Here is a 54,851-nt window from a genome sequence, read left to right as displayed (position 1 = left end):
GGAGCCTGCTCCCACAAGCGAGAGCACGCCGAACGCGGCGGACCATTCAGCCCCCTCGCCCACCGAAAAATCATACTGCCCGACATATTCCTTGGCGCCGTCGTCGCTGGTCGCTCTGACGAGAGCGACATAGCTTCCGTCGCTGACGAAATTATGCGTAAAGCTTGTCGTGCCCTTGTCCGCCAAATATTTCTGCGGCGGCAAAACCGCGACGGTGTTGGCGTCGAGATCGTCGCGCCAATCGGCCTGGCCGACATTGCGCAGCACGCGGATTTCGATGTTCATGTCGCGCAGCTCGATCTGCCGCGCGTCGAGGATGATCATCGTCGGACCGAGCGTCGGCACATGCCGGCAGAAAATCTCATCGGTCTGATTTTCTTGAAAAGCGCTGAACATCATTTGCGTCGGACCGACGCTCATCACGCAATGGCGCGGATGTTCCGCCCTGATCTGCGCCTGAGCGATGTTGACGCATACGCAGGCGAGAAGCGCGGCTAGCAGAAGTCTTCCCGACATCGGACCCTCCGGTCATGGCGCGCGAGACCTTGGGCTCGACGCCGTCGACTTGCAGCCAAAAAAGCATTCAAGACCGCCGCCCCCGTTGAATGCGCCAAGCTTTGAAGCTGCCGCCAATCCGGATTTCGACAAAGAAGCGATCTTGCCAAAGAGCGGCCAGAATTCGCCATTCGAGGCGCGTCGCCTATTCCGCCTCCTCCAATTCCTCCCGCTCCGCCTCCAGCAATTTGGCGCGCGCCTCGGCGGCCTCGCGCTGACGGTTCCACATGCCGGCGTAATGGCCGCGCAGCGCCAGCAGCGCCTTATGCGTGCCGCGTTCGACGATTCGGCCATGATCGAGAAACAGGATTTCGTCGGCGTCGACGATGGTCGACAGCCGATGCGCGATGACGAGCGTCGTGCGGCCGCGCGCGACCCGCCTCAACGCCTCCTGAATTTCATGTTCCGTCAAGCTGTCGAGCGCCGACGTCGCTTCGTCGAGGATCAGGATTGGCGGACCTTTGAGAATCGTGCGCGCAATCGCGACGCGTTGCTTCTCGCCGCCGGAAAGCTTCAGGCCGCGCTCGCCGACCTGCGCGTCATAAGCCTCCGGCACACTCTCGATGAAGCGGTCGATCTGCGCCAGCCGCGCCGCCTCGCGCACCTCTTCGTCGCTCGCGTCCCATCTTCCATAGCGAATGTTGTAGCCGATCGAATCGTTAAACAGCACGGTGTCCTGCGGCACCATGCCGATCGCCGCCCGCAGACTTTCCTGCGTGACGTCCAGTATATTCTGCCCGTCGATCGTGATGCGCCCGCCTTGCGGCTCGTAGAAACGATACATCAGGCGCGAGATTGTCGACTTCCCCGCCCCCGACGGCCCGACGATCGCGATGGTTTGTCCGGGCTCGGCTTCAAAGCTCACGCCCTTGAGGATCGGCCGGTTCGGCTCGTAGTGGAACGCGACATTGTCGAAAACGATCCGCCCTTCGCGCACGAGGAGCGGCGTCGCGCCCGGCTTGTCCAAGATCTCGGGGCTCTGCGCCAGGATTGAAAACATCGTTTCGATGTCGATGATCGCCTGCCGCACCTCGCGATAGAAGGTGCCCATGAAATTCAAGGGCTGCGCCAGCTGGCCCATCATCAGGTTGATCAGGACGAAATCGCCCACCGTATTGCGGCCGGCCTCGATGCCATAGACGCACATCACCATCATGGTGGTGAGGCCGATGATGAAGATCACCGTCTGGCCGGCGTTGAGAACCGCAAGCGAGACATAGGACTGCGTGCTCGCCTGTTCGTAGTGGATCATCGATTTATCGTAGCGCTCAGCCTCACGTCTTTCCGCGCCGAAATATTTTACCGTTTCATAGTTCAGCAGGCTGTCGATCGCCTTCTGATTGGCGTCTGTGTCGCTGTCGTTCATCCTGCGACGAATGGCGATCCGCCAGTTTGTGGCGAGCGTCGTATAGAGAAAATATCCGGCGAGTGTCGCGACCAGAACGAGCCCGTAACGCCAGCCGAACTGATAGAGAAAAATGCCCAGGACCAGCGCCATCTCCAGCACTGTCGGGGCGCCCGTCGACATGATGAGGCGCGACAGCGTCTCGATGCCGTTGCGCCCGCGCTCCAGAACGCGCGTCAGCCCGCCGGTCTTTCTGCCGATATGAAATCGCAGCGACAGCTCATGCATATGCACGAAGAGGTCGGTCGCCAACCGGCGCACGGCGTGCATCGCTACCGCCGCGAAGACGCCGTCGCGCAACTGCATCAGCACGACCGAAGCGATGCGGATCGCGCCCATCATCAAAGTGAAAAAAACCGCCGCGGTTGCGAGCTTTCCCGCCACGCCTGCGCCACCCTCCGCAAGCGCGTCCGTCGCCCATTTGAAAGCGTATGGCGTCGCGGCGTTGAACAGCTTGCTGACGACCAGCAGCGCAAAAACCGCGGCGACCCGAAACTCGAGATCGCGGCGGCCACGCGGCCAAATGTAGGGCCACAAATGCCGTATCGTCTTGAAAAGCGACGATTCCGACAACTGCTGTTCATTAATGGGCTGAGGCGCGGCGTCTTCCGGATCGAGCGCGTTGGGTTCGTCGCTCGTTTCGACTTGATCAGGTTTAAGCATAGCGCTCCGAATGAATGGGCCGCTGTCACGGCGTTTTGCGTCATATATGACCTTTAGAAGGAATGCGCACCCCGCCCGGTCATGGTGGGAAGCACAAGAGAATGAATATGCGAGAGATTAAAAACGTTTGCGTCTATTGCGGCTCCTCCATCGGCGCCGATCCGCGTTACACGGCGGCGGCGCGCGCGCTGGGCGCGGCCCTGGCGCGCGCCGGGGTCGGCCTGGTTTATGGCGGCGGGGCCATCGGCCTAATGGGCGTTCTGGCGAAGGCCACGGTCGCCGCCGGCGGCGTTGTCACCGGGATCATTCCCGAGTTCCTGGACCGAAGGGAGATTCCCTTCACGGGCGCGACGGAGCTCGTCGTCGTCGACGACATGCACACGCGCAAGCGCCTGATGTTCGAACGATCCGACGCCTTCATCGCGCTGCCTGGCGGCGTCGGCACTTTGGAGGAGCTGACCGAGCAGCTGACCTGGATTCAGCTCGGCCGTCACACCAAGCCTCTGGTCATCGCCGACATCGGCGGCTTCTGGCGTCCGTTGCTGTCGCTTTTCGCTCATATGCGGAACGAGGAGTTCTTCGGCGAAGTCGATAACGTGCGCTATCTCGTGGCCGAACGCATCGAAGACATTCTGCCGATGATTTTCGCGGCGGTTCGCCATTCTCCAGACATCAGCGAGACAGCGATCACCGAACGGCTTTAGCGGTCTGACGGTCGTTGCGCTCGACTGACACCAGCAGCTTGTAGTTGATCGCGTCGACGAGCGCCTCGAAGGACGCGTCGATGACATTGGCCGAAACGCCGACCGTCGACCATCGCCCGCCCTCGCCGTCGGCGCACTCGACGAGAACGCGCGTCACCGCGTCGGTGCCGCCTTGGAACACGCGGACTCGATAATCGACGAGCCGAACGTCCTCGATGAAGCGCTGATAGGCGCCGAGATCCTTGCGCAGGGCGAGATCGAGGGCATTGACGGGGCCGTTGCCTTCGGCGGCCGAAATGCGGCTCTCGCCATCGACATTGATCTTGACGATCGCCTCGGCGCCCTGGTCCTCGAAGCCGCCATTCCTGGCGAAGCGCCGATCGACCGCGACGCTGTAGCGTTCAATGTCGAAGAAATGCGGCGCCTCGCCAAGCACGCGCTTCGCCAGAAGAAAGAACGAGGCGTCGGCGCCTTCATAGGCGTAGCCTTGCGCTTCCTTCTCCTTAACCTCATCGAGAAGCCGCGCCAGACGCGGATCGTCCTTGTCGAGGACGACGCCCAATCGGCCAAGCTCGGCCGCGATGTTCGAGCGCCCCGCCTGATCGGACACGAGGACGCGCCGCACATTTCCGACCGATTCCGGCGTGACATGTTCGTACGTGCGCGGATCGGTCAGCACCGCCGAGGCGTGAATGCCGGCCTTGGTCGCAAAGGCGCTGGCGCCGACATAGGGCGCATGGCGGTTGGGCGCGCGGTTGAGAAGCTCATCGAGCGCATGGCTAACCCGCGTCAGATGCGTCAGCTTCTCTTGCGTCACGCCGATCTCGAAGCGCTCGGCAAATTCGCTCTTTAGCAGCAACGTCGGGATGATCGTGGTGAGATTGGCGTTGCCGCAGCGTTCGCCAAGACCGTTGAGCGTGCCCTGGATCTGCCGCGCGCCGGCGCGCACGGCGGCAAGCGAATTCGCCACCGCCTGCCCCGTATCGTCGTGGCAATGCACGCCGACGCGGTCTCCTGGAATCTGCTTGACGACCTCCGCGACGATGCGCTCAACCTCGTGCGGCAGCGTGCCGCCATTGGTGTCGCACAGGACCACCCAGCGCGCGTCCGCGTCATAGGCGGCCTTGGCGCACGCCAGCGCATAGTCCGGATTCGCCTTGAAGCCATCAAAGAAATGCTCGCAATCGACGGCGACTTCCTTGCCGCGCGCGACGGCGGCGTTTACGGACTGCGTCACGCTTGCGAGATTGTCTTCTTCCGTGGAGCGTAAGGCGACGCGAACCTGAAAGTCCCAGCTCTTGGCGACGAAGGTGACGACGTCGGCGCTGCTGTCGAGCAGCGCCGCGACGCCCGGATCATTCTCGACCGAGCGGCCCTGACGCCGCGTCATGCCGAAGGCGGCGAAGCGCGCGCGCAGTTTCGGACGCTGCGCAAAAAACTCCGTGTCGAGCGGATTGGCGCCAGGATAGCCGCCCTCGATGTAGTCGATTCCGATCTCGTCCAGCATGGCGGCGATCTGGCGCTTGTCGTCGAGCGAAAAATCGACGCCCGTCGTCTGCGCGCCGTCGCGCAGCGTCGTGTCGTATAGCGTCAGCCGTTCCTTGGCCATCAATGCGCTCTCCCGGCGGCGGGCGCCGCCAGCTCCTTGGTCATCGTCGTATTGCCCAGCCATTGGCCGGCGACCGTCTTCATATTGCGCGTCGTGGCTACATAGCCGCGGGCCGCGAAAAAGTCCTGCGCCGCGTCGGAAGCCTCGACCGTCAGCAGTGTCGTGCCGCGCGCGGCCGCGAGTTTTTCAATCGCCTCCGCCAGCGCCGACCCGACGCCCTTGCGCGCCATGTCGGGCCGCACATAGAGCATGTCGAATATCTTGTTGTCGCGCAGCGCAGCGAAGCCGGCGATGTTTCCGTCGACAAGCGCAACGATGGTCAGCGCATCCGCGAGGCGCGACGTGAAGGCCGCTTCGTCGTCAGCCGCGGACGCCCAAGCCTCGCGCTGCGCATCGTCATAGTCATCGGCGGCAAGCGCCTCGACGCTGGCGCGAAAAAGCGCCGCGAGCGTCGCGGCGTCTGTGGCAAGAAACGGCCGCAGACCGGGCGTTTGCGCGCTGCGCGCCATCACATGATCTCGAACGCGCGCAGCAGATGCCACGCGATGAAGGCCGCGAGCGCCAGCACGATCAGCTTGAACGCGAGATAGAGCGCCCAGTGGCGCTTGAAGGGAAGCGTCTTTTTCCAGTCATCATTGGACATTTGATATCCCCTTCTGTTCACCACCCGGTTCGCTGCGCGAACCACCCTCCCCGTCAAGGGGAGGGATCGACCTGCATGCTCGAAACGCAAGAAATCACGAATCTCGCCTTGCGTAAGCGTTCGATCGTTACGCCGAGTCGCGCCGTTCTGATCCCTCCCCCTTGCGGGGAGGGTGGCGCGCGAAGCGCGCCGGGTGAGGGAGACGCCAGCGCTTCTCACGATGCCTCCCGCATATGTTCCTTCGCTCGGGCAATGATGGTCTCCACGACGCCGATCAGGTTGGCGTCGATCTCGTGATTCCAGAAGCGCAGCACATGAAAGCCGTTCGCTCGAAAAATCGCGTCGCGCCTAGCGTCATGACGGCGCCCGTCAGCTTCGCCGTGCTGTGAACCGTCAGCTTCAATGATCAAGCGATATTTGTAGCACACGAAATCGAGCACATAGCCTTCAAGCGGAACCTGGCGACGAAAATGAAATCCCTGCGGACGCAGCAGGCGCAATTGCGACCAGAGCTTCACCTCTTGCGGCGTCATGTTCTTGCGCAGTTCGCGCGCGCGCGGGTTGGCCATGTCCGTCACCCCACCCGGTTCGCTTCGCGAACCACCCTCCCCGTCAAGGGGAGGGATGGGCCTGCATCAACGAAACGCAAAACTTCATGCAAAATGCCTCGCATGAGCGCGTGATCGCTACGCCGAGTCACGCCGTTCCGATCCCTCCCCCCTGCGGGGAGGGTGGCGCGCGAAGCGCGACGGGTGGGGGAAAGAGCGCTCACCGCTTCACCTCCCAAGTCGTCGTGCCGTCCTTATTGTCCTTGAGGGCGATGCCCATCGCGGCGAGTTCGTCGCGGATGCGGTCAGACTCGGCCCAGTTTTTTGAAGCGCGGGCGGCAAGGCGGACTTCAATTCGGGTATTAAGATCGTCAGAAGTGATCGCATCTTCAATATCGGACAACTCTCCCAAATTCACTGGGGAGGAAGCAAACTTGTTCCACTTCGCAGTCCAATCTTCGATCTGCGACTCCTGCATCTGGAATTTATTGGTTATCCTCTCCATGGCCTCTTGAAAGCCGCGTTGAGTATAGCGGTGCGGTAGAAGCCCCAAGAATGCGAGATTGTTCGCCACATCGACCTGGCTGGATGCATCTTCGGTCATCGACCCAATCAACTGGATTGCTTCGTGACCATTCAGATCGTCCGCTAGTGCGAGAACAACTCGCCTGTCCGGAATGCCTGTGATGTCACGCGGTGAAACATTGCCAAGAGAGCGTCTCCAAGTTTGGAGATTGATGTCCGCCTCCTCGAGCGCCTTCACGGTCCAATCGATCGGCTGGCGGTAATGCGTGCGCAGCATCGCCAGCCGCAGCACTTCGCCGGGCCACTTCCGCCCACCAAATTTCTCCGTATGCAGCAGCTCATGGATCGTGATGAAATTCCCCAGGCTCTTGGACATTTTCTCGCCCTCGACCTGCAGGAAGCCATTATGCATCCAGTAATTCGCCATCACGTCCTGCCCGAAGGCGCAGCAGCTTTGCGCGATCTCATTTTCGTGATGCGGAAAGACGAGATCAATGCCGCCGCCGTGAATGTCGAAGGTTTCGCCAAGATGCGCCCAGGACATCGCCGAACATTCAATATGCCAGCCGGGACGCCCCCTGCCCCATGGACTGTCCCAACCGGGCTCATTCTCCTTTGAGGGCTTCCACAGCACGAAATCCATGTCGCCGCGCTTATAGGGCGCGACGTCGACGCGCGCGCCGGCCAGCATTTCATCGAGCGAGCGCCGCGACAGGCGTCCGTAATTTTGCATCGACGGCACGTCGAACAGCACATGGCCATCGGCCGCATAGGCGTGGCCGGAGGCGATCAGCCGTTCGATGATCGCGATCATCTGCGCGATATGCTCGGTCGCGCGCGGTTGCATCGTCGGCTCGAGACAGCCGAGCGCCTTCACGTCCTGCTGGAAGACCTCGTTGGTCTCTTCCGTCAGTTCGCGAATGGAAATTCCGCGTTCCGCGGCGCGCGCGTTGATCTTGTCGTCGACGTCGGTGATGTTGCGCACGTATGTGACATGCTCGGCGCCGTAGAGATGGCGCAACAAGCGAAACAACACGTCGAAAACGATGAGCGGCCTGGCGTTGCCGATATGCGCGTAGTCGTAGACCGTCGGTCCGCAGACATACATGCGCACATGCGCGGGATCGATCGGACGGAATTCCTCCTTCGTCCGGGTCAGCGTGTTGTAGATTTTCAGCGCAGGCGTCGACATGAATTTCCCCGCAAGGCCGCCGGCCGGGGCGTCGCTTCATGTCGTTTGGAGAGACGTGACGGCACCGGCCAGCGTGATCGCTAGCTGATAATGGTCTCGCGACAAATGGTGAGCCGAAGCGTCATCGCGGCGACCATGCGCTAAAGCGCGCCGCCGCGTCAAGCGCGAGCCTCTGCCGAGCGGCGGGCGATTTAACTCGGGTTTTACCGCTTTGCGCTAGGTCTGCGGCAGGCTGTCGGGGTCGCGTGGGGCTAGTTCGTCATGTGGAAATATGAGGCGCCGTTCGGGCGGCGCGCGTTTGCGTCGCTACTTGCAGGAATGTGGATCGGCGTCGGCTACGCCTGCGCCGCGCGGGCCGAAGCGAGCGCGAGCGCCGCCTATGTTATCGCCGATCAGGAGGGATACGGCCTGACGGAATGCCTCACGCGTAAGGCGGATTGCGGCAAGATCGTCGCCGACTCCTGGTGTGCGGCGCATGGCCATGGCGCGGCCAGAGCTTTTGGCCGCGCCGACGATGTGACCGCCTCGATCGACGTAAGCGGGGCGCGCGCCTCGATCGAGCCGGACGCCGCAGTCGTCGCCTGCGTCGATTAGGTCAGCGCAGAAACTCTCCGCATTGCGGGACTTCGTTCTGCCCGCCCCAGGGCTGAATGGCGAGGGTCGAGGTCGAGCTTTCGGGCGAGCCTTCGACGAGCTTGTCGGAATAAACCATATAAATCAGGACATTGCGCTTCGCATCGCAGCCGCGAACGATATGCATGCGCTTGAACAGCAGCGACCGCCGCTCGCTGAACGCCGTATCGCCCTGGCCAAACTTCTCCTTGAATTTGATCGGGGCATATTGCCGACAGGCGAGCGAAACCTCCGACGACTGCTCCGCCACGCCGAACATGCCTGCGACGCCGCCTTTTTCATGCGCCGTATAGTAGCAGACAACGCCGTCGATCACCGGGTCGTCGATTCCGTAGGTCGCGAGCTTGTCGTTCGGGGTGAGGAGCTTGAAATCCACCGATTTGCGGAAAATGAGATCCGGCCCATTCTGCGCAAAGGCCGGCGCGGCGCCGAAACAAAGAAAGGCCGTCGAAATCAGAGCCAGCAATTTGGAACGCTTCATATCGGCAACCTCCTGGATCACGCCGCCTTTGGGCGGAATCGCCAAAGGCGGATAACATGATCGATCTCGAAAGCTTAGAGCGCGCTCTGTGCGAAAAACCGAATTCCGCTTTTCCGCGAGCGGCGCTCTAGCGACGCCGTTGCCGATATGGGCGAAGCCGCGCGGCAAGGGAAGGGCTTCGACCCTGGGCGAGGCAAAAAATTCGCCGCGCGCGATGGGGCTGGCGGCGGCGTCCGGCGCCTTGTTGCCGACATGATGGGCGCGATTAATCGAGCGACGTTTGATCCGCGGCCTGGATTGGTGAAAATGGCGCGATTCGTCGCAAGCGACGCGCGCCGGACCATCAGTCGCCAAGCGATCGCGCAAGCGTTTCTCGGCTTCTTACCAGAGTGTGAAGAGAGCCAAAAACTTCAATGAGGCCGCGACCATAAAGCCCTTTTTGACGAAATGCGCCTTCAAGCGGACGAAACTGGCGGTCGCCGCCGGCGTCGCGTTCGGCCTCCTCGCCGTTTCGCCGGCGGCAGGGGAAAGTCCCTACTGTACGGAGTTGCGCGCGCAGATCGCCCGCGCCAGCGCCGGCGGCGGCGCGGGGAGATTCCAGGCCGCGGCCGCCAAGCAGCGCGGCGACTATGCCCGCGTCTCGGCGAAAGCTCGCGCACTCGGCTGCGATCGCGGCCAATTCCTGTTCTTCGGCGATCCCCCGCCGCCCCAGTGCAGTCAAATCAACGCGCAGCTCAACCAACTCTCTGGCGCCATCGCCAGCTATGAACGGGCGAGCGCCGACGACGGCGGCCAGCGTCAGGCGCTTGCCGCCCGTTATGAGGCTGAATGCCGCAATCCTCAGGCGGCGCAAGCGCGCGTTGCGCGACCGCGCAATTTCTTTGAAGAGCTGTTTGGCGTCGCGCCCGATGAAAGTCCGGGCGCGCGCGACATGCCCGTCGGTCCGGACCCGGATCAGGAACCTTCAGACGGGAAGCCGCGCGGGGGTCCAATGGCGATCTGCGTGCGCGCCTGCGACGGCGGGTTTTTCCCCATCACCTATTCGGCGCGCAGCTCCAATCTCGACGATCTCGCGACGATGTGCCGGGCGCTGTGTCCCAACGCCGAGGTGAAACTCTACACGGCGTCGCAATCGAAGGTGCTCAGTTCCGCCCTTTCGATCGACGGCGAGGCTTATTCGGACCATCCCAACGCGCATAAATTCGAGAAGACGTATGATCCGTCATGCGGCTGCAAGCCGCCGGGGCAGTCGTGGGCCGAGGCGCTCGTCGAAGCCGAGCGACTCATCGCCGAGCGCCACGCAAAGGATCAGGTCGTAACGGCGGAGCAGGCCGAGCAATTGTCGCGCGCGCTGCCGCCCGGCGTGGCGCGCGGTCGGAAAGCGAAAGGCTCCGCGCCGGCGGCGCCAGAGCCGACGACGACGCCACAACCCGCGGCGCAGGCGCAGCCCAGCGCCGAGGACGGCGCGGCCGCCGCGCCGGAAACCTATCGCGAAGTCGTCGGACCTGACGGAATCAAACGCCGCGTGCGCGTGGTCGCGCCGGCGTTGTGAGCCTCATCCCCTCGCTTTAGTACTCCGCCGCTTCAGGGCATATGCGCCTTGACCGTCTCGATCAGCTGTTTTATCGAGAACGGCTTCGCCAGAAAACCAAAGTCGCCCTCGGGAAGGTTTTTGGCGAAGGCCTCTTCGGCATAGCCGGAAACGAAGATCACCTTCGCCGCGACGCCGCGCTTGCGCAGTTCGGCGAACATCGCGGGGCCGTCCATCTCCGGCATCACCACGTCGGAGACGATGAGATCGATCTTGCCGTCGACGCGCTCGACGACCTCGAGCGCCTCCATGCCCGTCGCCGCTTCGAGCACCGTGAAGCCGCGCGAACTTAAGGCGCGTGCGCCGATCGAGCGCACCGAATCCTCGTCTTCGACGAGGAGAACCACGCCCTGTCCTGTATAGTCCGCGGCGACCTTGGGCGTATCGGCCTTCTGCGACGTCTGCTTCTCCTCCGGCACGTAGCGCGGCAGGAAAATGCGGAAAACCGTGCCCCGCCCGATCTCGCTGTCGACGGAGATGAAGCCGCCCGACTGCTTGACGATGCCGAACACCGTCGAAAGGCCGAGGCCCGTGCCTTTGCCGACTTCCTTCGTCGTGAAGAAGGGTTCGAAGATTTTTTCTTTCACATCGGCGGGAATGCCGCTGCCCGAGTCCTCAACCTCGACCAGCACATAATCCGCCGCTGGCAGCGCCGCCTCATTAAAGGCGGCGCATTCCGAGGCGGCGACATTGCGCGTGCGGATCTGCACCCGTCCGCCTGACTCCAGCATGGCGTCGCGCGCATTAACGACGAGATTGATGATCACCTGTTCGAACTGGGTGATGTCGGCCTTCACGAACCAGAGATCGCGGCCGAGACGCAGTTCGAGCTCGTTCTTTTCGCCGACGACGCGGCGCAGCAGATTCTGCACTTCGGAGAGCGCGTCGCCCAGCTGCAGGACTTGCGGGCGCAGCGTCTGCCGGCGCGAGAAGGCGAGCAGCTGCCGGGTCAGGCCCGCCGCGCGATTGGCGGTTTCCTTGATCTGGCGGATATCGCGGAAGGCGGGGTCGGTCGGCCGGTGGCTGGAGAGCAGCAGATCCGAATAGCCGATGATCGCCGTCAGCATATTGTTGAAGTCATGCGCGATGCCGCCGGCGAGCTGGCCGACCGCATTCATCTTCTGTGACTGCGCGAACTCCTCCTGCAGCTTGCGCTGCTCGGTCGTGTCGAGCGCATAGACCATCGCGCCCTTCTTGCCGGCGTCCTCGGCGGAAGAGACGAAGAAACGCGCCGAACGCGTCGCCGCGCCGGCGGCGTCTTCCTCGAACACGACATTGATCGGGCGCACTTCGCCTTTGCCTTCGATCGCGTCTTCGATCGCGGCGCGCAGGGCGGCGCCGTCGCGTTCGCCGAGCCCAGTCAGCACCGACCATGGCGCCGCGGCAGCGCCCTGGCCCGACTTCAGCGCCTGCGGCAATAATTTCGCGAAGGCCGCGTTCGATGTCAGCACGCGGCCCTCGCCGTCCAGCGTCGCCATCGCCATCGGCGTCGAGTTGAAGAAGCGCGCGAAACGCACCTCGGCCGCGCGCAAATTCTCTTCCGGCTGTTCGCCAGAGGCGCGGTTGAGCACCAGGGTGCGCGAGGGGCCGGATTCGCCGTCCTGGCCGAACGCGACCTGGTGCAGCAGCCTGACAGGCAGCGACTTGCCGTTGCGGCATCTCAGGTCGAGGTCGATCTGCTCGGTGCGCACGTCGCCCGGCGCGCCCGACATCGCGGCGAGAAGCGCCGCGCCGCTATGGGCGACGATGGAGGACAGCGTCGCGCCGCCAGATCCGACTTGCGTGAGATCGTAGCCCAGCCATCCGGCGAGCGTTTTGTTCATATAAGAGACGGCGCCGTCCGGACTCGCGGAAAAAAAGCCCGCCGGCGCGTGATCAAGAAAATCGATCGCGTGCTGGAGCTCCTGGAAGACGTTCTCCTGCCGCTGTCGATCGGCGGTCACGTCGGCCACCGCCCATAGACATAGGCGCCCGCCCGACGTCGTCGGCAGCGGCCGAACGCGGATTCGGTACCAGCCGACTGCGCCCTGCCCCGACAGCGGCGGCGAAAGCCGAAGATCTTCGCTATGCGAAACGCCGCCACGCGCCGCCTGGACCAGTCTATAGATCGCCTCCGAGACCTCGGGCGGCCCTGAGAACAGCCGCTCGACCAGCTGCACGCCGGAAGCGTCTTTGGCGTCGCACATCGCCGAATAGGCTTCGTTGGCGTAGACGATGCGCGCATCGCCTCTGGTGACGAGCAGCCCTTCGCCGGATGTGTCGGCGATGAGTTTCGTCACGTCGTTGCCCGCGACTCGGCCGGTGAAGTGAATCAATCCGACCGCATAGGCGAAGAGAAAAAAAATACCGGCGACGCCGAAAACCGCGAGCGCCAGAATGGTGACGCGCGGCGCGATGTCCGAAGGCGTCAGGTAATAGGCGGCGACGCCCGCAACCAATGCGATGACGAGGGCGAGCGTCAATCCAATATTCGCGGGCCGCTCGCTGCGTCCCAAGGCGGCCGCTTCGGTCCTGTCGCTCATTTCTTAACCACCCGCGTCATATATCGCCGATCGCGACGGCCATGCTGACGCCGGCGCGCCGATTATTACTCTGCCGACGCTTACAGAATCATCTAAAACAATGGCTGTGAACGCCAATAATAGCAACGCCGGACATCGGAAGGGCGCTGATTCATCAAACATTAACCATTCATTAACCTTTTTTCGGCGCTTGCCATGAAAGCTGTTAATTTGGCAAGGTTCACGCGCGTCCGAACGAGAGACTAGCCGTTCATGCCTGATAAATTCACTCAACTGCTGCCGGCGCTCGGAGCGCTCGTTGCGTTCCTCGTCGCTGCGGTGCTCGTGCTTTATATTTTCCGTCTGTTATTCGGACGCCGCATTCGTGCGCCGGGAGGCCGCAATCGCGCGCGCCGGCTGGACGTCGTCGATGTCTATGACCTCGACCGCGAGCGCCAGCTCGTCATTGTGCGGCGCGACAATATCGAACATCTGCTCCTGATCGGCGGCCCCAACGACATCCTCGTCGAAGCGACGATTAGCCGGCCCGAAGGCGCAGTCAGTCGCGGGCCGGAGCAGCGCCCCGGAGCGCCGGCCGCCGCGAACTGGCCTGCCGGGCCCTCGGCTCCGCCTCGAGAGCTAGAAGCGCCGCTGCCGAAACCCGCCGCGGCGGGCGCCGTCAATCTGCCGCCCGACCTCTTCGCGCCGGCGCCCACGCGGCCTGCTGCGCCGCCGCCTCCCCCGCCACCGCCGGCGGGACCAAGAGTTTCAAGTCCGGCCGCCCAGCCGCAGCGCCCTGCTCCGCCCCGCTCGCCGACGCCGCCTTTCCTTGCGCGCGCTCAGCAGCGGCTGGCGCCGCGTCCGAAAGAGCCGTCGCCACCCGAAGCGGCAGCCCCGGCGCCGCCGCCTCCGCCCGCAGCTCCTCCGAGGCCGGCAGAACCCCCGCCGGCGCCAAGGCCTGCAGCGCCGCCGCCTCCCGCTCCGCCGCCGGCCGCCGCGAGGCCTGCAGCGCCGCCGCCTGCGCCCCCGCCGCCGCCCAAGCCCGCAGCGCCGCCGCCTCCCCCGCCGCCGGCGGCTCCGGCGCCGGCCGACGTGGATCCGCTCGACTCGCTTGAGGCGGAGATGGCGCGGCTGCTCGGCCGCTCGGATCAGAAGGAATAGACCACGAGGCGCAGCGCTCGAGAAACGCTGGCCTACGCCGGTCAGTGTTGACAAGGCTAGTGGTCGGCAAAGCGCCTGAGTCGGAAAAAGAATCGCCCCGGCGGCAATCGATGCAGCTGTTCGACTCGGACGGCGCATCCGCCTAAAGCAGAGGCGCGGGCGCGCCCAACCCGCGTTAGGAGTCGGCTCTTGTCGCCCTTCTCGGTTCCCGAAACTGTCGCACGCTACGCCGAAGGTCCGGTGAGGAAGGTGCCAGGCTTCCACGCTTTGCAGCGGATGACGGGCGTGCTTCTCGCCGAGCGAGTTCCAGAAGATGGAAATTTGCTCGTCCTCGGCGCGGGAGGCGGACTGGAACTGAAGGCCTTTGCCGAGACGCATCCCGGATGGCGCTTCTGCGGCGTTGATCCATCAGCGGAAATGCTGGGGTTGGCGGAGCGCACGCTCGGTCCGTTGGCGGAGCGCGTCGACTTCCGCCTGGGCTATATCGATAGCGCGCCTGCGGGTCCTTTCGATGCGGCGACGTGCCTTCTAACCATGCACTTCATTCCGGAGGAGGAGCGCCGACGCACGATGGCCGAGATCCATCGGCGCTTGCGGTCCGGCGCTCCATTCGTCGTGGCCCACCACAGCTTTCCGCAGCATGACGGGGAAAAGGCGAAATGGCTCGCGCGCTATTCCGCCTTCGCGGCTGCGTCGGGCGTCCCAGACTCGAACGCGGAAAACGCGATCGCCGCCATCGGCGAGCGCTTGCCCATTCTGTCTCCAGAGCAGGACGAAGCTTTATTGCGAGATGCAGGATTCACCGACGTGACCCTGTTCTATGCGGGTTTCACGTTCAGGGGGTGGGTGGGGTACAAGCCTTAACCGCCGATGTGTTAGCTGACGGTCGCCAAACCTCCATCTCGTCATTCGGTAGCATACCTGGGCGCGCGGCGGGGCCGCGAGCTCCAAGGACCGGCGGCGCCGCCAGCCTTCGGTCGAAGCAGGCTTCGCCTGCTCAATCGTCTCGATAGACTTTTTCGCGCCGTTCGTGACGCTCCTGCGCCTCGATTGACAGTGTCGCGATCGGACGCGCGTCGAGGCGCTTGAGGGAGATCGGCTCCCCCGTTTCCTCGCAATAGCCGTAACTGCCGTCGTCGAGGCGCGTCAGCGCCGCGTCGATTTTGGCGATGAGCTTGCGCTGCCGGTCGCGCGCACGGAGTTCAATGGCGCGATCGGTTTCGGATGACGCGCGATCTGCTAGATCAGGATGGTTTTCGTTTTCATTCTGCAAAGTGGCCAGCGTTTCGCGACTCTCTTGCAGAATGTCCTCCTTCCAAGCCAGCAGTTTGCGCCGGAAATATTCGCGCTGCCGATCGCACATGAAGGGTTCGTCTTCGGAAGGCTTATACGTTTCTTCCAGATCCACCGCCATCTCGCGAATCCTTAATTGGCCTATAGGCGACGCCTATATAGCCGCGACGGGCGCCACATACAATCATTCCCCGCGTCGCCGCTCATTCCATGGCTCTGCGCAGATTTTCGTCGATCTTGTCCAGGAAGCCTGTCGTCGACAGCCATTTCTGATTGCAGCCGACAAGCAGGGCGAGATCCTTGGTCATGAAGCCCGACTCGACGGTCGCGACGCACACTTCCTCGAGGGTGCGGGCAAAACGAACTAGATCCTCGTTCTCATCGAGCTTGCCGCGATGCGCGAGCGCGCGCGTCCAGGCGAAAATCGAGGCGATCGAGTTGGTCGAGGTCTCATGCCCCTTCTGATGCTCGCGATAATGGCGGGTCACCGTGCCGTGAGCGGCTTCGGCCTCGACGGTCTTGCCGTCGGGCGTCATCAGCACGCTCGTCATCAGGCCGAGCGAACCGAAGCCCTGCGCCACCGTGTCGGATTGGACGTCGCCGTCGTAATTCTTGCACGCCCAGATGTAGCCCCCGGACCATTTGAGCGCCGAAGCGACCATATCGTCGATCAGACGATGCTCGTAGGTGAGGCCGAGCGCCTGGAATTTCGATTTGAACTCGGCGTCGTAAATTTCCTGGAACAGATCTTTAAATCGGCCGTCATAGGCTTTCAGGATCGTGTTCTTGGTCGAGAGATAGACCGGATATCTGCGCGTGAGCCCGTAGTTGAACGTCGCGCGCGCGAATTCGCTGATCGACTCGTCAAGATTGTACATCGCCAGCGCGACGCCGGAGCCGGGGAAATTGAAGACTTCCTTCTCGATGACGTCGCCGTCGACGCCCTCGAATTTAATCGTCAGACGGCCTTTGCCGGGCACCTTGAAGTCAGTGGCCTTATATTGATCGCCGAATGCATGGCGCCCGACGATGATCGGCTGCGTCCATCCCGGCACCAATCGCGGCACGTTCCTGCAGATGATCGGCTCGCGGAAGATGACGCCGCCCAAAATGTTGCGAATGGTGCCGTTCGGCGATTTCCACATCTCCTTGAGCTGGAATTCCTTCACGCGCGCCTCATCGGGCGTGATGGTCGCGCACTTCACCCCGACGCCATGCTCCTTGATGGCGTAGGCCGCGTCGACCGTCACCTGATCGTTCGTGGCGTCGCGATTCTGAATCGAGAGATCGTAATAAAGGAGATCGACGTCGAGATAGGGCCGAACGAGCTTTTCTTTGATGGCGGCCCAGATGATGCGGGTCATTTCGTCGCCGTCGAGTTCGACGACAGGATTCGCAACCTTTATCTTCCGCATGCATCCGCTCCTCTGTGCCGCGCGCCTTATAGCCTCCGCTAAAGGTTTTGGGTAGCAATCCAGAGGGCCTGCGGCGAAGCGCCGATGCGCCCTTCCCCCCGCACGCTTTCCGCCCTAATTTGCCGGCCGCTTTGGGGCGAGGAGGCAAATTGGTCGGGGCGGGAACGGATCGCAGCAAGACGGCCCTTTCCGGGGGGCCGGCGATTGTGCTCGTGCGCCCGCAGCTCGCCGTCAACATCGGCATGTGCGCCCGCGCCATGGCCAACTTCGGCCTCTCCGATTTGCGCCTCGTCTCGCCGCGTGAAGGCTGGCCGCGCACCGGCGCCTATCGCAAGGGCGCCTATGCGGCCGCCGCCGGCGCCGTGCATCTCCTCGAAAGCGCGAAACTCTACGAGAGCGTGCGCGACGCGATCGAGGATCTGTCCTTCGTCTACGCCGCGACGGCGCGCGGACGCGGCCAGATGAAGCCGGTGCTCACCCCGGCGCAGGCCATGCCAAGCATGGCGGCGCACATGACGGCTGGCGAAAAGCATGGCGTGCTGTTTGGGCCCGAGCGCACCGGCCTCGACAATGACGATGTCGCGCTCGCCGACGCCATCCTCACCTTTCCGGTCAATCCCGCCTACGCTTCGCTCAATCTCGCGCAGGCGGTGCTGCTCACGGGCTATGAATGGTTTCGCGCCGCGCATGGCGACGCCATTCCCTTTGAGATCGAAGAGCGCTCGCCCCCGGCGACGCGCGAGATGACGCTGGCCTTCTTTGATTTTCTCGAAGGCGAACTCGACAAGCGCGGATTCTTCCGTCCGCTGACGAAGAAGCCCGTCATGTCGCGCAACCTGCGCAACATGTTCCACCGCATGGGCCTCACCCAGCAGGACGTGCGCACGCTGTGGGGCATGGTCGTGCGGCTGGTGGAAGGCCCGCGCCGAGAGCCGAAGAAGCCGTGGCGGCGCAAGGAGGCGGAAGGCGCGGACTCCTGAGCCGCGCCACCTGTGACGAGACGACCGTCCTAGTGAAGCGACCGCTTGGCTTCCCGCCGCGTGGGCGGCGGCGCCAGTGGGCTCGCCTGATGGTGGACGAGCCGCCAGCGATCCCCGTTCCAGCGAAACCAATTGGTCGCGAGCAGCAGGCCGCCGCCGACCTCCTCGATGCAAAAGACCCGCCCGTCATCACCCTCGATGAGCGTCTTTGGATCTCGCGTCGTGACCGCTTCCTGCGCCGGGTTACGAAAAATATCGCGGTAGGAGGCGAGCACCGGCATGCGCCCGACGAGCGCCGGCCATCCTGGGTGAACGCAGGAACAGCCCTCCTCCGCCCAAAGATCGTTCAAAGCGCCAAGGTCACGTGCGGCGAAGGCCCGGTAATAAGCAGCGTTGGCGTCGAGCAGCGAGATTTCATCCATCGGGGGACACTGCGAGATTCGATTGGGCATGGCAAATGCAAGACGGAGCCCAGAGCAGGACGGCGCGAGAGAATTTGTTCGATGGATGCGCTGACCTGGTTCGGACTCTTCGCCGTAAGCGCCTTGCTCTCACTTTCTCAATGGAGGAACGCAGCCATTGGTTCGTGCTGGGATTCGCAGTCGCCTGCGCTTTGGGGTCGGTCTACGGATTTCTTCAAGGCGCTTGGCCGTTCGGCCTGGTCGAGGCGGTGTGGGCGGGAGTCGCGCTCAAGCGGTGGCGCTCGCGGCGAAGAGCCTCGCAAGACTGCGGCGAAGCGCTTAAGTAGTAATGTCGAGATGTCACAGAGCGCCCGATTTGTGATATTCGCGCACTTCCGCCGGCCTTGAACCGGACGCAGGAGTCTCCCGATGTTCATCCAGACTGAAGCTACCCCTAATCCCGCAACACTCAAGTTTCTGCCCGGCCAGGACGTTCTGGGCCAAGGCGCCATGGAATTCCGCTCGCGCGACGACGCCATCCACGCGCCGCTCGCCGAGGCGCTGCTCTCCATCGACGGCGTCGAGGCGGTGATGTATGGCGCGGATTTCGTCTCGGTGACGAAGAACGGCGCCGAATGGCCGCATCTGAAGCCCGCCATTCTTGGCACGATCATGGAGCATTTCGCCTCCGGCGCGCCGCTCCTGACCGAAGGCGCGGCGCCGGCGCAGCCCGACGGGGAGTTCTATGACTCCGCCGACGCTGAAACCGTCGTCACCATCAAGGAATTGATCGAAACGCGCGTGCGGCCGGCGGTCGCCGGCGACGGCGGCGACATCGTCTTCCGGGGCTTCAAAGACGGCGTCGTCTATCTCGCCATGAAGGGCGCTTGCTCGGGATGCCCGTCATCCACCGCGACGTTGCGGCACGGCATCGAGAACCTGCTCAAGCATTTCCTGCCACAGGTGAAAGGGGTCGAGCCGGCGTAGGGCGGCGTATCCGGAAGCTACATTGATCGCGCTCCGAAAACCGTCATAATCGACGAATCATGCGAATCCTTGCGATTGACACCGCTCTGCCAGCCGTCTCGGCCTGCGTGCTGGACCATGACGCGGCGGCGCCGATCGCCGTCGAGACGATCGAGATGGAGCGCGGACACGCCGAGGCGCTGCTGCCGCTGATCAAGCGCGTCATGAGCAAGGTCGAAGGCGGGTTCGCCTCGCTCGACCGCGTCGCGGTCACGGTCGGACCAGGCTCTTTCACCGGCATTCGTATCGGCCTCGCCGCCGGTCAGGCGATCGCGCTCGCCTGTAAAACCGAAATTGTCGGCGTTTCGACGCTCGCCGCGCTTGCGGCGCCGCTGATCATTGATCCCTTCGACGGCGTGGTCGCGGCGGCGATCGACGCCCGCCATGACAAGGTCTACATCGCCGCCTTCGGTCCGGACGGGCGCCCGCTCCTCTCGCCGCGCCGCATCAGCCCGCATGAAGCCCTTCGCGCGCTGGGGACCGGCCCGCTGCTGCTGACCGGCTCCGGCGCGTCGCTGCTTGCGAAGGAGGCGCGCGCCCGCGGCGTTCCGGTCCGGATCGCGAGCGAGCGGCCTGCCCCCGATATCGCCCTCGTGGCGCGTCTGGGCCTTGCCGCCCAGCCTGATACCGCGCCCGCCCGGCCGCTTTATCTTAAAGAGCCTGACGTCACGATGCCGGCTGCGCGGCCCAACGCCCCAAAGGGCGCCGTGGGCTTGGGCGATGCGGCCGCGCCCGCCGCCGCCGCGGCACAGGCGTGAGCTTTGCGCCATGACGCTGCTTTCGTCCTTTTTCGCCAAGCCGACCTTCATCATAGAACCCATCGGGGCGGAGCGCGCCGATGACTGCGAACGTCTGCATGGGGCGTCCTTCGCTTTTGGTTGGTCAAAAATCGACTTTGAAAATTATTTGACGGACGCCCACATCATCGCCGATGGGGCGGTCCCCGAGGGCCGGAAAGGCGAGCTTGGGGGATTCATCCTCTCGCGGCTGACGCCGCCCGACGCCGAAGTCCTCACTTTCGCCGTCGATCCCAGCAGACGCGGCGCGGGACTGGGCCGACGCATTCTTGAAAAACATCTCGAACATCTCGAGCGCGGCGGCGCCCGGCTCGTCTTTCTCGAGGTGGCCGACGACAATGAGGCCGCGCTGAAGCTCTACGCACGCGAGGGCTTCAAGGAGATCGGCAGGCGGGAGAATTACTATCAGCGCGCCAACGGCGAACGGCGCGCGGCGATCGCTCTGCGGCTGGAGATTTGAGCGAGCGCGGCTTGCGGGACGGCTAGAATGAGTCGCCCGGGCGCGCTGTGCGCTGCTTCTGCGCTATGGCGGGCCAGTTCAGAAAATATGAGTGCACGGCGTCTCTCGCGGCGCTAAGGCGCAAAAAAAGTCGTATAGTGCGTCGACTCGGGGGGTGGCGCGCCGAGTCGCCGGGGCGAGCGATGGAGCAGAAAAATAGTCACAGACGTCAAAGAACTGGTTGAGGCGCGATCCAAACCTCAGCGGTCCGAAGCGGCACGACTCTCCAAAGTTCTGGTCAAGTCATACGGCTGCCAGATGAACGTCTATGACGCGACGCGCATGGCTGACCTGCTCAGCCGCGAAGGCTACGCCGAGACCCAGAGCGAAGATGACGCCGATCTCGTCATTCTCAACACATGCCATATTCGGGAAAAGGCTGCGGAAAAAATCTATTCCGAACTCGGCAAGCTTGCGATCGCCAAACGCGCGCTGAACGCGCAAGGCCGCGACATGAAAATCGTCGTCGCCGGCTGCGTCGCCCAGGCTGAAGGCGAAGAGGTGCTCAAGCGCCAGCGCGCCGTCGATATCGTCGTCGGTCCGCAGAGCTATCACCGACTGCCGGAGCTGCTGCGCCAAGCTAAAGACGGCGCAAGGGTCTCGGACACGGATTTCGCCGTCGAGGACAAATTTCGCGTCCTGCCCGCTCCCAGTGGCGCGCAGATTCGCGCGCGCGGCGTTTCGGCTTTCGTCACCGTTCAGGAAGGGTGCGACAAGTTCTGCTCGTTTTGCGTCGTGCCCTATACACGCGGCGCCGAAGCATCTCGTCCCGTCGCCGAGATCATCGCCGAGACCATGCGCCTCGTCGACGCCGGCGTGCGCGAGATCACGCTGATCGGCCAAAACGTCAACGCCTATCTCGGTCCGGATGGCGCCGGCCGGGAGGCCAGCCTTGCGCAGCTTCTCGATCGGCTGGCGCAGATCGAAGGCTTGGCGCGCCTGCGTTACACCACAAGTCATCCGGTCGACATGGCGCAGGAGCTTATTGACGCGCATGGCGCAAATCCAAAGCTCATGCCCTATGTGCATCTGCCGGTTCAATCGGGCTCGGACCGCATTCTGAAATCCATGAACCGCAAGCACGGCGCAGACGCATATCTCTCCATCGTCGAGCAGCTTCGAAAAGCCCGGCCAGACGTCGCGATGTCGTCGGATTTCATCGTCGGCTTTCCGGGCGAAAGCGACGCCGATTTCGAGGCGACGATGGCGCTCGCCCGCGCTGTGGGCTTCGCTTCAAGCTTCTCGTTCAAATATTCGCCACGGCCCGGCACGCCCGCCGCCGACCGTGACGATCAAATTGACGAGACCGTTAAGAGCGAACGCCTCGCGGCGCTACAGGTTTTGCTTGAAGAGCAGCGGCAAGCCTTCAACGCGGCGACGGTCGGCCGAGAACTCGACGTGCTCTTTGAAAAAGCCGGTCGGCATGAGGGGCAAATTGGGGGCAAGACTCCCTATATGCAGGCTGTGCATGTTGAAGGCCCGATGGCGTTCATTGGCCGCGAAGTCAGAGTGAAAATCATCGCGGCGGGCTCGAATTCCTTGAGCGGACGGCTCATGAGCGAGGAGGCGAAGGCTTGACGACCATCGACGACCCGTTGCTCGCCGCACGGGGACCGGAGCCTGTTGACCCGGAAGCGGAAATCACGCTCGCCTTTGAAAACAACCGTCACGCCTCGCTCGTTTTCGGCCTCTACGACCAGAATCTCGCCAAGATCGAACGACGCTTGCGCGTCGCCTCCTTCGCCAATGGCAATCACGTCACGCTCAAAGGCAAGTCCGAGGCCTGCGAACATGCGCGACGCGTGCTGGAGGCGCTTTATGAGCGCGTCGCGATGGGTCAGACGATCACGCTCGGCGACGTCGACGGGGCCATAGAAGAATCAGCGCGCCAACGCAGCCTGTTTCCGGATTCGGAGCCGTCACGCGGCGCTTTCGAGCAGATCCTGACCCGCAAGCGCGGGTCGGTGCGCGCGCGCAACGCCGCGCAGGACCAGTATTTGCGGGCGCTCAAGCGCTACGAGCTGGTTTTTGCCGAAGGTCCTGCGGGCACGGGTAAGACCTGGCTCGCGGTCGGCCACGCCGTGCAGCTAATGGAGCAAGGCGCGGTCGAACGGCTGATTCTGTCCCGTCCCGCCGTCGAGGCTGGCGAGCGTCTCGGCTTTTTGCCCGGCGACATGCGCGACAAGGTCGACCCCTATCTCCGCCCGATCTACGACGCGCTGCATGATTTCATGGATGCGCGGATGGTCGAGCGCGGCATGCAGACGGGACTCATCGAAGTCGCGCCGCTCGCGTTCATGCGCGGCCGCACGCTGACGCGGAGCTGCATTCTGCTCGACGAGGCGCAGAACGCCAGCTCGATGCAGATGAAGATGTTTCTCACCCGGCTCGGCGAAGGCTCGCGGATGATCGTCACCGGCGATCCATCGCAGACCGATCTGCCTCCCGGGCAGAAATCCGGCCTCTCGGAAGCCGTAAGCCTGCTCGCCAATCTCGACGTCGTCGGCCGGGTAAAATTTTCGGAAGGCGACGTGGTGCGTCACGATCTTGTTCGGCAAATCGTTGGGGCCTATGAGCGCGCCGCGCGCGCCAACAAGCAGACGCGCGGGGACCCCTGACGTTGGAGATCGACGTGAATGTCGCGGCGCCGGCATGGCGGCGCGTCGAGGACCTGGAAGATTTGGCCAAAGCATGCGTGCGTCAGAGTCTCGCAATGAGCGAGGCCAAGCTCGCGCCGGAATGTGAAATCAGCGTCACATTTTGCGACGACACGGCGATCCGGGAGCTCAACGCCGAATGGCGCGGCAAGGACCAGCCGACGAATGTGCTGTCTTTTCCGACGCCTGGCCTGCTCGAGCGCAAGCCTCTGCTTGGCGACGTTATCGTCGCCTTCGAAACCGTCGCCAAAGAGGCGGAGGAGCAGGGCAAGCTTTTGCGCGCCCACACGGCGCATATGATCGCGCATGGATTTCTGCATCTAATCGGATATGATCACGAGACCGCCGCCGAGGCCGAGCGGATGGAAGCGCTGGAGCGTAAAATCGCGACGGCGCTTGGATTTCCCGACCCCTATGCGGACGATGCAGACGGGCCGGCCGGCGGAGCGAATTGAACAAAGCGCATGTCGACGCGATCCGATAACGCCGACGATCCAATTTCTTTCAGACGCGCTGGCGATGGACCACGCATGAGCCTCGTCGACAGGCTGCGCGGGCTGCTCGGTCTTTCGCCGGCCTCGGTGCGCGAGGACATCGAGGAGAGGCTTGACGAATCTGCGGGCGACGTGACCCCGCATGAGCGGGCGCTCTTGAAGAACGTCCTCGGTCTGCACGACATGCGCGTCGACGACGCGATGATCCCCCGCGCCGACATCGTCGCCATCTCGCTTGACGCGCCGCTGCGCGAAGCCTTGGAGCTGTTTCGCACCGCCGCCCATTCGCGCCTGCCGGTTTACGCCGATACGCTCGACGATCCACGCGGGATGATCCATATCCGCGATTTCGTCAATCATATCGCGTGCTGCGCCGATCGGCCCCAAGGCGCCGACGTTACGACCGTCGAACCAAAAAAGATCGACTTCGACACGCCGCTGTCGCAGGCGAATTTGCTCAAGCCGGTGCTCTTCGTGCCGCGCTCCATGCCGGCGCTGGATCTTTTGATCCGTATGCAGGCGACGCGCACGCATCTGGCGCTCGTCATCGACGAATATGGCGGCACCGACGGCCTCGTCACCATCGAAGACATCATGGAGATGATCGTCGGCGACATCGAGGACGAACATGACGTCGTCGACGAGTCGGGCTTCGTCGAGCTTGAGAACGGCGATTTCATCATCGACGGGCGCGCCGATCTTGATGAAGTGACGGCGCGGCTCGGCGTCGACTTCAGACTTGAAGATACGCCCGCCGAGGTGACGACGCTGGGCGGTCTGGTCGCGTGGCTCGCCGGCCGGGTGCCGATGCGCGGCGAGATCATCGCGACGCCGGTCGACTCTCACGAGTTTGAGATCGTCGACGCCGATCCGCGCCGCGTCGGCAAGCTGCGCGTGCGGTCGCGACGGCCAGTGTGAGACATCCTTCGCGCGCGCATAAATTTGTCTGATAAATCCGCTGTAAAGTCGGCCTGCCGATTCGCAGCGCTTCGAGGATCGATGGCGCAGATTGCCGAAATCGCCGGCGCGCGCGCGTCGGCGCCAGCTCTTTTGCAACGTATTGTCCTCGCCCGCGGCTGGACGCGCCGCGCGATCGCGTTCTGCGCCGGCGCGGCCGGCGCTCTCGCCCTCGCGCCTTTTGATTTCATCCCGGCCATGTTTGCGCCGCTCACCGTCGCCGTCTGGCTCATCGACGGCGCGGCCTACGGCGAGAACGCGCCGCGCTTCGCCCTCGCGCCGATTCTCTCGGCGGCCGGCGCCGGCTGGTGGCTGGGCTTCGGCTATTTCGTCGCGGGCCTCTGGTGGATGGGCGCCGCGATGCTCGTCGAAGCCGACCAATTCGCCTGGGCGCTGCCGCTCGCCGTATTCGGCTTGCCGGCGGTTCTCGCGCTCTTTCCCGCCGCGGGTTTCGCCGTTGCGCGCCTCTTGTGGTCGCCCGGCGGCGCCCGCGTCTTCGCGCTCGCCGCGGGACTGGGGGCCGCGGAGTGGCTGCGCGGGCATCTGTTCACGGGCTTTCCCTGGAACGATTTCGGCATGGCGCTCACAAGCGCCGGGCCAATGGCGCAGACGGCCTCTCTCGTCGGCCTGCACGGGCTAGACATCATCGCGATCGTGATTTTCGCCGCGCCTGCGACGCTGATCGATCGCGCGCACCGCGACGTCCGCCGCATCGGCGGAACGATGTTCGCCGCAGCGGCGTTCGCCATGCTGATGTTCGCCTATGGCGTGTTTCGGCTGGGCGCCAATAAGACGGAATATGTCGACGGCGTGGCGTTGCGCCTGATGCAGCCCAATCTCCCTCAGGATGCGAAATTTCGCCCCGAGAACGGCGCGAAAATCTTGCGTCACTATCTCGACCTCTCGGAACGCGCGACTAACGCGCGGCCGTCAGGGCTCGCCGAAACCACCCATCTCGTCTGGCCGGAATCGGCGTTTCCTTATGTCATTTCACGCCACCCGGAGGCGCTCGCGGCGATTGCGCGCGCGCTCAAGGGCGGCGTTCTTTTGACCGGCGCGGCGCGGGCCGAAAGCGATGGCGACGGACGGCCGGGCAAGATCTTCAATTCGATCGAGGCGCTAAAGGGCGAGTCGATCGTCGCCTTTTACGACAAGGTTCATCTCGTCCCCTTCGGAGAATATCTGCCGCTGGAGGACCTGCTCCGGCCGCTTGGAATCAATCACCTCGTTCCGGGCATATGGGACCGCGGCGCGGGTCCGCGCCTTCTTGCGGCGCCCGGTCTGCCGCCCATTGCGCCGCTCATCTGCTACGAAGCGATTTTCTCGGGCGAGACGATCCAGCGCGACGCCGCCGATCGCCCTCGGTTGTTTCTCAACGTCACCAATGACGGATGGTTCGGCCGCACGACCGGCCCCTATCAGCATCTGGCCCAGGCGCGCCTGCGCGCGATCGAAGAAGGGCTGCCAATGATCCGCGTCGCCAATACCGGCGTTTCGGCGATCATCGACGCCTACGGACGCATCCTTCAGTCGCTGCCGCTCGGCGAAGAAGGCCTCATCGACGGGCGTCTGCCGAGGGAGGCGGCGCCCACCGTCTTCGCCGCTTACGGCGCGCTGGCGTTCCCGGCGCTCCTCGCCTTCGCGACGGCCATGGCCTTCTTCGGCGTCGCCAGGCGCCGGCCATAAAGTCGCTCCCGCATCGTCGGGCGTTCGATGATCCGCCCGCGACGAAAGGACGCCGCTTGCATGCTGGCCGAGCGCTTTCCTCGCTCCCTGAATCTTGCATTTTTTGCGGTTCCACGGGCCGCGCACCTATCGGGCAGGCCGGGAAATGTAGACGGTCCTGGCCGCGAAGATCGCCGCCCCTCCGCGCTTAACTGAAATCTTCTTGAAATTCATGCACCTAACTGCGATGTAGCTTGCGCGCCCGACGACAATTCGGCTACAACTGTGCAGGAGGCGGTAACGTTGAAGAAGGCGCCAGACCCGATCGATCGTCACGTCGGCAGCCGCGTTCGCATGCAGCGAATTCTCATGAAAATGAGTCAGGAGAAGCTTGGAGACGCGCTCGGACTCACTTTTCAGCAAGTTCAGAAATACGAGAAGGGCGCCAATCGTATCGGCGCGAGCCGCCTGCAGCAGATTTCGAAGACTCTGAACGTGCCGCCGTCTTTTTTCTTCGAGGGCGCGCCGACCAGCGGCGCGCCAGCGCCGTCCGACGGATTCGCGGAGGAGTCCTCGTCGCAATATGTCGTCGATTTTCTATCGACGACGGAAGGCCTGCATCTCAATCGCGCCTTCGCACGCATCCGCGATCCCAAGGTGCGAAAGCGCGTGCTGGATCTGGTGACGACGCTCGCAGAGCAGCCCGAGCCGCCCGGAGAATAAGAGAATGTCGTTCTCCAAAACGAACGAACTGGCCTTTTCGGCTTGACGCACCGAACGGGCGCTGGCAGATGACTCCCCCTGCTCCGCAGTTATTCACCTTTTCCTCAAAGCCAACGGAGATTTGGAAGTGACCCGGAAAAATTATCTTTTCACGAGCGAGTCCGTTTCCGAAGGCCATCCGGACAAGGTTTGCGACCGTATTTCAGATGAAATCGTTGACGAGTTTTTCCGTGAAGGCCCCAAGGCGGGCATCGACCCCTACGCCATTCGCGTCGCGGCGGAGACTCTCGCGACGACAAACCGCGTGGTCATCGCCGGAGAAGTGCGCGGGCCGCATGTTCCCTTCGATCGCATCATCGAGATCACGCGCGGCGCGATTCGCGCCATCGGCTACGAGCAGCGCGGGTTCCACTGGAACACCGCCAATGTGGAAGTGCTGCTGCACGAGCAGTCCGTCGACATTGCGCAGGGCGTGGACGCCGCCGGCAACAAGGACGAAGGCGCGGGCGACCAGGGCATCATGTTCGGCTACGCCGTGCGCGAAACGCCCGAACTGATGCCGGCGCCGATCTATTATTCGCATAAGATTCTGGAGCTGCTCGCCCAAGCGCGCCATAGCGGCAAGGAAAAAGGCCTCGGTCCCGACGCCAAGAGCCAGGTCACGGTTCGCTATGCCGACGGCAAGCCCGTCGAGGCGACGCAGATCGTGCTGTCGCATCAGCACGTCGACGAGACCCTGTCGCCCGCCGACATTCGCAGCATCGCCGAGCCCTATATTCGCAGCGCGCTGCCCGATGGCTGGATCACCAACACGACCGTCTGGCACGTCAACCCGACCGGTAAATTCTACATTGGCGGCCCCGACGGCGACGCCGGCCTGACCGGCCGCAAGATCATCGTCGACACTTATGGCGGCGCTGCGCCGCACGGCGGCGGCGCGTTCTCCGGCAAGGATCCGACCAAGGTGGATCGTTCGGCCGCTTACGCCGCCCGCTATCTCGCCAAAAACGTTGTCGCGGCCGGCCTCGCCGACCGCTGCACGCTGCAGCTGTCCTACGCGATCGGCGTCGCCGAGCCGCTCTCGATCTATGTCGATCTGCATGGCACCGGCCATGTATGCGAGGAGAAGGTGGAAGAGCTGCTGCCTCAGCTCATTCGCCTATCGCCGCGGGGGATTCGCGAGCATCTTCAGCTCAATCGGCCGATCTATGCGCGCACCTCCTCCTACGGCCACTTCGGCCGGACGCCTGACGCGGACGGCGGCTTCTCCTGGGAGAAGACCGATCTCGTTGACCAGCTGAAGTCGCATTTCGCGTAAGTTCGGCTGGTTCGGCGAGCGGCTCTGAAGGCGAACGCCGCAGCGGGGAAATGTTCTGTCCGTCGCGAGATGGCTCTGTTTGTGACGCAGGTGCAAGCCAGCGCCACAAACTGGACGACGTTCCAAATGATCGCGGCCAATTAGCGCTTATGAGCGAGACCTCTCAGCAACGCGGCGCTCACGCCCGTCTTTATGGCCGCTCGAAAGGCAAGGCGCTCCGAAAGCGTCAGGCGGCTCTGATCGACGAGCTCTTGCCGCGTCTGTCGCTCGACCTTGCGCAGCCGCCGGAGCCTACGGCCCGCGAAAGGCGCCTCGAGATCGGCTTTGGCGGCGGCGAACATCTGATTGCGGCGGCAAGCGACAGCCCCGAGGTTGAATTCATCGGCTGCGAGCCCTTCCTCAACGGCGTGGCGAAGCTCCTCGCCCGGATTGACGAGCGTGGACTGACGAATATCCGCCTGCATCAAGGCGACGCCGCAGATGTGCTCGACTGGCTGCCAGAGGACAGCCTGTCGCGCGTGTATTTGTTTTACCCAGATCCCTGGCCAAAGAGGCGCCAGCGCAAGAGGCGGTTCGTTGCGCGTGAAAATCTCGACCGTCTGGCGCGGGCGATGCATGCGGGCGCGGAGCTGCGCTTTGCGACGGATATCGACGATTACGCCGCCTGGACCTTGGCGCGGCTGCGCGCCCACCCAGCCTTCCGCTGGCGCGGGCAGCGCGCGGAGGACTGGCGAACGCCATGGCCGGGCTGGACCCGAACCAAATATGAAGCCAAAGCCATGGCCGAAGGCCGCAATCCGGTCTATCTGACCTTCGTCCGGGCGCCGCACTGAGCCGCCTCCAAGCTGCAAAGCCTTCACAAAATCACACGGCCGACGATGGCGACTAGGGGAGAAGCGCATGGTTGAGACGGCGGGAATGGCTAAGGCGCCGACGACGCCGGTCGAAACGACCACGGATCGTTTCCGCGCCGACGTTCTTGACGCTTCGATGCGGCAGATCGTGCTCGTCGATTTTTGGGCGCCATGGTGCGGCCCCTGTCGCCAGCTCGCGCCCGTCATCGAGCGTCTGGCAGCCGCCTCGGGCGGCAAGATCGCGCTCGTCAAAATGAATATCGACGCCGATCCGCTGATCGCCGATCAGCTTGGCGTCAAGTCGATTCCAGCCGTCGTGGCGTTTCAGCGCGGACGACCGGTCGATGGTTTCGTCGGCGCGCTGCCCGAAAGTCAGATCAAGGGCTTTCTGGAACGGCTCATCGGCCCGATCGATGACGTGGGCGATGCGTTCGAAGCCGCGCAGGCGATGATCGCGGACGGCGATCTCGCCGGCGCGGAATCGCTGCTGAGCGAACTCGCCGGCGGCGAACCGCCCAACGCCAGGGCCGCAGCTGGCTTGCTGCGTCTTTATATCGACTCAGGACGCTTCGATGATGCCGGGGCGCTGTTTGACGCCCTCCCCGACGCCATACGCCGCGACAGCGGCGTCGCGGCGGCTGGGGCGGCGCTTCAGAACGCCCAACAGGCCCAGGATCTCGGCGAACTCGATGAACTGAGAAATCGCGTCAATCGCAATCCAAACGACCTGCAGGCCTGTTTCGATATTGCGCTCGCGCTCAACGCCAAAGGACTGCGCGATGAAGCGGCGGATGCGCTGCTTGAAATCATCCGCCGCGACCGTAGTTGGAATGACGATGGGGCAAGAAAGCAGCTCATTCTGTTTTTTGAGGCGTGGGGGCCGATGGATAAGGCGGCCGTGAATGCACGGCGGCGGTTGTCCACGCTGCTCTACTCCTAGGGAGGCGTTCGCCGATATGAGCCTGAACCGTCCCTACGCCGACATCGACGAATTGCCGAGGGTTCTACCGCTCTTTCCGCTTGCGGGCGCCATATTGCTGCCGCGCGGCGAACTGCCGCTCAATGTTTTCGAGCCGCGCTATCTCGCAATGGTCGACGACGCGATCGCCGGCGCGCGCCTGATCGGCATGATCCAGCCGCTGCCGGGCGACGAGACCGTCGGCGAAGCGACGCAGCTCTATGATGTCGGCTGCGCCGGACGGATCACGCGGCTCGCCGAGACCGGAGACGGCCGCTATCTCGTCACCCTCACCGGCGTGGCGCGGTTTCGCGTGCTCGAGGAGCTTAAAGTTCGAACGCAATACCGGCAGTGTCAGGTCGGATATGACGAATTCATAGAGGATTTGACGACGGGCGCCGGCGCCGACGCGGTCGATCGCGAAAGCATGGTGTCAATGTTGCGCAACTTCGCCGAATGTTCGAAACTTGAAGTCGACTGGGCGAGCATAGACGCGGCGCCGACGGAAACGCTCGTCAACGCGCTCGCGATGATGTGTCCCTTCGGCGCCAACGACAAGCAGGCGCTGATCGAAGCCATCGATCTGAAAACCCGCGCGGAAACGCTTATCGCGCTCGCGAAGCTCGATCTCGCGCAACGAAACGGCGACCGGCCGCAATGGCATTGAGGAAATTGACGACCATGACTGACGAACGCGATTCCGGCGCCGAGAGATTTGAGTCCCCTGCGGAGCCGACGCGGATTGATCCGCGCCTGCTCGAAATCCTCGTCTGTCCGCTGACCAAGACGACCCTCGAATATGACAGCGCGCGCCAGGAGCTCATTTCGCGCTCGGCGCGGCTCGCCTATCCGATCCGGGACGGCATTCCGATCATGCTGCCGGAAGAGGCGCGCCAGGTCGACTGACCGGCTCGTCCGCTATGGACGAAACCGCGCCATCAAAGCTTCCGGCGCTTCTCGATCTCGAGGAGCTCGGACCAGACCTCTTCCGCGGCCATAGCCCGGCCTCTTCCGGCCGTCAGGTCTATGGCGGTCAGGCCGTGGCTCAGGCGCTCGTGGCCGCGACGCGGACGGCGCCCGAAGACCGCCCCGTTCATTCACTGCACGGCTATTTCGTCCTCGCCGGCGATCCCTCGATTCCAATCGACTTCGCCGTCGAACGCGTGCGCGACGGCAAGAGCTTCACGACGCGGCGCTGTAACGCCACGCAGCGCGGACACACGATCTTTTCAATGGAGGCGTCGTTTCAGCGGCGAGAAGAAGGTCTTACCCACGCCGCCCCCATGCCCGACGCGCCGGACCCAGAGAGTCTCGACGACATGCATGCGCTCGTCGAACGTTTTCGGGCCTTCCTTCCGGAACAGGCCGAGAGCTGGCTGCAGCGGCGAAGCGCGCTCGACATGCGCGTCGTCGCGCCCGACGACGTATTCTTTCCCGAACGTCGCGCAGCCGGCCAGATGATCTGGTTTCGCGTGCGCGGCGCGGTCCCAGACGACCCCGCCATTCACACAGCGCTGCTCGCCTATCTTTCCGATATGACGCTGCTCAATACGGCGCTGCTGGTTCACGGGCTTACGATCTTCGATCCGAAGATTCAGGTGGCGAGCCTCGATCATGCCCTGTGGGTTCACGGGCCGCTGCGAGTCGACCAATGGCTGCTCTACGCGCAGCAAAGCCCGTGGGCCGGCGGCGCGCGCGCCTTGACGCGCGGGCAGATCTTCACCCGCGAGGGACGCCTCGTCGCCTCGGTGAGTCAGGAAGGCCTGGTGCGCCAGCGCGACTCGGCGCGATCCTAATACTGCACACATTTTAGGCAGCATACCAAAGTCTGCGTAATTTCTAAGCGAATAACCGGCGGGCGGCGCCCTAAGCGAAAGCGCTCTGGCGAACCGCGGCCGCCGCATACTCTCGCGCATAGTCGAGGCGGACAAAGGCAAGAGCCAACCCGCTGCAAGCTGCGGCGCAGTCGGTGTCACAGCAGTTACGCTTCCGGCCAGTAAATTTCAGGCGTCAGCGCGGCTGGCATGGCATTTGAAAGCGGCAAGTCGCCGACGCGGCGGCGTCCTCCCCGCGAATTGCAAAAAAGAGACGCCGCCGTCACGCGAGCGACGCTCGCCAACGAGGTCGATAACCAACAGGATTGGCAGATGAAAATCGTCACAGCGATCATCAAGCCGTTCAAGCTCGATGAGGTCCGCGACGCGCTGACCAACATCGGCGTGCACGGCCTTACCGTGACTGAGGTCAAGGGCTACGGACGTCAGAAGGGACATACGGAAATTTATCGCGGCGCAGAGTATGCGATCAGTTTCTTGCCAAAGCTAAAAATCGAAGTCGCCGTCGACGCCGCCCTCGTCGATCAGGTGATCCAGGCAATCTCCAACACCGCGCGCACCGGACAGATCGGCGACGGAAAGATTTTCGTCACGCCGCTCGAACGCGCCATTCGCATCCGCACCGGCGAAACCGACACGGACGCGCTTTGATCGCCTCCCCGCAACATCAGGAGCTTTTACACATGAAACTTCCTTCGCCTCGAAGCGCATCTGTCGCTTCGGTCATCGCGGGAGCGGCGATTTCGGCATCATTGGCGTTTCCGGCCTTCGCCGCGAACGATCCCACCCCCAATCCCGGCGACACCGCCTGGCTGCTGACGTCTTCGCTCTTAGTGTTGATGATGTCGATCCCGGGCCTCGCGCTGTTCTATGGCGGCCTGGTGCGCTCCAAGAACATGCTGTCAATCCTGTCGCAAACCTTCGCGATCGTCGCCCTCGTCGGCGTGATCTACACGGTTTACGGCTACTCGCTGGCGTTCGGCGACGGCGGTTCGCTCAGCAACTATATCGGCGGCTTCAACAAGCTGTTTCTCAAGGGCGTGACGGCCGCCTCCAATGCGGCGACCTTCACCCCCGGCCACGTCATTCCGGAATATGCTTATTTCGTCTTCCAGATGACCTTCGCGATGATCACCCCGGCGCTGATCATCGGCGCCTTCGCCGAGCGCATGAAATTTTCGGCCGTTCTGCTGTTCGTCGCCTTCTGGGTGACGGTCATCTACTTCCCCATCGCGCATTGGGTGTGGGGCGTCGCCGATCCGAACGCGCTCGTTGATGCTGCGACCCAACTCGCCGCGGCGGGCGACGAAGCGGCGAAAGCGGCCGCGCAGGCGAAGATCGACGAGATCAACGCCGCGGTGGGCTGGCTCGCCGGCAAGGGCGCGCTGGACTTCGCGGGCGGCACGGTGGTGCACATCAACGCCGGCATCGCCGGTCTCGTCGGCGCGATCATCGTCGGCAAGCGCATCGGCTACGGCAAAGAAGCCTTGCCGCCGCATTCGCTCACCCTGTCGATGGTCGGCGCCTCATTACTGTGGGTCGGCTGGTTCGGCTTCAACGCCGGGTCAAATCTCGAGGCGAACGGCACGACGGCGCTCGCCTTCGTCAACACCATGGTGGCGACGGCGGCTGCGGCGCTCTCCTGGATGATCGTCGAGTGGTTGGTGAAGGGCAAACCGTCAATGCTCGGCCTCATCACCGGCGCGGTCGCGGGCCTCGTCGCGGTGACGCCGGCGTCGGGTTATGCAGGCCCGGTCGGCGCCATCGTCCTTGGCCTCGCCGTTTCGCCGATCTGCCTCTTCTTCGTTGATTTCGTGAAGAAGATGGCGGGCTATGACGACGCGCTCGACGTCTTCGGCGTGCACTGCATCGGCGGCATCACCGGCGCCTTGGCGACCGGTATTCTGGTCAGTCCCGATCTCGGCGGCGTCGGCATCACCGACTACACCAATCTGGAAACCTTCGCCGGAACCTACGACATGATGGCGCAGATGAAAGCGCAGGGAATCGCCGTCGTCGCGACTCTCCTGTGGTCCGGCATCGGATCGGCGATCCTCTACAAGCTCGTCGATCTCATCGTCGGACTGCGGCCGACGCCTGATCAAGAGCGCGAAGGCCTCGACATCACCGACCACGGCGAGCGCGCTTACAACTACTAAGTTTAGTCTCCTGACACGATGCGAAGCGGCGCCCACGGGCGCCGTTTCTTTTTGTGTAGATGCGCTGGCTCCCAAGCGAGGGACTGGAGAAGAAGGGCGGCATACCTCCCCCTTGCGGGGAGGTCGCGACGCGAAGCGGCGCGGGTGGGGGTGATTACGGTTCCCCCCGGCGCAAGTCACCCCACCCGGTTCGCTTCGCGAACCACCCTCCCCGTCAAGGGGAGGGATTTCGCCTCCCACCAAGACGTATTGCCCTCGTCATCGAGGGCAGGCAGATTGCGCGTTTCCAATCGGATCAGGGCTGGCCTATGTCGCGGTTTGTTAATCGGCGCGTTTTCCTTCTTTTCTTAGCTGTCGCGCTCGGGATCCCGATTCTTTCCGCCCGCGCCGCCGAACGCGTCGTCAATCTCACCTTCGTCGTCTTCAGCGACATCTACGAGATGGCTGAGAGAGACGGACGCGGCGGCTTCGCCCGGATCGCCGGCGGGCTGAAAGCCGAGCGCGCGAAAAGGAAGAACGTCATCGTCGCGCACGCCGGCGACACGCTGTCGCCCTCGCTCACCTCGAGCGTCGATAAGGGCGCGCATATCGTCGAGCTCCTCAATCGCATCGGCGTTGACGTGTTCACGCCCGGCAATCACGAGTTCGATTTCGGCGAAGCGGTTTTTCGCCAGCGCATGGGCGAAGCGACCTTCCCCTTGCTCGCCGCGAATCTGCGCGACGCCTCCGGCCGCGCCCTCCCCGGCTTTGCCGACAGTAAGATCATCGATGTCGACGGGGTGAAGATCGGCGTCTTTGGTCTGACCGACGACGAGTCCGCGAGACGGTCCAGTCCCGGAAGCCTAAAACTTCTGCCCGCGATCGAGACGGCGAAGCGCGAGGCGCAGGCGCTGCGCGACGCCGGCGCCGATCTTGTCGTCGTCGTCACGCATTCCGAATGGCAGGACGATCTGCGCCTGGCGAAACTCGGGCCGATCGACATTGTTCTGTCCGGACATGACCACAATCTTCTGGTCGCCTATGACGGCCGCGCCGCCGTCGGCGAGACACAGGCCGACGGCGTCAATCTCGTCGCGATCGATGTCGAGATGCGGATCGCCGACGATGGCGTAAAGCGCTGGACGCCCAAGTTCCGCATCATCGACACGGCGGACGTGGCGCCAGACGCCGCGATTGCGGAGCGCGTCGCGCAATATGAAGCCGAGGTCGACAAGGCGCTCGACGTCGATATCGGACTCGCAAAGACGCCGCTCGACAGCCGAAAGGCGAGCGTGCGCGGTGAAGAAACCGCGATCGGCGACTTTTTCGCCGATACGATGCGCGCCGCCGCCAGCGCTGACGTTGCCATCATCAACGGCGGCGGCATTCGCGGCAATCGCAGCTATGCTCCTGGGACAACGCTGACGCGCAAGGACATCGCCAGGGAGCTGCCGTTCAACAATCAGCTGGTGACTCTGGCGCTTACAGGCGCCGATCTTCGCGCGGCGCTGGAAAACGCCGTTTGGCTGATCGGCAAGGACGCGGGGCGATTCGCGCAGATTTCCGGCGCCCGCATTGTCGTGCGGCGCGACGCGGTTCCTGGCTCGCGGCTGGCTTCGATCGAGATCGGCGGCAAGCCGCTCGACGACACGAAGCTCTACAAAGTTGCGACGATCGACTTCCTGGCGCGCGGCAAGGACGGCTATGTCGCGCTTGCGCGAGGGAAACCGCTGGTCAGCGACCTCGAGGGTCCGCTGCTGACGAACGTTATCATCGACGCGGTCGAAAAGACCCGCGTGATTGCGCCCGTCGTCGACGGCCGCATCAGGATCGAATGATCAAAGTCCGCCGAGGCAGACATATTTGATTTCGATGTAGTCATCGACGCCGTAGCGCGATCCTTCGCGTCCCAGGCCGGAGTGTTTTACCCCGCCAAATGGCGCCACTTCGGTCGAGATCAGCGTCTCGTTGACGCCCACCATGCCGAATTCCAACTGCTCGGAGACGCGGATGACGCGCGCGACGTCGCGACTGTAGAAGTAAGCGGCGAGACCGTAAGGCGTGGCGTTGGCGAGACGCACCGCTTCAGCGTCGCTATCAAAGGAAATCAGCGGCGCGACGGGACCGAAGGTCTCCTCGTTGAAGATGAGCGCGTCGGCCGGCACATTCGCGAGCACGGTCGGCTGAAAGAAAGCGCCGCCGAGCGCATGGCGGGCGCCTCCGGTGAGAACCTTTGCGCCGCGGGCGACGGCGTCGGCGACGTGACGCTCGACCTTTTCGACCGCAGCTTCTTCAATCAGCGGACCGATGGCGACGCCCGCCTCAGTCCCTTCGCCGACCTTTAACGCGCCAGCCGCCGCCGCGAGTTTTTCGGCGAAGACGTCGACGATCGACGCATGCACGAGGATGCGGTTCGCCGAAACGCAGGTCTGACCGCTGTTGCGGTATTTGGTGGCGATCGCGCCTTCGACGGCGCGCTCGAGATCGGCGTCTTCAAAGATGATCAGCGGCGCGTTGCCGCCAAGCTCCATCGAGCATTTCTGGATGTTCTCGGCCGCCTGCCGCAGCAAGATTTTCCCGACCTCGGTCGAACCGGTGAAGGTCAGCTTGCGCACGAGGGGATTTTGCGTGAATTCGAGCCCGACCGGCGCCGGGTCCTTCGCCGTCACCACGTTGATCACGCCGGCGGGCACGCCGGCCCGTTCGGCAAGTTCGGCCAGCGCCAGCGCGGAGAAGGGCGTCAGCTCAGCAGGCTTCACCACCATCGTGCAGCCGGCGCCGAGCGCCGCGCCGACCTTGCGCGCAAACATGGCGGAGGGGAAATTCCACGGCGTAATCGCCGCCGTTACGCCGATCGCCTGTTTGAAGACCAGCAGGCGACGATCAGTCGGACCCGGTATCACGTCGCCATAGATGCGCCGGCCCTCCTCCGCGAACCACTCGATGAAGCTCGCCGCATAGGCGATTTCCCCGCGGGCTTCGGCGAGCGGCTTGCCCATTTCAGCGGTGATGATGCGCGCGAGCCGCTCTTGATCGGCCATGATCAGCCCGAACCAACGGCGCATGATATGAGCGCGCTCTTTTGCGGCGCGATCGCGCCAGCTTGGCAGCGCCCGCGCGCAGGACTCGATCGCCCTGCGCGTTTCGGCTGCGCCCATGTCGGGAACTTGGCCGAGGACCGCGCCTGTCGCCGGGTTATTGACGGCGAAGGTTGCGCCGCTGTCGGCGCCGACCCAAACGCCGCCGACGAATGCTTGCTCGCGAAGGCCTAGGCTGACAGAGTTCATTCGACTTCCCCTGGGCGCGCGTCGCGCATTTTTGCTACAAAGGGCCAAAGCGGCGTGACGGTCCTTAACGGGCCGCTCGCGAACCCGCAAAAAAACCGACATAATCGCGGTTCATGGGCAAGCGCCCGCCGCCGCCTGAGGTCACATTTGGCTCATTCCACAATCGTCGATCTGACGCGCATTCGCCTGTCCCGTCGCTCTGTTATCGGCGCCGGCGCCGCCGCCTTGATCGCACCGCGCGTGCTGGCCAAGCCCGGAGCGCCGACCGCCGCCTCCAACCGCTTCGGCCCGCTCGCCCAGGGCGAAACCGAGAGCCACGGCCTTTCGACTTTTGGCGACCTTGCCGAGCCGGCCGACTTCAAATATTTCGGCTACGTGAATGCGAAAGCCCCCAAGGGAGGGACCTTGGCGCTGTCGCCGGCAAGCTCGACCTACGACAGTTTCAACGCCTATGTGCTGCGGGGCAATCCGGCGACGGGCATGACGCTCGTCTTCGACAGTCTGATGAATCAGAGCCTCGACGAACGCGACGCCTACTACGGCCTTGTCGCCAAGAAGGTGCGCATCTCGCCCGACAAGCTCACTTACGCATTTCTGTTGCGTAAAGAGGCGCGCTTTCACGACGGCTCGCCGCTCACGGCGCATGACGCGGCCTTTTCCCTCAACATTCTCAAGAGCAAGGGCCATCCGGTCATCAGCCAGATGCTGCGTGACCTCGAAAGCGCCGAAGCGGAGGCCGACGACGTTCTCGTGCTGCGCTTCGCGCCCGATCGCACGCGCGATCTGCCGCTCAGCGTCGTGGGTCAGCCGATCTTTTCGCGCGCCTATTACAAGGACCGCGACTTCGCAGCGACAACGATGGAGCCGCCGCTCGGCTCCGGGCCCTACAAGGTCGGCGCCTTCGAGCAGGGCCGCTACATCGCCTATCATCGCAATCCCGACTATTGGGCGAAGGATCTGCCGATCACGACAGGTCAGGCCAATTTCGACGTCGTGCGCTTCGAATATTTCGGCGATAGCCAGGTCGCCTTCGAAGCCTTCAAGGCCGGCGCATTCACCGAACGAGAGGAAAACATCGCGCGCGTTTGGGCGACGGGCTATGATTTTCCGGCGTTCAAGGACGGGCGCGTCAAGCGAACCACGACCCCGAACAACAATATTCCGCAGATCCAGGGATGGTTCTTCAACACGCGGCGCAAGATGTTCAAGGATCCGCGGGTGCGCGAAGCGATCGGCTACGCCTTCGATTACGAATGGACAAGCCGCAACCTGATGTATGACGCCTACAAGCGCATCTCGTCCTATTTCGAGAACTCCGAGCTTGAAGCGAAAGGCTTGCCGAGCGAACAGGAAAAGGCGCTGCTGGAGCCCTTTCGCGCTGATCTGCCCGCGGAAGTTTTTGGCGAGCCCTTCGTCGCGCCGATTTCCGACGGCACGGGTCAGGATCGCGTCCTGCTCAAAAAGGCGAATGATCTGTTCGTCGCGGCGGGCTGCACGCGCAAGGATGGCGTTCTATGCTTGCCCGACGGATCGCCGCTGGAATTTGAGTTTCTCGACAATTCCAATGTCTTCGAGCGGCACACCCAGCCCTTCATCAAGAATTTGAAGCTGCTCGGAGTTAACGCCCACATCCGCGTCGTCGACGCCGCGCAGTACAAGCAGCGACTTGAAAACTTCGACTTCGACGTCGTTCATGACGTGCTGATGATGAGCTGGAACCCCGGAGAGGAGCTTCGCGCGTATTTCAGTTCGAAGACCGCCAATGTGCCCGGCTCGCGCAACCTGCCGGGGGTCTCCAATCCGGCGATCGACTCGCTCGTTGAAAAAGCGCTCCAGGCGCAAACACGCGAAGAGCTCGTCACTTGCAGCCGTGCGCTCGACCGCGCTTTGCGCGCGCAGCGCTATTGGGTCCCGCACTGGTATAATCCGGTGCATCGCTTCGCCTATTGGGATCTCTTCGGCCAGCCCGAACGCCCGCCGAAGTTCGACACCGGCGTGCTGTGGACCTGGTGGTGGGACGAAGATAAGGCGAAAAAAATCAACTTCACGGGACGCTAAGGGGATTTCCCGGCGCCGTCCGTCGGGAGCCAAAATGCGGCCGATGCAAAAGAACGCGAGACGTTAATGGGAGCCTATATCGCCCGCCGCGTGCTGCTGATGATCCCGACGATCCTCGGCATCATGCTCATCTCTTTCGTCATCGTGCAGTTCGCGCCGGGCGGTCCTGTGGAACGCATCATCGCGCAACTGCAAGGCTTCGACGTCGGCGCAACCGGACGCTTTTCCGGCGGGGGCGGCGACGTCGGACAGGGCGGCGCCAGCCAGACCGGAACGATGGCCGCCGAAACCGCCTCGAAATATCGCGGCGCGCAGGGGCTCGACCCGAAATTCATCGCGGAGCTCGAAAAGCAGTTCGGCTTCGACAAGCCGGCGTGGGAGCGATTCCTGCTGATGGTGAAGAATTATGCGATGTTCGATTTCGGGCGCAGCTACTTTCGCGACGAGAGCGTCCTCAAGCTGATCGCAGAAAAGCTTCCCGTCTCGATCTCGCTCGGCCTCTGGATGACGCTTCTCTCCTATTCGATTTCAATTCCGCTCGGCATCGCCAAAGCGGTGCGCGATGGAACGAAATTCGACATGTGGACGTCCAACGCCATCATCGTCGGCTACGCCATTCCGAGTTTTCTTTTTGCGATGCTGCTGATCGTGCTCTTCGCCGGCGGCTCCTTCTGGCAGATCTTCCCGCTGCGCGGCCTGACCTCGGACGATTTCTGGCAGCTGTCGCTGTTTGGCAAGGTGAAAGACTATCTCTGGCACATCATTCTGCCCGTCTCCGCGATGACGCTTGGGGCCTTCGCAACGCAGACGTTTCTGACAAAAAACTCTTTCCTCGACGAGATCCGCAAGCAGTATGTTCAGACCGCGCGCATGAAGGGCCTGACCGAGCGGCGCGTGCTCTATGGACATGTGTTTCGCAACGCCATGCTGATCGTCATCGCCGGCTTTCCCGGCGCCTTCGTGCACGCCTTTCTCACCGGCTCGGTGCTGATCGAAACGATCTTTTCGCTTGATGGGCTGGGCTATCTGTCTTTCGAGAGCATCGTCAATCGCGACTATCCGGTCGTCTTCGCCAACCTCTACATCTTTGCGCTGCTCGGACTTGTGGTGAACCTCATTTCCGATCTCACCTATACCTGGATCGATCCGCGCATCGATTTCGAAACGCGCGAGGTATGACGGTGAGCGCAGCAGCCGACGCCGAAACGCATCTCGCCCCGCCCCTTCATCGCGAGGGCTGGCTGCGGCTCACGCCGCTCGACCGGCGACGCCTCGACAGTTTCAAGGCGAACAAGCGCGGCTATTGGTCGTTCTGGATCTTCATGACGCTGTTCATTATGGCGCTCGGCTCGAATTTCCTCGCGAACGACCGGCCGATTGTGGCCTGGTATAAGGGCGAATTGCTGTTCCCCGCCTTCGTGTCCTATCCCGAAGATAAATTCGGCGGCTTTTTGGCCCGCACCGATTATCGCGACCCTGTGATCGCCGACGAAATCAAAGCGCATGGCTGGATGCTTTGGCCGCCAATTCGCTTTTCCTATGACACGCATAATCTGGAGTTGCCGACGCCCGCGCCCTCGCCGCCGACCTGGATGCTGACGCAGCAGCAATGCGAGATCGCCGCGGCGAAAGGACTGCGGCCCGGCGAGATCAATCGCGGCTGCGCCGCGCTCGAATATAATTGGCTCGGCACCGATGATCAGGGCCGCGACGTCGTCGCGCGCCTGCTTTATGGATTTCGCATCTCGGTGCTGTTCGGACTGATCCTGGCGACGATCTCGTCGATCGTCGGCGTCGCCGCAGGCGCCATACAGGGCTACTTCGGCGGGCGCGTCGATCTTGTGTTCCAACGCTTCATCGAGGTTTGGTCGTCGCTGCCGCAGCTCTATCTGCTCATCATCATTTCATCCTTCCTGACGCCCGGCTTTTTCGTGCTGCTCGGCATCCTGCTGCTCTTCTCCTGGGTGTCGCTGGTGCATGTCGTCCGCGCCGAGTTCCTGCGCGCGCGCAACTTCGAATATGTCAACGCGGCGCGTGCGCTTGGGCTGAGCAATTTCAAGATTATCGTCAAGCACCTGCTGCCGAACGCCACCGTGGCGACGCTGACGTTTCTGCCCTTCATTCTCAACTCGTCGATCACCACGCTTACCGCGCTGGATTTTCTGGGGTTTGGCCTGCCGCCGGGCTCGCCCTCGCTCGGCGAACTGTTGCTGCAGGCGAAGTCCAATCTCCAGGCGCCATGGCTGGGACTGACCGGCTTTGCGATCATCGCGCTGATGCTGTCGCTTCTGGTCTTTGTCGGGGAAGCGGTCCGCGACGCCTTCGACCCGAGGAAGAATTTCCGGTGACGGCGTGGTAGATTGCAGGCGGAGCATCACGATGAACAGAATTGTGCGTGAACATTATCCGGCGGCCAACCTTCCCGACGACTTACGAAATGAAATCGGCGCCGAAAAAAGGGTGACAATCACCATTGAAGTCGAGAGCGTGGGCTCCAGCTCGGAAGCGACCGGGTCTGCGGACGACTGGTTTTCCAAATATGAGCATATACGCCGCGCAACTTTTCATTCGCTGGAGGAAGTGAACGATCATGTTCGCTCGCTTCGCGACGAGTGGGACCATCGCGAGCGATGAGCGCAAGAATCTATCTCGACGCGAATGTTTTCATCGACGCATTTGAAAGTGACGATATTCCGATCACGCGAGGGAGGTTCGTGCTGGATCACGTCAGAGGTGGCGGAGCTGTCGGCGTGATTAGCGAACTGGTTGTCGCCGAGCTGCTGACGAAACCTCTGGAGATGGGAGGATAAGGAATTGTGCGATGCACATGAGGCGCTATTCGAATCGTCTTCGACCATAGAAACCTTTCCAATCGACCGGAATGTGCTGGTGCATGCGGCGAGGCTGAGAGCGACCGTCAAATCCATGAGAATGCCGGATGCGATTCACGTTGCAACGGCAAAACTCCATAATTGCGCGGCCTTTGTCACGGCGGACAGGCGACTTTTCGTCCCCGACGGAATTCGGACGATTAATCTCGACGCCTCAACCATCGACGAATTGCGCGCCTTGTCATGAGCTTCACTCCCCTCCTCAACATTCGCGATCTCTCGGTCACCTTTCGGCAAGGCGGGCACGAGACCAAGGCCGTCGACCGGGTCTCCTTCTCCCTTGAGCGGGGAAAGACGCTGGCGCTCGTCGGCGAATCCGGCTCCGGCAAGTCGATTAGCGCTCTGTCGATCGTACGCCTGCTTCCCCCTGGCGCGATCGCGTCCGGCGAGGCGCTGTTCGACGGCGAGAATATGCTCACGATCGACGACAATCGTCTGCGCGCCATTCGTGGCGCAGGCATCACAATGGTGTTTCAGGAGCCGATGACGTCGCTCAATCCGCTGCACATGATCGAGCGGCAGATTGCGGAGATTCTCGAACTGCACGGCATGCGCGGCGAAGACGCGGTTCGGAACCGAGTCATTGAGCTTCTGGGCGAAGTCGGCATCCCTGATCCTCAGGCGCGACTGAGCGCCTATCCGCATCAGCTTTCGGGCGGCCAGCGTCAGCGTGTCATGATCGCCATGGCGCTCGCCAACAAGCCGGATCTGCTGATCGCCGACGAGCCGACCACCGCGCTCGACGTCACCGTTCAAGCGCAGATTCTCGCGCTGCTCGAGCGGCTTCAAAAAACCTACGGCATGGCGATGCTGTTCATCACGCACGACCTTAGGCTCGTGCGCCGTTTCGCCGATACCGTCTGCGTGATGCAGCAGGGCCGCATCGTCGAGCAGGGCGAGGTGGGAGAGGTCTTCACATCGCCGCAACATCCCTACACCAAAGCGCTGCTCACCGCGGAGCCCAAGGGCGCGCCGATTATCGAAGACACGCAAGCGCCAGTCGTCGCATCGGCCGAGCAACTGCGCGTCTGGTTTCCGATCCGCCGCGGCTTCATGCGTCGGATCGTCGGCCATGTGAAGGCGGTGGACGGCGTCACCCTTTCGGTGCGCGAGGGCGCGACCGTTGGCGTGGTCGGGGAGTCGGGCTCCGGCAAGACGACGCTGGCGCTGGCGATGCTGCGGCTCATTCGCTCGGAAGGTCCGATCGTCTTCCTCGGAGAGCGCATCGACGGCAAAAGCGTCGACGCCATGCGTCCGCTTCGCCGCGACATGCAAATCGTCTTCCAAGACCCTTACGGCTCTCTCTCGCCGCGCATGTCGGTGGCGGAGATCGTCGCCGAAGGACTGACCGTTCAGCGGCCCGAGCTTACGCTCAATCAGCGCCGCGAAATCGTTGCGCGCGCGCTGCAGGAAACCGGGCTCGATCCATCGACGATGGACCGCTACCCGCACGAATTTTCCGGCGGCCAGCGGCAGCGGATCGCCATCGCCCGCGCCATCGTGCTCGAGCCGAAATTCGTCGTGCTCGACGAGCCGACCTCGGCGCTCGACATGTCCGTGCAAGCGCAGATCATCGATCTCTTGCGCGACCTGCAGCGACGCCGCTCGCTCGCCTATCTCTTCATCAGTCACGATCTGCGCGTCGTGAAGGCGCTCGCCGCCCATCTCATCGTCATGCGCTATGGCAAGGTGGTCGAGGAAGGGCCGGCGAGCCAGGTGTTTTCGCAGCCCAAGAGCGAATACACGCGCGCGCTCTTCGCAGCGGCCTTTCGCAATGAGGCGGAGCCCATTCCGGGCAGCTCAGTCGCCGGAAAATGATCCCGGAATCGCCGTGGCGCCGTTTGAACTTACGCCTGCCCGCGCAGGGTCGCGGAAGGCGATGACCGTGACGCTCTGCGTCAGCACGACTTCGCCGCGCTGATTATAGGTCGCCATATCCATCGAAACGAAGCCGCGATCGGCATAGCGGCGCGGATGAACAATCCGCGTGACTTCGGCTTCCACTCTCAGGGAATCGTCTGGCCGCACCGGAAGTTTCCAGGCGATATGCGCCTCAACGCCGACGAGCCCGCCAGCAAAAGGCGGGTCGGCTGAGTCGATGAGGAGTTTCACGCTCAGCGCGCCGGTTTGCCAACCGCTGGCGACGAGCCCGCCGAACATGCTGTCTCTGGCCGCCTCTTCATCGAGATGAAAATACTGCGGATCGCTGTCGCGCGCGAAGCGGATGATGTCCTGCGCGGTGATCTTGACGCTCGCTGAGCGTAACCGCTGCCCAATGCGAAGATCTTCCAGATAAAGCCTTTTCGTCATGCCAAAATGTCTCTCGGCAACCGCTTCAAGCTCGTGACCGGTCCAGCCCCCGCGGCCTCGTTGCGCGCGCGCACGGCGTCGAGCGGCTCGCTGGTGACTTGCATATGTGTGGCGTTGGCGTGAAGCAGCGTCACGGCGTCGCGCATGACGCCGACATGCCCCTTCCAAAAGACGATGTCGCCGCGCATCAGCGGCACGCCGGGATCGAGCGTTGCGCCGAGCGCGGCCTCCTGCATATCGGTGTCGCGCGGCGCTTTCATCCCCGCCATCAGCAAGGAAACCTGCACCAGTCCCGAGCAATCAACGCCCATCCAAGACTTGCCGCCCCAGAGATAGGGCGCGCCTAGAAGCGTCTCGGCCACGGCGACAAAGTCCGGCGCTTTCGCCTCGCATGGCGCGAGATGTTTGCGATAGATGAATCCGAGCTCCGGCGTCACCCCAAAGCCGCCGCGCTCCTCGGCGATCGCGACTTCGGCGCCGAGCGGCAGCGCGTTGAGCGGCGGCAATTTGATGTTCGGACCCGGATAAATGAAGGTTCGCGGAACGCAGATTCGATGCGTCGGCGCGCTCAATTCGCGCCAAAGCGTATTCGCCGCGATCCAGCCGACATAATCGTCGCGCGCAAGTTGCGCCCACGCCCAGCCTTCCTCCTCATCGTAAACGGTGACGCGCTCGCCATAGATCGCCTGAGTGTCGACGGCGGCGTCGGGACGTGGTTCGCGTCGAAGGTCGACGACGCAGTCCCTGACCTCCATCGCGACGCCTTCGACATAGCGCTCGGCGCTCACCCGTCCCTTGAGATAGGCGGCCGCGACTTCCGGGCGCGCGGGCGTCAGCCGCCGATCAAACTCTTCGCTCACGGCTTCGCGTTCCTCTGCTCGGCGCGCGCCTCGATCAATTCATAAAGCAGGCGCGCCGCCTGCACCTCGCCGCCCTCCGGGCGGCCGGGCTTCGTCGACGGGTTCCAGCAATAAACGTCGAAATGCGCCCAGCGCTTTGGGTCCGCCACGAAGCGTCTCAGAAACAGCGCGGCGGTGATCGATCCGGCGAAGGGGCCGCTTGTGACATTGACCAGATCGGAGATCTTGCCGTCGAGACCGCTATCGTAACCGTCCCATAGAGGCATTCGCCACACGGGATCGTTCACGGCGCCAGCATGCCCGGCGATCTCTTGGGCGAGCGCGTCGTCGCCGGTATAGAACGGCGGAATCTCCGGACCGAGCGCGACGCGCGCGGCGCCCGTCAGCGTCGCGAAATCGAACAGCAGATCGGGCGGCGTTTCGCTCGCATAGGCGAGCGCATCGGCAAGGATAAGCCTGCCCTCGGCGTCGGTATTGCCGATTTCGACGCTCAGCCCTTTGCGGCTGCGATAAACGTCGCTGGTTCGAAACGCCGACGCCGAAATCGAATTTTCGACGATCGGAAGCAGCACGCGCAAACGGACCGGCGCATTTCCCTCAAGCAGCATCGCCGCAAGCGAGAGGGTTGTCGCTGCGCCGCCCATGTCTTTCTTCATCAGCGCCATCGCGCTCGAAGGCTTGATGTCGAGACCGCCGGTATCGAAGCAGACCCCCTTGCCGACCAGCGTGACGCGCAGGCCATCCTCCGGGCCGTGCTCAAATTCGACGAGCCTCGGCGCCTGAGCGGCCGCGCGCCCAACGGCGTGAATCAAGGGAAAGTTTTCGGCAAGCAACGCGTCGCCGACAATGACGCGAGTCCTGGCGCCATGTTTCGCCGCCAGAGCGAGCGCCGCTTCGGCGAGCGCCTCCGGCCCCATGTCATTGGTCGGCGCATTCACGAGATCGCGCCCGAGGGCGACGGCGCCGGCGATGCGCTCGATGCGCGCGCGGTCGACGCCCTGCGGCGCGCACAGACGCGGGGCTTCCCTCTTTGGGGCCTTGTAGCGCGAGAAGGAATAGGTCGACAGAAGAAACGCCAGCGCCGCCTGCGCCGGCGCCTCGACGCCATCGCCAAACCGGTAGAGTCCCTTGGGCAGCGCAGTCGCGAGCTTTCCGGCAAAGAACGGATCGCGCGCCTTTGGCGCCCTGCCCTGCGCGCCGAAAAAGACCCGCGGCGCGCCGTCGCCGTCAGGCGCGATGAGCAGCGCGCCGGGCTTCGCCTCAAAGCCCGCAAGCTCCGCGAGACGCGCTGTAGGCTCAGAAAGCTTCGCGCGGCGTTCGGGCCAGTCTTCCCTATTAACGAAATCGATGGCGGTCGCCTCGGGCGACCAGTCTTCAAGCTTCATCCGCTTCCGCCGCTTTCTGCGCTGCCGACGATCGGCTTTTACCTCTACCGGGCGCCCGCATCACACAAAAGCGAAAGATCGCTCATCTCAAGCGGCGCGGCGGACGAAGGCGGCGAGCCGCGCCCATATCAGCCGACAATGTACGCATAGTGTACAAAACTTAGCCGCACGGCGCCTCACGACTGGCCAGACTCGAACTCGACGCCAGGATGCAAAACGATTATTTTATGCGCATAATGGCATGCCAATTGCTGAGACAATGTTCAATCCGCCATCCATGAGGGCATGTCTGCGCAAATGAAGATCATCACGGCGATTATCAAACCCTTCAAGCTCGACGAGGTGCGCGAGGCGCTGACGGAAATCGGCGTGCACGGAATGACCGCGACCGAGGTGAAAGGCTATGGCCGACAGAAGGGCCATGCCGAAATCTATCGCGGCGCCGAATATATCGTCGCGTTCCTTCCCAAGGTTAAGATCGACATGGCGCTTCCTGAAGCGCTCGTCGATCGCGCCATCGAGGCGATCAGACTCGCCGCCTATACCGGCCATATCGGCGACGGCAAAATTTTCGTCTCGCCGCTGGAGCGCGCCATGCGCATCCGCACCGGCGAAACCGACTCCGACGCGCTCTAAGCGCCTTCCCCATCATCAATCAGGATTCACGATGCAGAGCTCGTTTGCGCGCGCGGCTATAACATTCGTCGGCGCGAGGATGCCGCGAGTCAGGTGGGATCGTTTTGGCGCGGCGCTTGGCGCAACCCTTGTGGCCTGCCCAGCCCTCGCGCAGGACGGCGGGGGCAAGATCGACGGCGCCGACACCGCCTTCATGATCGCCGCCACCGCGCTGGTGCTGATGATGACGCTGCCCGGGCTCGCGCTCTTTTACAGCGGCATGGTGCGCAAGAAGAATGTGCTCGCCACCATGGCGCAGAGCCTCATCGCCACCGCCCTCGTCTCGCTGCTGTGGATCGGCGTCGCCTACAGCCTCGCGTTCAGCGGCGAGGGCGCCTTTATCGGCGACGCGTCGCGGTCGCTTCTCGCCGGGATCGGGATCGACACGGTGAGCCCATTCGCCAAGACGATCCCCGAAATCCTGTTCATGCTCTATCAGATGACCTTCGCGGTAATCACCTGCGCGCTGGTCGCCGGCTCGGTCGCCGAACGCATGAAGTTCTCCGCCTTCATGCTGTTTTGCGCGCTGTGGCTGTTCATCGTCTATGTGCCTTCCGCGCATTGGGTCTGGGGCGGCGGATTTTTGCAGAAGATGGGCCTTCTCGATTTCGCCGGCGGCACGGTCGTGCATATCAACGCCGGAATCGCCGGCCTCGTCTGCGCGCTCGTGCTCGGAAGCCGCGTCGGATTCGGGCGCGAAAATCTCTCGCCCTTCGATCTCTCGCTGGCGGTCGTCGGGACGGGGCTGCTTTGGGTCGGCTGGTTCGGCTTCAACGGCGGCTCGGCGCTCGCCGCCAATTCCCGCGCGGTCTTCGCGATTGTGGCGACGCATCTTGCCGCCTGCGCCGGCGCGCTGGTGTGGAGCGGCCTGGAATGGTTTCAGCGCGGCAAACCGTCGGTGCTCGGCGTCATCTCGGGCGCCGTCGCCGGCCTGGGCACGATCACGCCGGCCTCGGGCTATGTCCTGCCTTGGCACGGCGTCGTCATCGGGATGATCGCCGGCGGCGTCTGCTATTGGTTCTGCACCGTCGCGAAATACAAATTTCGCTACGACGACACGCTCGACGTTTTCGGCGTGCATGGCGTCGGCGGCATCATGGGCACGCTGCTCGCCGGAGTCTTCGCCACGCGCGCGATCACGGCTTCGGAAGGCGATCCGGGCGTAGCGGGCCTGCTCGAAGGCGATCCGCACCAACTTTACGTGCAGGCGATCGGCGTCCTCGTCACGATCGTCTGGGGCGTGATCGGCACTATGGCGACGCTGAAAATTGTCTCGATGATCACGCCGCTTCGCGTGACTTACGACGACGAACGCGAAGGCCTCGACATCGCGCTGCACGGCGAAGCGCTGCATCAGTAGCGTTCCGCTGAAACGCAGGCCTCCTATGGCGTCATGGCCATGCTTGTCCCCGCCATTTCGCTATTAGCCGGACTGCTCGCGCCGAATTGCTTCCGCCAAAACGCTCTCATCCATTTGTTCGATGGTCTTGGCGAGGCCATCATAGCAAAGCATCCCGACGACATCATCGACACACGTCGTCTTCAAAACCGACGCCTCGGCAGGCGCGCCGTTCTCGATCGGCTCGTCATGGCCGGGCTTGTCCCGGCCATCCACGCCGTGGAGCTTATGCGAGTCCCTCATAGAGGTCCCCGATCAGGATGCATGTCGAGTATCAACCGCACTTTCCAAGCCCGCTTCCAATGCTTCATGTTCCGCTCACGTTGGGTCGCGTCGCGAATTTCCTCATGGGCTCGTAAAAAACGAGGAGCTTCGTCCGTATTGATTTGAATCCTTCGATCCGGACCTCTCGGTGTTCCATGCGCGGCTCTACAGGTGGCTCGTGACGCCGGTGTAGGCGTGCCGTTCGGCCTGCTCGTCATGATGTAAACCCCACCCGCCCGCAGGGGCTGCCTTACAAGGCGTGGATGGCCGGGACAAGCCCGGCCATGACGGCCTAAGCCTTACAACGTCAATTATTCAAGCGAAGTCCGCATCTTTACGCCCCCATATTTGGCGGCCATGTCCAACCACGCAATAGCTTCAAGTTTGCTGTTGTTGGTGCCTATCCACCAGCCATCCATCAGTTGTTCTGAATATTTGTCGCAAAGATGAGCATTGTCAAAAAGCTCATATCGATTGCGAGATACTATTCTCTTGGTGCGCTTTTTGGCCGATGATAGCTTTTCCAGCGTCCCGGGACGCAGTTCCTCAATCATTCGCAGTCCGCTTGAGAGGAGTTCCTTCTGCGAGTGACAAGTGGCGTTTTTACCCTCGACTTCAATCGAGTATAATCCGGTAATTCGCGATGAAGTGCTTCGGGCCTCGGAGGCTTGTGCGACCGGCGAAGGTCTCTTGGAAATCGAACCATCCTCCTTATAAGGAAGCGCGCGTTCCTTCGACAAATCAATTTTAATTGTCGGATTGAAAAGGTCACGGCCCAGCAGCAAAGTGCTGTCATCCAGAACACACACTTGCATGAGCCCTGACGGATCAGCCCCCTTAAGAAGATTGCACAACCTTCCACTTTCAATTGTTGTGAACGTCGCCACCCTCGCCTCCTCTTACCAAGCCACAGCACCTTATAAGGTTACTTATAAGCAACGTCGACGACCAACTAACTCAAGCGCCGCACACTTCAATTTATGGGGTAACATAATACCTTGTATCATTCTCCCAAGTACTTATTGGCTTTGACGGCCTATCGGGAAACAATTCCGCTTGACCCCTGCTGCCGCATCCCTTATCCAACGGCCTCCGAACACACCGTTCATACGGAATTCTCATTCATGTTTGGCAAGACCTATTCGGCGACCCCCGCCGACATCGAAAAGAAGTGGGTGCTGATCGACGCCTCCGGGCTCATCGTCGGCCGCCTCGCCTCCATCATCGCGCTGCGTCTTCGCGGCAAGCACAAGGCGACGTTCACGCCGCATATGGATGACGGCGACAACATCATCGTCATCAACGCCGAAAAGGTGGTGCTGACCGGCCGCAAGCGCGACCAGAAGGTCTATCACCACCACACGGGCTTCCCCGGCGGCATCAAGGAACGCTCGGCGAAGTTCCTTCTCGACGGGCGCTTCCCGGAGCGAGTCCTGGAGAAGGCCGTGCAGCGCATGCTGCCGCGAGGACCCTTGGGCCGAAAGCAGTTCGGCAATCTGCGCGTCTATAAGGGCGCGGAACATCCGCACGAGGCGCAGAGCCCACAGACGCTCGACATCGCCGCCCTGAACGTCAAGAATAGCCGGAGCGCCTGACCATGGCCGAGTCCACTCTTTCCTCGCTTTCCGACCTTCAGGGAAGCGTCGCCACGGCGCCCGAGTCGCCGCGCTATGTGCAAAAGCTCGACAAGCAGGGCCGCGCCTATGCGACCGGCAAGCGCAAAAACGCCGTCGCGCGCGTCTGGATCAAGCCGGGCCCCGGCAAGATCACCGTCAACGGCCGCGACGTCGAAGTCTATTTCGCCCGTCCGGTGCTGCGCATGATTCTGGCCCAGCCGTTCGGCGTCACCAAGCGCGCGGGTCAATATGACATCGTCGTTACGGTCGCCGGCGGCGGACTTTCGGGTCAGGCCGGCGCGGTGCGCCATGGCCTCGCCAAGGCGCTGACCGCTTACGAGCCGGACCTGCGTCCCGCGCTCAAGAAGGAAGGCTTCCTGACGCGTGACTCCCGCGTCGTCGAGCGCAAGAAATACGGCAAGCGGAAAGCCCGCCGCAGCTTCCAGTTCTCGAAGCGCTAAGCTTCGCGATCTTCAAGGCAAGCACTTTCAAAGCGGCGCTTCGGCGCCGCTTTTGTTTTGGTCAGTAGACGCAGATCTTGAAGTCGCTTCCGATCCAGCAGGCGGGGTCCTCCTTGGAGCGCTTCGCCTCTCCCCAGCGGGAGTTGATCCCGTCGGGGGTCAATCCTCTCACTTCCGCCACTCCTGGCAAGGTGACGGAGACGCTGATCAACGTCGCACCGTCGAAGGCGCTTTTTCCAACTGGCGTGATCGAAAAGCTGCCGCCCGTTTCAGGCGAAAACTCGCATCTCCCGTTATATGGCGCCGCGCCGGCGCCATTAACGACGCATCTCGCGGGTCGGGCGATCGCCTCGGCGAGCAGGAGCTGCTGCGCCATGATGAAAGACGCGATCCAAACAGCAATTTTTTTCATCAAATCCTCCCGTCGCTCCAAACTCAATCAATAGTCGTTGCAGCAAAGCCAGGGCTAATTTCCGCTCACTTTCAGTCGTCATGCCCCCGCTTGTCGCGGGCATCCACGCCAGACGATCGCGAAACGCATCGCGCGAAGACGACATGTGCGGCTCATGTTCTCACATTTGCTCTTGTCGTTGCGTGGATGGCCGCGACAAGCGCGGCCATGACGCGGTGAAGTGACGCCTTGTTATTCGACGTCCTGCCAGCCAAGCGCTTTCAATCGAGCCATTCATGTCGCCGCTCGTGTAGACCCGCGACGCCCATCAGTCCGACGACCGCCCCGAACATCAAATAGAACGCCGGCGCGATCGGCGTCGCGAGATAGTCGATCAGCCAGGCGACGATGAAGGGCGCGAAGCCGCCGAAGATCATGACCGCGACATTATAGGCGATCGCGAGTCCTACGGTGCGGACATGCGTCGGGAACTGCTCGGCGAGCGCCGTCGAGAGCGCGCCAAAGAGGCCCGAGAGAATGGCGCAGAAGGCCGTCTGCGCCACTGTCAGCGCCAACAGCGTGCGCTCGGCCTGCAGCCAGATGAACAACGGATAGACGCAAAGAAGCAGCATCCCGTAGGACGCGAGGAGCAAGGGCCGCCTGCCGATGGCGTCGGAGAGCGCGCCGATCAACGGGGTCAGCACGATCAGCAGCACAAGACCGGGCGCCTGGGCGATAAAGGACTGTGCGAGGCTCAGCCCCATCTCCGTCTTTCCATAGGTCGGCATGTAGACGAGGATCACGTAGAAGGAGATCGTCGCGCCGATCGTGGCGGCGAAACAGGCGAGAAGTCGATCGCCCCGCCGCCGAACGAGGTCGAGAAAAGCGCGCGCGGCGCCTTCTTCCTGCGGCGACGCCTTGAAGGCCGGCGTTTCGTCGAGATGACGTCTGACATAGAGCCCTACCGGGCCGATCAGCAGGCCGGCGAAAAAGGGCAGCCGCCAGGCCCAGTCGTGCAGCGCTTCAGCGGAAAAGACGCCAGCCACGAGCATGCCGGCGAGCGTCCCGAGCAGGATCGACAGGCCCTGCCCGACCATCTGCAGAGAACCGTAGACTCCACGCCGACCGGCGGGCGCGACTTCGATCAGAAATGCGGTCGAACTGGCGAATTCTCCGCCGGTCGCAAAGCCCTGCAGCAATCGGCCGATCACGATGAGCATGGGGGCGAAGAGGCCGATCGTCGCATAGGTCGGAGCGAAGGCGATGACGGCGATCGCGACGGTCATCACGAACATGATGAGTTGCAGCGCCGCCTTTCGCCCTTTGCGATCCGCGTAAAATCCGAAGAAGAGGCCGCCGAGCGGCCGCGTGCAGAAGCCCGCGCCAAAGGTCGCGAGCGCCAGCAAGAGAGAGGCTGTTTCATCTCGGCTTGGAAAAAACGCCTGCGCCAGAACGGAAGCAAAAAAGCCGTAGACGACGAAATCGTACCATTCCAGCGCATTCCCAATCACGGCGGCCGCGATCTGTTTGGGCGCTGGCGCTCTCACTTGGGGGAAGTTTTGGCGCACATGCATGCAAATTTCTCGATTGTCCGCGCGCGTGGCGTCGTCGCGTCCGCAGTCGCGAACCTGCTCTAGCGGGAAGACACGAGGCCGCCAAGCGGTCGCCGCGCAGCCTCGACGATCAGCGCGCCGACGACGCCGAGCGCGCCCATCAGCAGGAAGAAATACACGCTGGCGACGCTCGACCACAAACTGCCGAGCCATCCCGCCAGGAGATTGCCGAGAAACATCGATGTGAACCACACGCCCATCAGCGCCGAGCGCGAGCCTTCCGGCGCGACATGCGATACGAGCGACAGAGCGATCGGAGAAAAGTGCAGCTCCGAGACGGTGATGACGGCAAAAAAGGCGAGGAGCCAAAGCCAGCTCGCTGCGCCGCCGTCGCTCGTCCAGGCCGCGAACGCCATAACGCCGTAGCTCACAGCGACGCCGAGACAGCCAAGCGACATTTTACTGATCGTCGAGGGTTCGCGCCCAGCCCGAGAAAGCCGGCTCCAAAAAGAGACGAGCGGCGGCGTGAAGAGAAAGATCATCAGCGGATTGAAGGCCTGGAACCATGTCACCGGAATTTCAGCGCGCCATCCGAAAACATCGACGCTGCGGTCGGTGGACTGCGCCGCCCACAGCGCGATCGTGTTGCCCTGCTGCTCGAAGGCGGCCCAGAACAGCGCGGAAGGCGCAAAGAGCAGCATCAGGATGGTGAATGACCGGCGAAACTGCGCGCGCGCCTGCGCCGTCGGGGCGCGCCACTGGCCGCGCATCGGCTCGGGCGGCAGACTCGGAAGGCCCATCACATACGTCGCGAGGCCGATCGCCATGCCGACGCCGGCGCAGGCGAAGCCATAATGCCAGCCGATCGTCTCCCCGACCGTTCCGCAAACCAGCGGCGCGAAGAACGCGCCGATATTGATGCCGACATAAAAAATCGAATAGGCGCGGTCGCGACGGGCGTCGGTCGGCGCATAAAGCTCTCCGACCTGGACGGAGATGTTCGGCTTGAAGCCGCCGCAGCCCAGCGCGATGCAAAGCAGCGCGATCAGAAACAGGCGATCGTAAGCCATCATGAAATGGCCGATGGCCATCAACGCCGCGCCGATGACGATCGTGCGTGTGCGCCCCAACCAACGATCGGCGATCGCCCCGCCCAGAATCGGCGCGAGATAAACGAGGCCGGTGTAGAGACCGTAGATTTGCGAGGCGAAAGGCTGCGGGCCGAGCGGACCGGAAATCGTCTCGAGCCCGCGCTTCAAGGCGTCTAGCCCGAGCGCCGCGTCCATGCGCTCTGGCGTCAGCAGATAGTCGACCATGTAGAGGACGAGAAGCGCCCGCATCCCGTAATAGGAAAACCGCTCCCACATTTCGGAAGCGAAGAGAAAACCGAGCCCACGCGGATGGCCGAGAAAATCGTCGCTTCGCTGCATTCGCCCTGCCGGACCATCGTCGCGCCGGCCTGCGGCCCGCGCGGTTGCTA

The 54,851-nt window shown here is 63.0% G+C and carries 57 protein-coding genes and 1 pseudogene (1 of these 58 running past the window's edge); 37 read left to right on the top strand and 21 right to left on the bottom strand.

Annotation, left to right across the window (positions count from 1 at the left end):
- Together EHO51_RS04800 and EHO51_RS04795 are read right to left on the bottom strand one after the other, a co-directional pair.
- On the bottom strand, window positions 1-516 hold the 5' portion of the coding sequence (locus EHO51_RS04800; RefSeq protein ID WP_124737935.1) for a hypothetical protein. Its footprint begins 93 nt before the window's first position; only the first 516 of its 609 coding nucleotides appear in the window; its start codon is at window positions 514-516; its stop codon lies beyond the left edge, outside the window.
- Between the two features lie 184 nt (window positions 517-700).
- A complete protein-coding gene (locus EHO51_RS04795) occupies window positions 701-2,623 on the bottom strand; it encodes an ABCB family ABC transporter ATP-binding protein/permease (RefSeq protein WP_124737934.1) in 1,923 nt (640 codons plus the stop codon).
- A gap of 107 nt (window positions 2,624-2,730) precedes the next feature.
- On the opposite strand from EHO51_RS04795, the gene EHO51_RS04790 reads away from it, so the two are divergent.
- Entirely contained in the window at window positions 2,731-3,327 is a 597-nt protein-coding gene (locus tag EHO51_RS04790; protein WP_051080409.1) for a TIGR00730 family Rossman fold protein, read from the top strand.
- Here EHO51_RS04790 and cimA read toward each other — a convergent pair.
- The 5 genes from cimA to cysS all read right to left on the bottom strand — a co-directional run bounded on the left by cimA (window position 3,311) and on the right by cysS (window position 7,844).
- The gene (gene cimA, locus EHO51_RS04785; RefSeq protein ID WP_124737932.1) at window positions 3,311-4,936 is read right to left on the bottom strand and encodes a citramalate synthase; all 1,626 of its coding nucleotides are present in this window, start codon (window positions 4,934-4,936) and stop codon (window positions 3,311-3,313) included. The genes EHO51_RS04790 and cimA overlap by 17 nt on opposite strands.
- On the bottom strand, window positions 4,936-5,445 hold the full coding sequence (locus EHO51_RS04780) for a GNAT family N-acetyltransferase (RefSeq protein WP_124737931.1): 510 nt from the start codon (window positions 5,443-5,445) through the stop codon (window positions 4,936-4,938). The genes cimA and EHO51_RS04780 overlap by 1 nt, the downstream gene beginning before the upstream one ends.
- The gene (locus EHO51_RS21190) at window positions 5,445-5,579 is read right to left on the bottom strand and encodes a hypothetical protein (protein ID WP_018407839.1); all 135 of its coding nucleotides are present in this window, start codon (window positions 5,577-5,579) and stop codon (window positions 5,445-5,447) included. The genes EHO51_RS04780 and EHO51_RS21190 overlap by 1 nt, the downstream gene beginning before the upstream one ends.
- A gap of 215 nt (window positions 5,580-5,794) precedes the next feature.
- Complete coding sequence (locus EHO51_RS04775; protein WP_124737930.1) at window positions 5,795-6,148, bottom strand: endonuclease domain-containing protein; 354 nt, start codon at window positions 6,146-6,148, stop codon at window positions 5,795-5,797.
- A 199-nt stretch (window positions 6,149-6,347) separates the two neighbouring features.
- Entirely contained in the window at window positions 6,348-7,844 is a 1,497-nt protein-coding gene (gene cysS / locus EHO51_RS04770; protein ID WP_124737929.1) for a cysteine--tRNA ligase, read from the bottom strand.
- 261 nt (window positions 7,845-8,105) lie between these two features.
- Here cysS and EHO51_RS04765 point away from each other — a divergent pair, with 261 nt between their 5' ends.
- Window positions 8,106-8,438, top strand: a complete 333-nt coding sequence (locus EHO51_RS04765) for a hypothetical protein (RefSeq protein ID WP_124737928.1) — start codon at window positions 8,106-8,108, stop codon at window positions 8,436-8,438.
- Window position 8,439: 1 nt separating this feature from the next.
- On the opposite strand, the gene EHO51_RS04760 is transcribed toward EHO51_RS04765, so the two are convergent.
- Window positions 8,440-8,958 (bottom strand): CreA family protein, encoded by a 519-nt coding sequence (locus EHO51_RS04760; protein WP_124737927.1) that lies wholly within the window; start codon window positions 8,956-8,958, stop codon window positions 8,440-8,442.
- Between the two features lie 147 nt (window positions 8,959-9,105).
- On the opposite strand from EHO51_RS04760, the gene EHO51_RS04755 reads away from it, so the two are divergent.
- Window positions 9,106-9,375 (top strand): hypothetical protein, encoded by a 270-nt coding sequence (locus tag EHO51_RS04755; protein ID WP_124737926.1) that lies wholly within the window; start codon window positions 9,106-9,108, stop codon window positions 9,373-9,375.
- Entirely contained in the window at window positions 9,350-10,510 is a 1,161-nt protein-coding gene (locus tag EHO51_RS04750; protein ID WP_124737925.1) for a DUF2865 domain-containing protein, read from the top strand. The genes EHO51_RS04755 and EHO51_RS04750 overlap by 26 nt, the downstream gene beginning before the upstream one ends.
- Window positions 10,511-10,542: 32 nt before the next feature.
- Here the strand turns inward: EHO51_RS04750 and cckA are convergent, their stop codons facing one another.
- On the bottom strand, window positions 10,543-13,071 hold the full coding sequence (cckA, locus tag EHO51_RS04745) for a cell cycle histidine kinase CckA (RefSeq protein ID WP_124737924.1): 2,529 nt from the start codon (window positions 13,069-13,071) through the stop codon (window positions 10,543-10,545).
- Window positions 13,072-13,323: 252 nt separating this feature from the next.
- Between cckA and EHO51_RS21185 the strand changes: the two genes are divergently transcribed.
- Both EHO51_RS21185 and EHO51_RS04735 read left to right on the top strand, forming a co-directional pair.
- Window positions 13,324-14,211: a flagellar biosynthetic protein FliO gene (locus EHO51_RS21185; RefSeq protein WP_124737923.1), complete on the top strand. Its 888-nt coding sequence runs from the start codon at window positions 13,324-13,326 to the stop codon at window positions 14,209-14,211.
- A 189-nt stretch (window positions 14,212-14,400) separates the two neighbouring features.
- Window positions 14,401-15,075, top strand: coding sequence for a class I SAM-dependent methyltransferase (locus EHO51_RS04735; RefSeq protein ID WP_124737922.1), 675 nt, complete (start codon window positions 14,401-14,403; stop codon window positions 15,073-15,075).
- 133 nt (window positions 15,076-15,208) lie between these two features.
- On the opposite strand, the gene dksA is transcribed toward EHO51_RS04735, so the two are convergent.
- Together dksA and EHO51_RS04725 are read right to left on the bottom strand one after the other, a co-directional pair.
- Window positions 15,209-15,625, bottom strand: a complete 417-nt coding sequence (dksA, locus tag EHO51_RS04730) for an RNA polymerase-binding protein DksA (RefSeq protein ID WP_014890379.1) — start codon at window positions 15,623-15,625, stop codon at window positions 15,209-15,211.
- A gap of 82 nt (window positions 15,626-15,707) precedes the next feature.
- Window positions 15,708-16,919: an NADP-dependent isocitrate dehydrogenase gene (locus tag EHO51_RS04725; protein ID WP_124737921.1), complete on the bottom strand. Its 1,212-nt coding sequence runs from the start codon at window positions 16,917-16,919 to the stop codon at window positions 15,708-15,710.
- Between the two features lie 149 nt (window positions 16,920-17,068).
- Between EHO51_RS04725 and EHO51_RS04720 the strand changes: the two genes are divergently transcribed.
- Window positions 17,069-17,899 (top strand): RNA methyltransferase, encoded by an 831-nt coding sequence (locus tag EHO51_RS04720; RefSeq protein WP_124737920.1) that lies wholly within the window; start codon window positions 17,069-17,071, stop codon window positions 17,897-17,899.
- A gap of 29 nt (window positions 17,900-17,928) precedes the next feature.
- On the opposite strand, the gene EHO51_RS04715 is transcribed toward EHO51_RS04720, so the two are convergent.
- Complete coding sequence (locus EHO51_RS04715; protein ID WP_029651982.1) at window positions 17,929-18,321, bottom strand: nuclear transport factor 2 family protein; 393 nt, start codon at window positions 18,319-18,321, stop codon at window positions 17,929-17,931.
- Between the two features lie 81 nt (window positions 18,322-18,402).
- Here EHO51_RS04715 and EHO51_RS20810 point away from each other — a divergent pair.
- The 19 genes and pseudogenes from EHO51_RS20810 to EHO51_RS04620 all read left to right on the top strand — a co-directional run bounded on the left by EHO51_RS20810 (window position 18,403) and on the right by EHO51_RS04620 (window position 36,059).
- A pseudogene (locus EHO51_RS20810) lies at window positions 18,403-18,647 on the top strand (hypothetical protein).
- 82 nt (window positions 18,648-18,729) lie between these two features.
- Window positions 18,730-19,287 carry a NifU family protein gene (locus EHO51_RS04705; RefSeq protein ID WP_124737919.1) on the top strand — a complete coding sequence of 186 codons (558 nt, stop codon included), beginning with the start codon at window positions 18,730-18,732 and terminating at the stop codon, window positions 19,285-19,287.
- Between the two features lie 59 nt (window positions 19,288-19,346).
- The gene (tsaB, locus tag EHO51_RS04700; RefSeq protein ID WP_124737918.1) at window positions 19,347-20,084 is read left to right on the top strand and encodes a tRNA (adenosine(37)-N6)-threonylcarbamoyltransferase complex dimerization subunit type 1 TsaB; all 738 of its coding nucleotides are present in this window, start codon (window positions 19,347-19,349) and stop codon (window positions 20,082-20,084) included.
- A 10-nt stretch (window positions 20,085-20,094) separates the two neighbouring features.
- Window positions 20,095-20,583 carry a GNAT family N-acetyltransferase gene (locus EHO51_RS04695; RefSeq protein WP_124737917.1) on the top strand — a complete coding sequence of 163 codons (489 nt, stop codon included), beginning with the start codon at window positions 20,095-20,097 and terminating at the stop codon, window positions 20,581-20,583.
- Between the two features lie 297 nt (window positions 20,584-20,880).
- Complete coding sequence (gene miaB, locus EHO51_RS04690; RefSeq protein WP_245434744.1) at window positions 20,881-22,200, top strand: tRNA (N6-isopentenyl adenosine(37)-C2)-methylthiotransferase MiaB; 1,320 nt, start codon at window positions 20,881-20,883, stop codon at window positions 22,198-22,200.
- Window positions 22,197-23,240 carry a PhoH family protein gene (locus tag EHO51_RS04685; RefSeq protein ID WP_029649505.1) on the top strand — a complete coding sequence of 348 codons (1,044 nt, stop codon included), beginning with the start codon at window positions 22,197-22,199 and terminating at the stop codon, window positions 23,238-23,240. Before miaB ends, EHO51_RS04685 begins: the two co-directional genes overlap by 4 nt.
- A 14-nt stretch (window positions 23,241-23,254) precedes the next feature.
- Window positions 23,255-23,734: an rRNA maturation RNase YbeY gene (ybeY, locus tag EHO51_RS04680; protein WP_245434742.1), complete on the top strand. Its 480-nt coding sequence runs from the start codon at window positions 23,255-23,257 to the stop codon at window positions 23,732-23,734.
- Window positions 23,735-23,809: 75 nt separating this feature from the next.
- Entirely contained in the window at window positions 23,810-24,691 is an 882-nt protein-coding gene (locus EHO51_RS04675) for a hemolysin family protein (RefSeq protein ID WP_432431922.1), read from the top strand.
- 81 nt (window positions 24,692-24,772) lie between these two features.
- Window positions 24,773-26,416 (top strand): apolipoprotein N-acyltransferase, encoded by a 1,644-nt coding sequence (gene lnt / locus EHO51_RS04670; protein ID WP_124737913.1) that lies wholly within the window; start codon window positions 24,773-24,775, stop codon window positions 26,414-26,416.
- A 282-nt stretch (window positions 26,417-26,698) separates the two neighbouring features.
- On the top strand, window positions 26,699-27,118 hold the full coding sequence (locus EHO51_RS04665; RefSeq protein WP_036241644.1) for a helix-turn-helix domain-containing protein: 420 nt from the start codon (window positions 26,699-26,701) through the stop codon (window positions 27,116-27,118).
- A gap of 127 nt (window positions 27,119-27,245) precedes the next feature.
- Entirely contained in the window at window positions 27,246-28,436 is a 1,191-nt protein-coding gene (gene metK, locus EHO51_RS04660) for a methionine adenosyltransferase (protein WP_026222883.1), read from the top strand.
- A gap of 149 nt (window positions 28,437-28,585) precedes the next feature.
- Window positions 28,586-29,269 carry a tRNA (guanosine(46)-N7)-methyltransferase TrmB gene (trmB, locus tag EHO51_RS04655; protein ID WP_124737912.1) on the top strand — a complete coding sequence of 228 codons (684 nt, stop codon included), beginning with the start codon at window positions 28,586-28,588 and terminating at the stop codon, window positions 29,267-29,269.
- A 67-nt stretch (window positions 29,270-29,336) separates the two neighbouring features.
- The gene (trxA, locus tag EHO51_RS04650; RefSeq protein WP_124737911.1) at window positions 29,337-30,230 is read left to right on the top strand and encodes a thioredoxin; all 894 of its coding nucleotides are present in this window, start codon (window positions 29,337-29,339) and stop codon (window positions 30,228-30,230) included.
- Window positions 30,231-30,246: 16 nt separating this feature from the next.
- The gene (locus EHO51_RS04645) at window positions 30,247-30,915 is read left to right on the top strand and encodes an LON peptidase substrate-binding domain-containing protein (protein ID WP_124737910.1); all 669 of its coding nucleotides are present in this window, start codon (window positions 30,247-30,249) and stop codon (window positions 30,913-30,915) included.
- 14 nt (window positions 30,916-30,929) lie between these two features.
- Window positions 30,930-31,154, top strand: coding sequence for a Trm112 family protein (locus tag EHO51_RS04640; RefSeq protein WP_026222882.1), 225 nt, complete (start codon window positions 30,930-30,932; stop codon window positions 31,152-31,154).
- Between the two features lie 14 nt (window positions 31,155-31,168).
- Window positions 31,169-32,044, top strand: coding sequence for an acyl-CoA thioesterase (locus tag EHO51_RS04635; RefSeq protein ID WP_124737909.1), 876 nt, complete (start codon window positions 31,169-31,171; stop codon window positions 32,042-32,044).
- Between the two features lie 351 nt (window positions 32,045-32,395).
- Window positions 32,396-32,734, top strand: coding sequence for a P-II family nitrogen regulator (locus EHO51_RS04630; RefSeq protein WP_029649519.1), 339 nt, complete (start codon window positions 32,396-32,398; stop codon window positions 32,732-32,734).
- Window positions 32,735-32,766: 32 nt separating this feature from the next.
- Complete coding sequence (locus tag EHO51_RS04625; RefSeq protein WP_124737908.1) at window positions 32,767-34,242, top strand: ammonium transporter; 1,476 nt, start codon at window positions 32,767-32,769, stop codon at window positions 34,240-34,242.
- 308 nt (window positions 34,243-34,550) lie between these two features.
- The gene (locus EHO51_RS04620) at window positions 34,551-36,059 is read left to right on the top strand and encodes a bifunctional metallophosphatase/5'-nucleotidase (RefSeq protein ID WP_124737907.1); all 1,509 of its coding nucleotides are present in this window, start codon (window positions 34,551-34,553) and stop codon (window positions 36,057-36,059) included.
- Here the strand turns inward: EHO51_RS04620 and EHO51_RS04615 are convergent, their stop codons facing one another.
- Entirely contained in the window at window positions 36,060-37,508 is a 1,449-nt protein-coding gene (locus EHO51_RS04615) for an NAD-dependent succinate-semialdehyde dehydrogenase (RefSeq protein ID WP_124740044.1), read from the bottom strand.
- A 147-nt stretch (window positions 37,509-37,655) separates the two neighbouring features.
- Here EHO51_RS04615 and EHO51_RS04610 point away from each other — a divergent pair, with 147 nt between their 5' ends.
- From EHO51_RS04610 to EHO51_RS04580, 7 genes are all read left to right on the top strand, one after another.
- Window positions 37,656-39,566: an extracellular solute-binding protein gene (locus tag EHO51_RS04610; RefSeq protein ID WP_124737906.1), complete on the top strand. Its 1,911-nt coding sequence runs from the start codon at window positions 37,656-37,658 to the stop codon at window positions 39,564-39,566.
- 66 nt (window positions 39,567-39,632) lie between these two features.
- Window positions 39,633-40,745 (top strand): microcin C ABC transporter permease YejB, encoded by a 1,113-nt coding sequence (locus EHO51_RS04605; protein WP_018407804.1) that lies wholly within the window; start codon window positions 39,633-39,635, stop codon window positions 40,743-40,745.
- Window positions 40,742-41,914 carry an ABC transporter permease gene (locus EHO51_RS04600; RefSeq protein WP_124737905.1) on the top strand — a complete coding sequence of 391 codons (1,173 nt, stop codon included), beginning with the start codon at window positions 40,742-40,744 and terminating at the stop codon, window positions 41,912-41,914. The genes EHO51_RS04605 and EHO51_RS04600 overlap by 4 nt, the downstream gene beginning before the upstream one ends.
- Window positions 41,915-41,945: 31 nt before the next feature.
- A complete protein-coding gene (locus EHO51_RS04595) occupies window positions 41,946-42,200 on the top strand; it encodes a hypothetical protein (protein ID WP_109027027.1) in 255 nt (84 codons plus the stop codon).
- Window positions 42,197-42,376 (top strand): hypothetical protein, encoded by a 180-nt coding sequence (locus tag EHO51_RS04590; RefSeq protein WP_124737904.1) that lies wholly within the window; start codon window positions 42,197-42,199, stop codon window positions 42,374-42,376. The genes EHO51_RS04595 and EHO51_RS04590 overlap by 4 nt, the downstream gene beginning before the upstream one ends.
- Window positions 42,377-42,449: 73 nt before the next feature.
- Window positions 42,450-42,644 (top strand): PIN domain-containing protein, encoded by a 195-nt coding sequence (locus tag EHO51_RS21375; protein WP_432431925.1) that lies wholly within the window; start codon window positions 42,450-42,452, stop codon window positions 42,642-42,644.
- On the top strand, window positions 42,641-44,275 hold the full coding sequence (locus tag EHO51_RS04580) for an ABC transporter ATP-binding protein (protein WP_124737902.1): 1,635 nt from the start codon (window positions 42,641-42,643) through the stop codon (window positions 44,273-44,275). Before EHO51_RS21375 ends, EHO51_RS04580 begins: the two co-directional genes overlap by 4 nt.
- On the opposite strand, the gene EHO51_RS04575 is transcribed toward EHO51_RS04580, so the two are convergent.
- The 3 genes from EHO51_RS04575 to EHO51_RS04565 are packed head-to-tail and all read right to left on the bottom strand — an operon-like array spanning window position 44,258 to window position 47,012.
- Entirely contained in the window at window positions 44,258-44,767 is a 510-nt protein-coding gene (locus EHO51_RS04575) for a MaoC/PaaZ C-terminal domain-containing protein (protein WP_124737901.1), read from the bottom strand. The two genes, EHO51_RS04580 and EHO51_RS04575, sit on opposite strands and share 18 nt — an antisense overlap.
- On the bottom strand, window positions 44,764-45,627 hold the full coding sequence (locus EHO51_RS04570) for a C40 family peptidase (RefSeq protein ID WP_124737900.1): 864 nt from the start codon (window positions 45,625-45,627) through the stop codon (window positions 44,764-44,766). The genes EHO51_RS04575 and EHO51_RS04570 overlap by 4 nt, the downstream gene beginning before the upstream one ends.
- Window positions 45,624-47,012 (bottom strand): leucyl aminopeptidase family protein, encoded by a 1,389-nt coding sequence (locus EHO51_RS04565; protein ID WP_124737899.1) that lies wholly within the window; start codon window positions 47,010-47,012, stop codon window positions 45,624-45,626. The genes EHO51_RS04570 and EHO51_RS04565 overlap by 4 nt, the downstream gene beginning before the upstream one ends.
- 285 nt (window positions 47,013-47,297) lie before the next feature.
- On the opposite strand from EHO51_RS04565, the gene EHO51_RS04560 reads away from it, so the two are divergent.
- A complete protein-coding gene (locus EHO51_RS04560) occupies window positions 47,298-47,648 on the top strand; it encodes a P-II family nitrogen regulator (protein WP_281024505.1) in 351 nt (116 codons plus the stop codon).
- Between the two features lie 79 nt (window positions 47,649-47,727).
- Window positions 47,728-49,047 carry an ammonium transporter gene (locus EHO51_RS04555; RefSeq protein ID WP_124737898.1) on the top strand — a complete coding sequence of 440 codons (1,320 nt, stop codon included), beginning with the start codon at window positions 47,728-47,730 and terminating at the stop codon, window positions 49,045-49,047.
- A 63-nt stretch (window positions 49,048-49,110) separates the two neighbouring features.
- On the opposite strand, the gene EHO51_RS04550 is transcribed toward EHO51_RS04555, so the two are convergent.
- Both EHO51_RS04550 and EHO51_RS04540 read right to left on the bottom strand, forming a co-directional pair.
- The gene (locus tag EHO51_RS04550; protein WP_124737897.1) at window positions 49,111-49,329 is read right to left on the bottom strand and encodes a hypothetical protein; all 219 of its coding nucleotides are present in this window, start codon (window positions 49,327-49,329) and stop codon (window positions 49,111-49,113) included.
- A gap of 332 nt (window positions 49,330-49,661) precedes the next feature.
- On the bottom strand, window positions 49,662-50,237 hold the full coding sequence (locus EHO51_RS04540; RefSeq protein WP_124737896.1) for a hypothetical protein: 576 nt from the start codon (window positions 50,235-50,237) through the stop codon (window positions 49,662-49,664).
- Between the two features lie 237 nt (window positions 50,238-50,474).
- Between EHO51_RS04540 and rplM the strand changes: the two genes are divergently transcribed.
- On the top strand, window positions 50,475-50,945 hold the full coding sequence (gene rplM, locus EHO51_RS04535) for a 50S ribosomal protein L13 (RefSeq protein WP_029651914.1): 471 nt from the start codon (window positions 50,475-50,477) through the stop codon (window positions 50,943-50,945).
- A 2-nt stretch (window positions 50,946-50,947) separates the two neighbouring features.
- Window positions 50,948-51,427, top strand: coding sequence for a 30S ribosomal protein S9 (rpsI, locus tag EHO51_RS04530; protein WP_018407795.1), 480 nt, complete (start codon window positions 50,948-50,950; stop codon window positions 51,425-51,427).
- Window positions 51,428-51,488: 61 nt separating this feature from the next.
- On the opposite strand, the gene EHO51_RS04525 is transcribed toward rpsI, so the two are convergent.
- The 3 genes from EHO51_RS04525 to EHO51_RS04515 all read right to left on the bottom strand — a co-directional run bounded on the left by EHO51_RS04525 (window position 51,489) and on the right by EHO51_RS04515 (window position 54,801).
- Window positions 51,489-51,839 carry a hypothetical protein gene (locus EHO51_RS04525; protein WP_124737895.1) on the bottom strand — a complete coding sequence of 117 codons (351 nt, stop codon included), beginning with the start codon at window positions 51,837-51,839 and terminating at the stop codon, window positions 51,489-51,491.
- 260 nt (window positions 51,840-52,099) lie between these two features.
- A complete protein-coding gene (locus EHO51_RS04520) occupies window positions 52,100-53,392 on the bottom strand; it encodes an MFS transporter (RefSeq protein ID WP_124737894.1) in 1,293 nt (430 codons plus the stop codon).
- 59 nt (window positions 53,393-53,451) lie between these two features.
- A complete protein-coding gene (locus tag EHO51_RS04515) occupies window positions 53,452-54,801 on the bottom strand; it encodes a peptide MFS transporter (RefSeq protein WP_124737893.1) in 1,350 nt (449 codons plus the stop codon).
- Between the last annotated feature and the right edge of the window lie 50 nt (window positions 54,802-54,851).

Source organism: Methylocystis rosea, from assembly GCF_003855495.1.
Taxonomy (GTDB): domain Bacteria; phylum Pseudomonadota; class Alphaproteobacteria; order Rhizobiales; family Beijerinckiaceae; genus Methylocystis; species Methylocystis rosea_A.
Note: the sequence above shows the minus strand (reverse complement) of the source record. Positions and strands in the feature narration are given on the sequence as shown.

What these genes read in the sequence shown, in the direction of transcription:
- EHO51_RS04795 (WP_124737934.1), bottom strand. Translation starts at nt 2,623, where the DNA reads ATGCTTAAACCTGATCAAGTCGAAACGAGCGACGAACCCAACGCGCTC.
- EHO51_RS04790 (WP_051080409.1), top strand. Translation starts at nt 2,731, where the DNA reads ATGCGAGAGATTAAAAACGTTTGCGTCTATTGCGGCTCCTCCATCGGC.
- cimA (WP_124737932.1), bottom strand. Translation starts at nt 4,936, where the DNA reads ATGGCCAAGGAACGGCTGACGCTATACGACACGACGCTGCGCGACGGC.
- EHO51_RS04780 (WP_124737931.1), bottom strand. Translation starts at nt 5,445, where the DNA reads ATGGCGCGCAGCGCGCAAACGCCCGGTCTGCGGCCGTTTCTTGCCACA.
- EHO51_RS21190 (WP_018407839.1), bottom strand. Translation starts at nt 5,579, where the DNA reads ATGTCCAATGATGACTGGAAAAAGACGCTTCCCTTCAAGCGCCACTGG.
- EHO51_RS04775 (WP_124737930.1), bottom strand. Translation starts at nt 6,148, where the DNA reads ATGGCCAACCCGCGCGCGCGCGAACTGCGCAAGAACATGACGCCGCAA.
- cysS (WP_124737929.1), bottom strand. Translation starts at nt 7,844, where the DNA reads ATGTCGACGCCTGCGCTGAAAATCTACAACACGCTGACCCGGACGAAG.
- EHO51_RS04765 (WP_124737928.1), top strand. Translation starts at nt 8,106, where the DNA reads ATGTGGAAATATGAGGCGCCGTTCGGGCGGCGCGCGTTTGCGTCGCTA.
- EHO51_RS04760 (WP_124737927.1), bottom strand. Translation starts at nt 8,958, where the DNA reads ATGAAGCGTTCCAAATTGCTGGCTCTGATTTCGACGGCCTTTCTTTGT.
- EHO51_RS04755 (WP_124737926.1), top strand. Translation starts at nt 9,106, where the DNA reads ATGGGCGAAGCCGCGCGGCAAGGGAAGGGCTTCGACCCTGGGCGAGGC.
- cckA (WP_124737924.1), bottom strand. Translation starts at nt 13,071, where the DNA reads ATGAGCGACAGGACCGAAGCGGCCGCCTTGGGACGCAGCGAGCGGCCC.
- EHO51_RS21185 (WP_124737923.1), top strand. Translation starts at nt 13,324, where the DNA reads ATGCCTGATAAATTCACTCAACTGCTGCCGGCGCTCGGAGCGCTCGTT.
- dksA (WP_014890379.1), bottom strand. Translation starts at nt 15,625, where the DNA reads ATGGCGGTGGATCTGGAAGAAACGTATAAGCCTTCCGAAGACGAACCC.
- EHO51_RS04725 (WP_124737921.1), bottom strand. Translation starts at nt 16,919, where the DNA reads ATGCGGAAGATAAAGGTTGCGAATCCTGTCGTCGAACTCGACGGCGAC.
- EHO51_RS04715 (WP_029651982.1), bottom strand. Translation starts at nt 18,321, where the DNA reads ATGGATGAAATCTCGCTGCTCGACGCCAACGCTGCTTATTACCGGGCC.
- EHO51_RS04705 (WP_124737919.1), top strand. Translation starts at nt 18,730, where the DNA reads ATGTTCATCCAGACTGAAGCTACCCCTAATCCCGCAACACTCAAGTTT.
- tsaB (WP_124737918.1), top strand. Translation starts at nt 19,347, where the DNA reads ATGCGAATCCTTGCGATTGACACCGCTCTGCCAGCCGTCTCGGCCTGC.
- EHO51_RS04695 (WP_124737917.1), top strand. Translation starts at nt 20,095, where the DNA reads ATGACGCTGCTTTCGTCCTTTTTCGCCAAGCCGACCTTCATCATAGAA.
- miaB (WP_245434744.1), top strand. Translation starts at nt 20,881, where the DNA reads ATGAACGTCTATGACGCGACGCGCATGGCTGACCTGCTCAGCCGCGAA.
- EHO51_RS04675 (WP_432431922.1), top strand. Translation starts at nt 23,810, where the DNA reads ATGAGCCTCGTCGACAGGCTGCGCGGGCTGCTCGGTCTTTCGCCGGCC.
- lnt (WP_124737913.1), top strand. Translation starts at nt 24,773, where the DNA reads ATGGCGCAGATTGCCGAAATCGCCGGCGCGCGCGCGTCGGCGCCAGCT.
- trmB (WP_124737912.1), top strand. Translation starts at nt 28,586, where the DNA reads ATGAGCGAGACCTCTCAGCAACGCGGCGCTCACGCCCGTCTTTATGGC.
- trxA (WP_124737911.1), top strand. Translation starts at nt 29,337, where the DNA reads ATGGTTGAGACGGCGGGAATGGCTAAGGCGCCGACGACGCCGGTCGAA.
- EHO51_RS04645 (WP_124737910.1), top strand. Translation starts at nt 30,247, where the DNA reads ATGAGCCTGAACCGTCCCTACGCCGACATCGACGAATTGCCGAGGGTT.
- EHO51_RS04640 (WP_026222882.1), top strand. Translation starts at nt 30,930, where the DNA reads ATGACTGACGAACGCGATTCCGGCGCCGAGAGATTTGAGTCCCCTGCG.
- EHO51_RS04635 (WP_124737909.1), top strand. Translation starts at nt 31,169, where the DNA reads ATGGACGAAACCGCGCCATCAAAGCTTCCGGCGCTTCTCGATCTCGAG.
- EHO51_RS04630 (WP_029649519.1), top strand. Translation starts at nt 32,396, where the DNA reads ATGAAAATCGTCACAGCGATCATCAAGCCGTTCAAGCTCGATGAGGTC.
- EHO51_RS04625 (WP_124737908.1), top strand. Translation starts at nt 32,767, where the DNA reads ATGAAACTTCCTTCGCCTCGAAGCGCATCTGTCGCTTCGGTCATCGCG.
- EHO51_RS04620 (WP_124737907.1), top strand. Translation starts at nt 34,551, where the DNA reads ATGTCGCGGTTTGTTAATCGGCGCGTTTTCCTTCTTTTCTTAGCTGTC.
- EHO51_RS04615 (WP_124740044.1), bottom strand. Translation starts at nt 37,508, where the DNA reads ATGAACTCTGTCAGCCTAGGCCTTCGCGAGCAAGCATTCGTCGGCGGC.
- EHO51_RS04605 (WP_018407804.1), top strand. Translation starts at nt 39,633, where the DNA reads ATGGGAGCCTATATCGCCCGCCGCGTGCTGCTGATGATCCCGACGATC.
- EHO51_RS04600 (WP_124737905.1), top strand. Translation starts at nt 40,742, where the DNA reads ATGACGGTGAGCGCAGCAGCCGACGCCGAAACGCATCTCGCCCCGCCC.
- EHO51_RS04595 (WP_109027027.1), top strand. Translation starts at nt 41,946, where the DNA reads ATGAACAGAATTGTGCGTGAACATTATCCGGCGGCCAACCTTCCCGAC.
- EHO51_RS04590 (WP_124737904.1), top strand. Translation starts at nt 42,197, where the DNA reads ATGAGCGCAAGAATCTATCTCGACGCGAATGTTTTCATCGACGCATTT.
- EHO51_RS04580 (WP_124737902.1), top strand. Translation starts at nt 42,641, where the DNA reads ATGAGCTTCACTCCCCTCCTCAACATTCGCGATCTCTCGGTCACCTTT.
- EHO51_RS04575 (WP_124737901.1), bottom strand. Translation starts at nt 44,767, where the DNA reads ATGACGAAAAGGCTTTATCTGGAAGATCTTCGCATTGGGCAGCGGTTA.
- EHO51_RS04565 (WP_124737899.1), bottom strand. Translation starts at nt 47,012, where the DNA reads ATGAAGCTTGAAGACTGGTCGCCCGAGGCGACCGCCATCGATTTCGTT.
- EHO51_RS04560 (WP_281024505.1), top strand. Translation starts at nt 47,298, where the DNA reads ATGTCTGCGCAAATGAAGATCATCACGGCGATTATCAAACCCTTCAAG.
- EHO51_RS04555 (WP_124737898.1), top strand. Translation starts at nt 47,728, where the DNA reads ATGCCGCGAGTCAGGTGGGATCGTTTTGGCGCGGCGCTTGGCGCAACC.
- EHO51_RS04550 (WP_124737897.1), bottom strand. Translation starts at nt 49,329, where the DNA reads ATGAGGGACTCGCATAAGCTCCACGGCGTGGATGGCCGGGACAAGCCC.
- rplM (WP_029651914.1), top strand. Translation starts at nt 50,475, where the DNA reads ATGTTTGGCAAGACCTATTCGGCGACCCCCGCCGACATCGAAAAGAAG.
- rpsI (WP_018407795.1), top strand. Translation starts at nt 50,948, where the DNA reads ATGGCCGAGTCCACTCTTTCCTCGCTTTCCGACCTTCAGGGAAGCGTC.
- EHO51_RS04525 (WP_124737895.1), bottom strand. Translation starts at nt 51,839, where the DNA reads ATGAAAAAAATTGCTGTTTGGATCGCGTCTTTCATCATGGCGCAGCAG.
- EHO51_RS04520 (WP_124737894.1), bottom strand. Translation starts at nt 53,392, where the DNA reads ATGCATGTGCGCCAAAACTTCCCCCAAGTGAGAGCGCCAGCGCCCAAA.
- EHO51_RS04515 (WP_124737893.1), bottom strand. Translation starts at nt 54,801, where the DNA reads ATGCAGCGAAGCGACGATTTTCTCGGCCATCCGCGTGGGCTCGGTTTT.